Origin of the sequence: Staphylococcus pseudoxylosus (assembly GCF_044794325.1) — a bacterium.
Classification (GTDB): domain Bacteria; phylum Bacillota; class Bacilli; order Staphylococcales; family Staphylococcaceae; genus Staphylococcus; species Staphylococcus pseudoxylosus.
Map to the genome: position 1 here is coordinate 2,306,862 of NZ_CP085024.1, position 57,671 is coordinate 2,364,532.

At 32.1% G+C, this 57,671-nt stretch carries 57 protein-coding genes (2 of these 57 cut by a window edge); 14 read left to right on the top strand and 43 right to left on the bottom strand.

All coding sequences use genetic code 11. From position 1 onward, the window contains the following. The 4 genes in view from LG295_RS11085 to LG295_RS11100 are tightly spaced (at most 34 nt apart) and all read right to left on the bottom strand, a layout consistent with a single transcriptional unit that may run on beyond the window. Positions 1–422 carry the 5' portion of a DedA family protein gene (locus LG295_RS11085; RefSeq protein WP_107530482.1) on the bottom strand. It extends 190 nt beyond the left edge of the window, so the window shows 422 of its 612 coding nt (coding positions 1–422); its start codon is at positions 420–422; the stop codon falls past the left edge of the window. Positions 423–455: 33 nt separating this feature from the next. After that, positions 456–755 carry a hypothetical protein gene (locus tag LG295_RS11090; protein WP_107554499.1) on the bottom strand — a complete coding sequence of 100 codons (300 nt, stop codon included), beginning with the start codon at positions 753–755 and terminating at the stop codon, positions 456–458. A 25-nt stretch (positions 756–780) separates the two neighbouring features. Beyond that, positions 781–1,689, bottom strand: a complete 909-nt coding sequence (locus tag LG295_RS11095) for an aldo/keto reductase (RefSeq protein WP_318833086.1) — start codon at positions 1,687–1,689, stop codon at positions 781–783. A gap of 34 nt (positions 1,690–1,723) precedes the next feature. Continuing rightward, entirely contained in the window at positions 1,724–2,650 is a 927-nt protein-coding gene (locus LG295_RS11100; protein WP_318833087.1) for a GTP-binding protein, read from the bottom strand. Positions 2,651–2,877: 227 nt separating this feature from the next. On the opposite strand from LG295_RS11100, the gene LG295_RS11105 reads away from it, so the two are divergent. Further along, positions 2,878–3,321, top strand: a complete 444-nt coding sequence (locus LG295_RS11105; protein WP_017722569.1) for a MarR family winged helix-turn-helix transcriptional regulator — start codon at positions 2,878–2,880, stop codon at positions 3,319–3,321. A gap of 288 nt (positions 3,322–3,609) precedes the next feature. On the opposite strand, the gene cydC is transcribed toward LG295_RS11105, so the two are convergent. Then, positions 3,610–5,289 carry a thiol reductant ABC exporter subunit CydC gene (cydC, locus tag LG295_RS11110; RefSeq protein WP_107530486.1) on the bottom strand — a complete coding sequence of 560 codons (1,680 nt, stop codon included), beginning with the start codon at positions 5,287–5,289 and terminating at the stop codon, positions 3,610–3,612. After that, the gene (locus tag LG295_RS11115) at positions 5,273–6,916 is read right to left on the bottom strand and encodes an ABC transporter ATP-binding protein/permease (RefSeq protein WP_107558304.1); all 1,644 of its coding nucleotides are present in this window, start codon (positions 6,914–6,916) and stop codon (positions 5,273–5,275) included. The genes cydC and LG295_RS11115 overlap by 17 nt, the downstream gene beginning before the upstream one ends. A 295-nt stretch (positions 6,917–7,211) precedes the next feature. Here LG295_RS11115 and LG295_RS11120 point away from each other — a divergent pair, with 295 nt between their 5' ends. From LG295_RS11120 to LG295_RS11135, 4 genes are all read left to right on the top strand, one after another. Continuing rightward, positions 7,212–8,087 (top strand): undecaprenyl-diphosphate phosphatase, encoded by an 876-nt coding sequence (locus LG295_RS11120; protein ID WP_107530488.1) that lies wholly within the window; start codon positions 7,212–7,214, stop codon positions 8,085–8,087. Between the two features lie 202 nt (positions 8,088–8,289). After that, on the top strand, positions 8,290–8,991 hold the full coding sequence (locus tag LG295_RS11125; protein WP_107530489.1) for a hypothetical protein: 702 nt from the start codon (positions 8,290–8,292) through the stop codon (positions 8,989–8,991). A 5-nt stretch (positions 8,992–8,996) separates the two neighbouring features. Further along, entirely contained in the window at positions 8,997–9,461 is a 465-nt protein-coding gene (locus tag LG295_RS11130; RefSeq protein ID WP_107530490.1) for a YaiI/YqxD family protein, read from the top strand. Between the two features lie 2 nt (positions 9,462–9,463). Beyond that, on the top strand, positions 9,464–10,030 hold the full coding sequence (locus tag LG295_RS11135; RefSeq protein ID WP_107530491.1) for a TIGR00730 family Rossman fold protein: 567 nt from the start codon (positions 9,464–9,466) through the stop codon (positions 10,028–10,030). 59 nt (positions 10,031–10,089) lie between these two features. Here the strand turns inward: LG295_RS11135 and LG295_RS11140 are convergent, their stop codons facing one another. Continuing rightward, a complete protein-coding gene (locus LG295_RS11140) occupies positions 10,090–10,704 on the bottom strand; it encodes a LysE/ArgO family amino acid transporter (protein WP_107530492.1) in 615 nt (204 codons plus the stop codon). Between the two features lie 118 nt (positions 10,705–10,822). On the opposite strand from LG295_RS11140, the gene LG295_RS11145 reads away from it, so the two are divergent. Further along, on the top strand, positions 10,823–12,250 hold the full coding sequence (locus LG295_RS11145; protein ID WP_318833088.1) for a PLP-dependent aminotransferase family protein: 1,428 nt from the start codon (positions 10,823–10,825) through the stop codon (positions 12,248–12,250). 230 nt (positions 12,251–12,480) lie between these two features. On the opposite strand, the gene LG295_RS11150 is transcribed toward LG295_RS11145, so the two are convergent. The 4 genes from LG295_RS11150 to LG295_RS11165 form a co-directional block, all read right to left on the bottom strand. Next, positions 12,481–13,032 (bottom strand): GNAT family N-acetyltransferase, encoded by a 552-nt coding sequence (locus LG295_RS11150; RefSeq protein ID WP_107530494.1) that lies wholly within the window; start codon positions 13,030–13,032, stop codon positions 12,481–12,483. Positions 13,033–13,133: 101 nt separating this feature from the next. Beyond that, positions 13,134–13,430, bottom strand: coding sequence for a hypothetical protein (locus LG295_RS11155; protein WP_017722579.1), 297 nt, complete (start codon positions 13,428–13,430; stop codon positions 13,134–13,136). A 313-nt stretch (positions 13,431–13,743) separates the two neighbouring features. Next, positions 13,744–13,956: an SA0632 family lipoprotein gene (locus LG295_RS11160; protein WP_107531662.1), complete on the bottom strand. Its 213-nt coding sequence runs from the start codon at positions 13,954–13,956 to the stop codon at positions 13,744–13,746. A 40-nt stretch (positions 13,957–13,996) separates the two neighbouring features. Continuing rightward, on the bottom strand, positions 13,997–14,464 hold the full coding sequence (locus tag LG295_RS11165) for a GNAT family N-acetyltransferase (protein ID WP_326020359.1): 468 nt from the start codon (positions 14,462–14,464) through the stop codon (positions 13,997–13,999). 101 nt (positions 14,465–14,565) lie between these two features. Between LG295_RS11165 and LG295_RS11170 the strand changes: the two genes are divergently transcribed. Beyond that, positions 14,566–15,249, top strand: a complete 684-nt coding sequence (locus LG295_RS11170) for a DUF1129 family protein (RefSeq protein WP_326024669.1) — start codon at positions 14,566–14,568, stop codon at positions 15,247–15,249. Positions 15,250–15,472: 223 nt separating this feature from the next. Here LG295_RS11170 and LG295_RS11175 read toward each other — a convergent pair whose 3' ends face one another. The 5 genes from LG295_RS11175 to LG295_RS11195 all read right to left on the bottom strand — a co-directional run bounded on the left by LG295_RS11175 (position 15,473) and on the right by LG295_RS11195 (position 20,453). Further along, complete coding sequence (locus tag LG295_RS11175; RefSeq protein ID WP_107531665.1) at positions 15,473–16,633, bottom strand: MFS transporter; 1,161 nt, start codon at positions 16,631–16,633, stop codon at positions 15,473–15,475. Positions 16,634–16,892: 259 nt separating this feature from the next. Then, on the bottom strand, positions 16,893–17,381 hold the full coding sequence (locus LG295_RS11180; RefSeq protein ID WP_107531666.1) for a DUF456 domain-containing protein: 489 nt from the start codon (positions 17,379–17,381) through the stop codon (positions 16,893–16,895). A gap of 2 nt (positions 17,382–17,383) precedes the next feature. Next, the gene (locus LG295_RS11185) at positions 17,384–18,595 is read right to left on the bottom strand and encodes a sugar efflux transporter (RefSeq protein WP_325999514.1); all 1,212 of its coding nucleotides are present in this window, start codon (positions 18,593–18,595) and stop codon (positions 17,384–17,386) included. Positions 18,596–18,693: 98 nt separating this feature from the next. Next, positions 18,694–19,548, bottom strand: coding sequence for a LysR family transcriptional regulator (locus tag LG295_RS11190; protein WP_107558309.1), 855 nt, complete (start codon positions 19,546–19,548; stop codon positions 18,694–18,696). 215 nt (positions 19,549–19,763) lie between these two features. Further along, positions 19,764–20,453, bottom strand: a complete 690-nt coding sequence (locus tag LG295_RS11195; RefSeq protein ID WP_199186508.1) for a DUF402 domain-containing protein — start codon at positions 20,451–20,453, stop codon at positions 19,764–19,766. A gap of 210 nt (positions 20,454–20,663) precedes the next feature. On the opposite strand from LG295_RS11195, the gene LG295_RS11200 reads away from it, so the two are divergent. After that, positions 20,664–21,776 (top strand): 5-methyltetrahydropteroyltriglutamate--homocysteine S-methyltransferase, encoded by a 1,113-nt coding sequence (locus tag LG295_RS11200; protein WP_404475932.1) that lies wholly within the window; start codon positions 20,664–20,666, stop codon positions 21,774–21,776. Between the two features lie 84 nt (positions 21,777–21,860). Here LG295_RS11200 and LG295_RS11205 read toward each other — a convergent pair whose 3' ends face one another. The 5 genes from LG295_RS11205 to LG295_RS11225 form a co-directional block, all read right to left on the bottom strand. Continuing rightward, entirely contained in the window at positions 21,861–22,367 is a 507-nt protein-coding gene (locus tag LG295_RS11205) for a cupin domain-containing protein (protein ID WP_107531671.1), read from the bottom strand. Between the two features lies 1 nt (position 22,368). Next, positions 22,369–23,085, bottom strand: a complete 717-nt coding sequence (locus tag LG295_RS11210; RefSeq protein ID WP_325999517.1) for a YebC/PmpR family DNA-binding transcriptional regulator — start codon at positions 23,083–23,085, stop codon at positions 22,369–22,371. Between the two features lie 211 nt (positions 23,086–23,296). Continuing rightward, a complete protein-coding gene (locus LG295_RS11215; RefSeq protein WP_101103954.1) occupies positions 23,297–23,653 on the bottom strand; it encodes a transcriptional regulator, SarA/Rot family in 357 nt (118 codons plus the stop codon). Between the two features lie 163 nt (positions 23,654–23,816). Next, positions 23,817–25,967: an AraC family transcriptional regulator gene (locus tag LG295_RS11220; RefSeq protein ID WP_325999519.1), complete on the bottom strand. Its 2,151-nt coding sequence runs from the start codon at positions 25,965–25,967 to the stop codon at positions 23,817–23,819. A 320-nt stretch (positions 25,968–26,287) separates the two neighbouring features. Then, entirely contained in the window at positions 26,288–26,932 is a 645-nt protein-coding gene (locus tag LG295_RS11225; RefSeq protein WP_404476878.1) for a Bax inhibitor-1 family protein, read from the bottom strand. A gap of 483 nt (positions 26,933–27,415) precedes the next feature. Between LG295_RS11225 and LG295_RS11230 the strand changes: the two genes are divergently transcribed. After that, positions 27,416–28,222 carry a LysM peptidoglycan-binding domain-containing protein gene (locus tag LG295_RS11230; protein WP_107529853.1) on the top strand — a complete coding sequence of 269 codons (807 nt, stop codon included), beginning with the start codon at positions 27,416–27,418 and terminating at the stop codon, positions 28,220–28,222. A gap of 393 nt (positions 28,223–28,615) precedes the next feature. On the opposite strand, the gene LG295_RS11235 is transcribed toward LG295_RS11230, so the two are convergent. From LG295_RS11235 to LG295_RS11255, 5 genes are all read right to left on the bottom strand, one after another. Further along, on the bottom strand, positions 28,616–29,623 hold the full coding sequence (locus LG295_RS11235; protein ID WP_107529852.1) for an inorganic phosphate transporter: 1,008 nt from the start codon (positions 29,621–29,623) through the stop codon (positions 28,616–28,618). A 13-nt stretch (positions 29,624–29,636) separates the two neighbouring features. Continuing rightward, a complete protein-coding gene (locus LG295_RS11240) occupies positions 29,637–30,254 on the bottom strand; it encodes a DUF47 domain-containing protein (RefSeq protein WP_017722596.1) in 618 nt (205 codons plus the stop codon). 612 nt (positions 30,255–30,866) lie between these two features. Next, a complete protein-coding gene (locus LG295_RS11245; protein ID WP_336832322.1) occupies positions 30,867–31,895 on the bottom strand; it encodes a sensor histidine kinase in 1,029 nt (342 codons plus the stop codon). Further along, positions 31,888–32,562, bottom strand: coding sequence for a response regulator transcription factor (locus tag LG295_RS11250; protein WP_107529850.1), 675 nt, complete (start codon positions 32,560–32,562; stop codon positions 31,888–31,890). Before LG295_RS11250 ends, LG295_RS11245 begins: the two co-directional genes overlap by 8 nt. A 16-nt stretch (positions 32,563–32,578) precedes the next feature. After that, positions 32,579–33,496, bottom strand: a complete 918-nt coding sequence (locus tag LG295_RS11255; protein ID WP_404475939.1) for an NAD-dependent epimerase/dehydratase family protein — start codon at positions 33,494–33,496, stop codon at positions 32,579–32,581. 121 nt (positions 33,497–33,617) lie between these two features. On the opposite strand from LG295_RS11255, the gene LG295_RS11260 reads away from it, so the two are divergent. Next, the gene (locus LG295_RS11260) at positions 33,618–34,124 is read left to right on the top strand and encodes a GNAT family N-acetyltransferase (RefSeq protein WP_017722600.1); all 507 of its coding nucleotides are present in this window, start codon (positions 33,618–33,620) and stop codon (positions 34,122–34,124) included. Between the two features lie 379 nt (positions 34,125–34,503). Here the strand turns inward: LG295_RS11260 and LG295_RS11265 are convergent, their stop codons facing one another. The 12 genes from LG295_RS11265 to LG295_RS11320 form a co-directional block, all read right to left on the bottom strand. Continuing rightward, positions 34,504–35,535: an alpha/beta hydrolase gene (locus LG295_RS11265; protein ID WP_107529848.1), complete on the bottom strand. Its 1,032-nt coding sequence runs from the start codon at positions 35,533–35,535 to the stop codon at positions 34,504–34,506. A gap of 143 nt (positions 35,536–35,678) precedes the next feature. Then, complete coding sequence (locus tag LG295_RS11270) at positions 35,679–36,746, bottom strand: hypothetical protein (protein WP_404475943.1); 1,068 nt, start codon at positions 36,744–36,746, stop codon at positions 35,679–35,681. A 390-nt stretch (positions 36,747–37,136) separates the two neighbouring features. Next, positions 37,137–37,637, bottom strand: coding sequence for a hypothetical protein (locus tag LG295_RS11275; RefSeq protein WP_017722603.1), 501 nt, complete (start codon positions 37,635–37,637; stop codon positions 37,137–37,139). Positions 37,638–37,792: 155 nt separating this feature from the next. Then, positions 37,793–38,155, bottom strand: coding sequence for a dihydroxyacetone kinase phosphoryl donor subunit DhaM (gene dhaM, locus LG295_RS11280; RefSeq protein ID WP_107558123.1), 363 nt, complete (start codon positions 38,153–38,155; stop codon positions 37,793–37,795). Further along, entirely contained in the window at positions 38,155–38,733 is a 579-nt protein-coding gene (gene dhaL / locus LG295_RS11285) for a dihydroxyacetone kinase subunit DhaL (RefSeq protein WP_107529845.1), read from the bottom strand. The genes dhaM and dhaL overlap by 1 nt, the downstream gene beginning before the upstream one ends. A 34-nt stretch (positions 38,734–38,767) precedes the next feature. Then, positions 38,768–39,733: a dihydroxyacetone kinase subunit DhaK gene (gene dhaK, locus LG295_RS11290; protein ID WP_107529844.1), complete on the bottom strand. Its 966-nt coding sequence runs from the start codon at positions 39,731–39,733 to the stop codon at positions 38,768–38,770. Positions 39,734–40,019: 286 nt separating this feature from the next. Beyond that, a complete protein-coding gene (locus LG295_RS11295) occupies positions 40,020–41,036 on the bottom strand; it encodes an iron ABC transporter permease (RefSeq protein WP_318833094.1) in 1,017 nt (338 codons plus the stop codon). Continuing rightward, complete coding sequence (locus tag LG295_RS11300; RefSeq protein WP_107529842.1) at positions 41,033–42,034, bottom strand: iron ABC transporter permease; 1,002 nt, start codon at positions 42,032–42,034, stop codon at positions 41,033–41,035. The genes LG295_RS11295 and LG295_RS11300 overlap by 4 nt, the downstream gene beginning before the upstream one ends. Positions 42,035–42,043: 9 nt before the next feature. Next, on the bottom strand, positions 42,044–42,847 hold the full coding sequence (locus LG295_RS11305; protein WP_107529841.1) for an ABC transporter ATP-binding protein: 804 nt from the start codon (positions 42,845–42,847) through the stop codon (positions 42,044–42,046). A 338-nt stretch (positions 42,848–43,185) separates the two neighbouring features. Further along, the gene (locus LG295_RS11310; protein ID WP_107529840.1) at positions 43,186–44,022 is read right to left on the bottom strand and encodes a YitT family protein; all 837 of its coding nucleotides are present in this window, start codon (positions 44,020–44,022) and stop codon (positions 43,186–43,188) included. A 579-nt stretch (positions 44,023–44,601) separates the two neighbouring features. Continuing rightward, positions 44,602–45,831 carry a NupC/NupG family nucleoside CNT transporter gene (locus tag LG295_RS11315; RefSeq protein ID WP_404475949.1) on the bottom strand — a complete coding sequence of 410 codons (1,230 nt, stop codon included), beginning with the start codon at positions 45,829–45,831 and terminating at the stop codon, positions 44,602–44,604. Between the two features lie 389 nt (positions 45,832–46,220). Then, a complete protein-coding gene (locus tag LG295_RS11320; RefSeq protein ID WP_107529838.1) occupies positions 46,221–47,939 on the bottom strand; it encodes an ABC transporter ATP-binding protein in 1,719 nt (572 codons plus the stop codon). Positions 47,940–48,175: 236 nt separating this feature from the next. Between LG295_RS11320 and pbp4 the strand changes: the two genes are divergently transcribed. Further along, the gene (gene pbp4, locus LG295_RS11325) at positions 48,176–49,471 is read left to right on the top strand and encodes a penicillin-binding protein PBP4 (RefSeq protein ID WP_318833095.1); all 1,296 of its coding nucleotides are present in this window, start codon (positions 48,176–48,178) and stop codon (positions 49,469–49,471) included. 411 nt (positions 49,472–49,882) lie between these two features. Here the strand turns inward: pbp4 and tagD are convergent, their stop codons facing one another. The 4 genes from tagD to LG295_RS11345 all read right to left on the bottom strand — a co-directional run bounded on the left by tagD (position 49,883) and on the right by LG295_RS11345 (position 53,680). Then, positions 49,883–50,281, bottom strand: coding sequence for a glycerol-3-phosphate cytidylyltransferase (tagD, locus tag LG295_RS11330; RefSeq protein ID WP_017722614.1), 399 nt, complete (start codon positions 50,279–50,281; stop codon positions 49,883–49,885). Between the two features lie 92 nt (positions 50,282–50,373). Continuing rightward, entirely contained in the window at positions 50,374–51,432 is a 1,059-nt protein-coding gene (locus LG295_RS11335; RefSeq protein ID WP_107529835.1) for a glycosyltransferase family 2 protein, read from the bottom strand. Beyond that, positions 51,429–52,520, bottom strand: coding sequence for a teichoic acid glycerol-phosphate primase TarB (tarB, locus tag LG295_RS11340; RefSeq protein ID WP_107558118.1), 1,092 nt, complete (start codon positions 52,518–52,520; stop codon positions 51,429–51,431). Before tarB ends, LG295_RS11335 begins: the two co-directional genes overlap by 4 nt. Positions 52,521–52,879: 359 nt before the next feature. Continuing rightward, complete coding sequence (locus LG295_RS11345; RefSeq protein WP_107529833.1) at positions 52,880–53,680, bottom strand: ABC transporter permease; 801 nt, start codon at positions 53,678–53,680, stop codon at positions 52,880–52,882. A 394-nt stretch (positions 53,681–54,074) separates the two neighbouring features. On the opposite strand from LG295_RS11345, the gene tagH reads away from it, so the two are divergent. From tagH to LG295_RS11360, 3 genes are all read left to right on the top strand, one after another. Beyond that, the gene (gene tagH / locus LG295_RS11350) at positions 54,075–54,869 is read left to right on the top strand and encodes a teichoic acids export ABC transporter ATP-binding subunit TagH (protein ID WP_107558117.1); all 795 of its coding nucleotides are present in this window, start codon (positions 54,075–54,077) and stop codon (positions 54,867–54,869) included. A 170-nt stretch (positions 54,870–55,039) separates the two neighbouring features. Continuing rightward, positions 55,040–55,399: a DUF2294 domain-containing protein gene (locus LG295_RS11355; RefSeq protein ID WP_107529831.1), complete on the top strand. Its 360-nt coding sequence runs from the start codon at positions 55,040–55,042 to the stop codon at positions 55,397–55,399. Between the two features lie 296 nt (positions 55,400–55,695). Next, positions 55,696–56,730, top strand: a complete 1,035-nt coding sequence (locus tag LG295_RS11360; protein ID WP_107529830.1) for an NAD-dependent formate dehydrogenase — start codon at positions 55,696–55,698, stop codon at positions 56,728–56,730. 267 nt (positions 56,731–56,997) lie between these two features. Here LG295_RS11360 and tarA read toward each other — a convergent pair whose 3' ends face one another. Further along, on the bottom strand, positions 56,998–57,671 hold the 3' portion of the coding sequence (gene tarA, locus LG295_RS11365; RefSeq protein ID WP_107529829.1) for an N-acetylglucosaminyldiphosphoundecaprenol N-acetyl-beta-D-mannosaminyltransferase TarA. The gene runs 73 nt beyond the window's last position; 674 of the gene's 747 nt are visible here — the last part of the coding sequence; its start codon lies off the right edge, out of view — the gene reads right to left on this strand; its stop codon occupies positions 56,998–57,000.

Genomic DNA, 57,671 nt, shown 5'->3' on the forward strand with positions numbered 1-57,671 from the left:
ATAAACAAAGGTATATTCATTCGAGTTAAACCAGCTGGGATAGAAATTAAACTTCTTAACAGTGGCACAAAACGACAAAAGAAAATTGTCCAATATCCATACTTTTCAAACCAATTAATCGTTCTATCTATATCCTTGGTTTTCACACGTAAAAACTTACCGTAACGATTTACAAAGCGATATAAGTTTCGTTCACCAATCCAGGCGCCAATACCATAGAGAACAATAGCACCAATAACAGAACCAAGCGTTGAAGTGATTGTCACACCAATAAAGCCTAAATCAGACTTGGTTGTCATAAAACCACCAAACGTTAAAATAATTTCAGATGGTATTGGAGGAAATATATTTTCCAAAAAAATTAATAATCCTATACCTAAATAGCCATGTTGCTCCATAAAATGCGTTATCCACTGTTCCATTCATTTCCTCCTAAAGGTCGTTAAAACAAAGTATTAAAATAGATTATTTGTTAACGCATATAAATACATTGATAAGCCAAATAGAATCATACTTAAAATTGTTAGTATCAATGCTAAAACAATTGTACGTTTATAATGTTTAATAAATGCTATGAATAAAATAGCACCATTATAAAAGAAAAATAGTCCAAAAAGTGTCATCATTATATTAATATCAGGATACACAATATTTAATATTGCAATGACTAAGGCAAAACCTAAAAACGGAAAATTAATAAAATTACGTTGAAACTTATGTTGATTTAATTGATGCTGTTCGTTCTGTGTATTCATTATCTTTACTCCTTCAAACTTTAAACTACGGGATGTCATGACCTAAAGAAGCCGTATAAATATCAAACCATTCTTGATCTGTCAGTGACACCTTCAAGCCATTAACCGCTTCATCAATACGTTCAATTTTGTGTGTGCCTAACACAGGCATGAGTGATGCCGGGTGTTTATTTAACCATGCCATAATGATACCGTTCGAGGTTACATTATATTTTTGTGCTAAAGGGGAAACAACTGCCATGATTCTAGCAGATTTTTCGTCTGCTAAATCGAATAATTTACCACCTGCCATAGGGCTCCACGACATAATTTTAACATCATCTTTATACATATGATTAATGATACCATTTTCAATAGCATCTAAAGTATATGGCGACACTTCCAGTTGATTTAAAGTGATATGCAACTTATCACAAACTAGACATTTACTTAGTAAATCGTATTCAGATTTATTGAAGTTCGAAACACCAAATGACTTAACTTTCCCTTGTTTAACTAATGCTTTTATTGCTTCAGTCACTTCGTTAGGATCCATTAAAGGTGATGGTCTATGAATAAGCAGAGCATCTAGTTGTTCAACTTGTAAGTTTTGTAGTGAACGATCAACAGATTGAATAATATGCGCTTTACTATGATCATAGCGATGCCCACTTGTTTCATGAAGTGGACTTGATGGCAATACGATACCACATTTAGTTACAATCTCAATTTGATTGCGCAGTTGTGGTGATAGTTTTAGTGCTTCACCAAAGATACCTTCACAACTGTATGAGCCATAAATATCAGCATGGTCCATAGTTGTGATACCTCTTTCAACTAATTCATTCAAATATCTATTTAATTGTTGAGGTGTCCAGTTCCAGTCTTTCGCTCTCCAAAATCCTTGTATTACATTCGAAAAAGAAACGTATTGATTAATTTTCACTTTATTCATATATCTTCAACACCCTTTTTATTTTATTCAATAATCAAGTGAACTGTAGCATATCCAATTTATTGCGCAGTTGGTTTTCATCTATTTGTTCACCAATCAATACAATTGTTAACGGCATCGTTGTATCGATGACTTCATAATCTGGCAAACCAAATGCATATTGAAATTCATATATATCATTTGGTGCATCATGAAACTTGACGTATCCCTTTAATCTTAGAACATTATCAGGTAGTCGTAAAATAAACTGATAGAATAATTGACGATCAATTGGTCCAGTAAATTGATACTGCATGCTCTTAATACCATGATGATGCATTGATTGACCTAAAGGTGACATACTATCATCTGTAGTTAAAACTAAGTTATCCATATCTAAATCAGCAAATGATGTATAAAATTTTGGTGCTTGTGGATTAATTTTTTCAATTTCTTTTATCTTATCGCACTCAACACTTTCCAACAAATCCATTTTATTGACCACAATTGCATGACTTATTTGTAATTGTTCTTCCATCAATTGTATTGTACTATTAGTATATTGGGCTCTAGCCAAAAATCTCGGCGCATCTGCTAGGCCTATAACTACCGGTGTGGCAAGGTGTTCAACGATTTCAGGATCTTGGCAAGCCGCAATAATTTCAACTGGGTGTGCGATACCCGTCGCCTCAATTATAATATGGTGCATTGCACTTTTGTTAATAAAATGTTTTAATTGTTTTATTAAATCCCGTTGCAAGTCACAACATATGCAACCATTTAATATCGATGCAACCTCTATATCATGGCTTAATGCATTGCTATCTACATCTAAATTGCTGTATTCATTTACGATGATACTTGGGTTTTCATTTTTATTTAGTAAATATTTTACATAATTACTGAGAAAAGTTGTTTTCCCACTACCTAAAAAACCTGTTACTACGGTAATAGCTATTTTAGGCTGTTTAATATTTTTCAAAAATCTCACTCATTTCATAAATTTAAATGTTTGTGTAAAAGATAATTTTTTCGTATAATTAATCTTTCACTTGATAAAATATTAGATATCTTCTAAACTTTATACACGCTATATTTTAGCATGGCACAGTGCAAAAGTATGTTTGAGGAAGTGTCACACACAACGTTAGACGGATTCAGGTCCGATGCAAAGTAAAGAAAACGGATAGAATGTCTGGAGGAGAACTTATGTCTGAACCACTTAATTTAAAGGAACAACTTTGTTTCAGTTTGTATAACGCTCAAAGACAAGTAAATCGCTACTACTCAAATAATGTCTTTAAGAAATACAAACTAACATACCCACAATTTTTAGTACTTACTATTCTTTGGGGTGAATCACCTGTCAATGTCAAAAAAGTCGTTACAGAATTGGCGCTTGATACTGGTACTGTATCTCCATTACTTAAGAGAATGGAACAAGTTGATCTAATCAAACGTGAACGTTCTGAAGTTGATCAACGTGAAGTATTTATTCATTTGACTGATAAGAGCGAAGCAATTCGTCCAGAATTAGATACTGCATGTCAAGATGTTGCAGTTGCATCTTCTCTTGATGAAGATGAATCTAAAGAATTAAATAGATTACTTGCAAAAGTAATCGATGCCTTTACTGAAGAAAAAGCAAAATAAGCTTTTCTACCTACATTAAAGGTCAAAGATATATCAAAATGATTCCTTAAATATACTTGATTTAAAGAGAGAGCTCAAACACTTTGGTGTTTGAGCTCTTTTTTGACTATTATAAAACTTCATACTGTAAACTATAAATCTTAAACATCCTTGTTTGCAATACCACTGATTTTTCGACTTAGAAACCCTTAAATTCTTGCCCTCCGTAAAATTGAAAGTAAGGTCTATTTTGGTAATTTTAAGCCAAGTTAAAACCACAAAATTTAGAATTTATAATGATTCATAACATTATGAAGCATTAATCTTAAGCATTTGTTGTAGATAGCCATTTTCTTTGGTAGCTAAAGTTTCATAACTACCTTCTTCTAGAATAGCACCTTCTTGCATAACAATGATTTTATCAAAATTTGGTAACAACCTTAAATCATGCGTAGCTACAACTAAAGTTTCAGCTTGCTTATGGACTAAATCCATAACTACATTGGTATGATGAACATCTAAAGCAGTTGTTGGTTCATCAAGTATCCAAAGTGAAGCAGGTTTTAATAATAGTCTTGCTAAAGCCAACCTTTGTATTTCCCCTCCAGATAATGTCTGACCAGAAAGTGTAATCACTCTATCTAAATTAATGTGCGCTAATCCAATTCGGTCTAATACTTCTCTAAGGGCATCATCTTCTTGTTCTGAAAATAAATTCTCTCTTACAGTACCATCAAACAATTGTTGGGATTGTAAGAGTGCATTGATATAACTATATTTAGCTTCATTTACTATTTTAGAAATATGTTGTTGATGTAAAAGTATTTCCCCTTTATCGCTTTGATATAGACCTAGCATAAGTTGTAATAAAGAGCTTTTACCTGAACCAGACGGTCCTACTATCGCTACGTGTTCTCCTTGGTTTATGACTAAGCGAATCTGGGATAATACAGGTGTGGACTGGTTCCAATACTTGAAATCAACGTCTCGTAATTGCATTAAAGGCAATGCATCGGACGTTCCCATTTGCATAGATTCATCACCTTGTGTCGTTGGATGTGCAATCACCTCATTAATATCAGTTAATGCTTGGTCCGTATCAGCTTTATAATAAGCCACGTTACTCATTGGAATCGCTTGTTCAAATAATGTTAACATCATTAAAACAATACTCGTCAAATACACAACATCTAATTGTTGGTTTTGTACTTGAACAACACCTAAGTATAAAGTGAAAAATAATGCAATCATCGCTACAACATTCAAGCTATATTCATAAAGCGATAGAAAACGTTGTTCTTTAGCTTGTACGCTTTCATACGCATCTAATTGCTCTATAACTTGCTTTTTATAATATTCCGTTTGATTAAATCGTGTTAATTCATCGTACCCTTCTTTATAGTCATAAAATTGACTTAAAAATTCACTTTGGACTTCATTTACTTGTCTTTTTAATATACGTGCTCTTTTAGCACTTAGCCAAGGGATAACAATTAACGTAGCAATCATACTCAAACAAATAATCACTGCATGTATATAAGAAAAATAAAATATCGTAACCATTGTGACGATTGCTGTTAAACCGATGACTACAGGCGGATAGTAAACTCTTAAATATATGTTTTGCAAAGACTCTACTCTACCAATCATACGTGCAATCAGATCACTAGAATTGAATTTTCGGTAAACATCCGGCACAACTGGTAGTAACTTTTTGAAGAATTGAACTCTCACATCGCGTAACATTGTAAATGTCGTTCTATGAGAAAGTAGTCTCTCAATATATCTCGCTACGGCTCTAAGAAATCCAAACATTTTCACTGAAACAATCAATACCATCAGTGCGAACAGTGGCGCTCCTAAAGCACTTTGAGTAATCATATAACCACTTAAAAAGAACATACCTAATGCGACTAAACTACCGACTACACCAACTAAAATAGATAGTATTAAATCCTTATCTATACTAAATTTAATTCGTGGTTTCATGTTCATCACCGCCTTGTTGAGGGTCGTTTGATTTACGGATATCGCCTGACTTTAAAACGCCCTGTTCAATCAAAATACGTCTGTCTGCATTTTTAATTGTATGAGCTCTATGCGCAATAGTAATCATAGTAATATTAGAAAACTGTTGTTCAATCACATTTTGTATTACATTTTCAGTTTTCACATCTAAGCCTGTTGCTGGCTCATCAAAGATTAATAGGTCTGGGTGCCCCAATAATATTCTTGATAGCTCTATACGTCTCATTTGTCCGCCTGAGAGCATCTCTCCACCTTCACCTATGCTTGTGTCTAAACCATGTTTTAGCGATAACACTTTTTCTTTTAATTCTACATCATCTAAAACTTGTAATATTTGTGCTTCCTCTACTTGATGAAACATCGTTATATTATCTCGTATAGATGCATTGAAAATATAAGGAGCCTGACTAAGAAACCCTATATTTAAATTTTTCTGTTTGTAAGTAATCGTGCCACCACTAGCTTCCAAATTTTGCGCAATCAGTTGCGCTAATGTTGATTTTCCTGCGCCACTTTTTCCAATTAATGCGATATGCTCCCCACTTCTTATACTTAAATTAATATCTTTTAATGCATACATAGAACTGTCTTTATATTTAAAATACACTTGGTCTAATCGAATCAAAGCACGCTGATTTAAGTTAATTTGAATTTGAGGTTTAGGATCTTTATTCTCCTTGTCCAACACTTCAAACAACACATCACTAGAACCTTCACTTTGTTTCCCAGTGTGGAAAGACTGACCAAGGTCTTTAATTGAATTGTAAAATTCTGGCGCCAATATAATCGCAATTGCCGCTGTCTTAAAGTCTAAATTATGAAATAAGATCAAACCTAAACCAGCCTCTAACGCAACTAAACCAATACCGAGCATACTAATAAATTCAAGCATTAAGCCAGATAAAAAGGCGCTTCTTAAAATACGCATCGTTAAATCTCTAAACGTAGTACTTTCTTCATAAAGTTCCTTTTCTGTATGTTCAGTTCTATTAAAAAGTTTTAACGTGATGAGACCTTTTATTTTATTTAAAAATTGTTGGCTAAACTGATTTAAATAAGTCATTTTATCTTTAGATTCATCACGGGTTTTCAAACCAAAAATGATATAAAAAAGTGGAATAAAAGGCGCTGTGACCATCATAATCAATGCCGTATTTAAATGAACAAAACACATAGCAATAATTATTAATAATGGTATCATCATTGATTTAAATACTTGTGGGAAATAACTATTAAAAAAAGGAACAATACCATCAACACTTTCGGTTAAAGTGTTCATTTGCACACCAATTGGATCTTTGGATTGCTTTATAATAAGTTGCTTTCTTAAATCACGCTTAACTTTCGCTGCCATTTGATTGCCTATCATTTGATTTATAGTATTAAATGTAGCACGTGCTATTAAAACTACTAATGTAAACATTAATATATTTAATAAATCATGATTAGTGCTTAATAACATTGCGTTTAATATTTCTGCAATAGAAATATTTTGTACTACAACTGTAATTGCTAAAAGTGTACTAACTATAAACATAAAGATAGGATATATTTTATATTGCATTGCCAAACTTGTTAATCTTTTCACAAATATCACCTACCTCACATTATAGACTGCGTGTATAAAAATTAAATTAATTCGCTCATTGTTTTATATATTTTTTCATGATGTTTTCATATTTTAGACATAATTAATTTTTATAATTTTAATTGAAATTTTACTGTAACTTTACACATGTCCTTTAAAATGACTATTATCTATTAATTATATACGTCTTTAGTCTAAAATCACATTTTTAAGTGGCATAATACTTTTTTATTGTGCTATCATTAAAAAATGAAAATACACAAAATTTTATAAGTACTATGAAAGTAGGTAAATTATGTTAATACTTGAATTGATTAAAGGTATCATTCTAGGTATCGTTGAGGGTTTAACAGAATTCGCGCCCGTTTCATCAACAGGTCATATGATACTCATAGATGATATGTGGTTGAAATCGAGTGAGTTTTTAGGATCTGAATCTGCATTTACATTTAAAATTGTCATCCAACTAGGTTCAGTATTCGCAGGCGCTTGGGTGTTTCGTGAGCGTTATTTCGAAATGTTACATATAGGTAAATACAGAGCAGAACCTATCGATGGTATTGGCCAAAAGCCAAAACGTCTAAACTTATTACATGTCATTGTAGGTATGATTCCTGCAGGTGTGTTAGGTTTGCTCTTTGATGATGTTATCGAAAAATATCTATTCAGTGTACCAACAGTAATGATTGGGTTGTTTATAGGTGCCATTTATATGATTATTGCTGACATCTACAGTAAAAGAGTTACAAATCCACAAACTGTAGACCAAATCAATTATTTCCAAGCTTTTGTTATTGGGCTATCTCAAGCCATAGCGATGTGGCCAGGTTTTAGTAGATCTGGTTCAACAATCTCTACTGGTGTATTAATGAAAATGAATCATAAGGCTGCCTCAGATTTTACGTTTATTATGGCAGTGCCTGTCATGCTTGCAGCAAGTGGTTTATCACTAGTAAAAAACTTGGAATATATTCAATTAAATCACATTGGCTTCTATATTCTTGGCTTTATCGCCGCGTTTATTGTTGGATTAATTGCAATCAAAACTTTCTTATACTTAATTAGTAAAATTAAATTAATACCATTTGCAATTTATAGAATTATATTGGTCATTATCATCGCCATTCTATACTTCGGCTTTGGTATTGGACAAGGTATCACAGGAGAATAATTTAAAGTCTAATTTAAACGCTTGAACATTAAAGCGGATAAACATCTCTCTATTTCTTAGATGTTTATCCGCTTTTTATTCTTTTCTTAAATATTAGTCTGTTTCTCCCTAATAAATCCTATACTCAGGCTATATTTACCGTTTATTTTCATGTATGATAGGGTAATATGAAGATAGTATAAATTAAATGGAGGCAACGCATATGGACAAAAAGCAATTAATTAAAACAATAATCACAGTGGCTCCTGTGTTTTTAGTACCATTAATCGTTGAACGTAAACGAATTAAAGATCACCCCGACGTTAAAAAAGCGAGCGATGCAACCGTAAACGCTTCTAAAACAGTTGCAGATAAATCTGTACAATTTAAAGATACTGTCGTAGAAAAATCATCTCATGCAAAAGAATATGTAGTAGATAAGAAACACGACATCGATCAAAAACGAGAACTTAAACGTATCGCTAAAGAACACGATCCAGCATATATTGAGAAAAAAGGCGAAAAATTAGAAAAGGAAAATCGCAAAGAAGCTCAAAAAATGGATAAGATTCTTCAAAAAAATATCGACAAACGTCATAAAGAAGAAGAAAAAGCACGTCAAGATAATGAAAAACAGCGTATTAAAGATATGAAAAAATCTAACAAACATATGGAGAAAGTTGGACTAACACCTGGCAAACTTGACGATGAAACTGAGAAAAAAGGCGAAAAATTAGAGAAAGAAAACCGTAAAGACATTCAAAAACTAGATAAAATCCTACAAAAAAACATCGACAAACGCCACAAAGAAGAAGATAAAGTACGAGCAAAAGATAAAAAAGCACGCTTATCTGAATTCAAAAAATATAAAGACTACGTTGCTAAAAGCGTTGTAAAACAAAACAACGAAAATAAAGGCGAATAACACTAATGACACAAGTCATTATAGATGGAGATGCTTGTCCTGTAATCAATTCAGTTATTGAATTGACTGAAGGGACAGGCATTTTTGTTACAATCGTTCGTAGTTTCAGTCATTTTTCTACTATAGAACAACCAGAACATGTAAAAACCATTTATGTCGATGATGGACCAGATGCTGTTGATTATAGGATTGTTAAACTAGCAGGAAATGATGATTTAGTAATTACGCAAGATTATGGCCTTGCAAGTTTATTACTTAATAAAACAAAGCTTGTCATGCATCATAAAGGCTTTGTATATAACCACCAAAATATTGACACTTTACTTGAGCAAAGGCATACGAGTGCACAATTTAGAAAAAGTGGCGGCCGTACAAAAGGCCCTTCTGCGTTTACAGAACAAGATTTGGTTAAATTTGAATCTGCATTTTCATCTATATTACAAGACCAATACTTGAACAAGGAGGATTAAACATGAAAAGAATTGCTGTTTACTGTGGCGCTAGTAAAGGAAATGACCCTTCGTATATGTCAGAAGCTTATCAGCTCGGTAAAACTATGGCCGAAAAAGGTTATGAATTAATCTTTGGAGCTGGTTCTGTAGGCATTATGGGGGCAATCCAAGATGGCGTACTAGATCATGGTGGTAGCGCTATTGGCGTTATGCCTAATATGTTAAATGAAAAAGAAATAACGAGTAAGAAATTAACGGAACTTATTTTAGTTGACTCTATGCATGAAAGAAAAAACAAAATGGCTGAATTAGCAGATGCATTTATCATGGCCCCTGGTGGCGCTGGTTCTTTAGAAGAATTCTTTGAAATGTATAGTTGGTCACAAATCGGTATTCATCAAAAACCGATTGCTGTATTTAATATCAACGGTTTCTTCGATCCATTACAATCCCTATTATCTCATATGATTGAAGAAGGCTTTATTGATGCTAAATACGATACTTTAGCACCCTTATGTGATACAACAGAATCACTATTTGAAACTATCAATCATTATAAACCATTAGGCGTTAGAACTTACGACTAACTAGCAAGGGCAAGGAAGTAAATTATTTTAAATTCGCTTCCTTGCCCTTTGTTTATAATTTAAATAATTGCTATTAACTGTTTTAGTATCATCAATACAACGATAATGATAATTATTGCTGAACATTTATTTAATACCACAATATATTTCCCTGTTTTATCTACATGTCCTATAATCTTCCCTACTATCGCTAACAAGAAAAACCAAATCCATGATACCAATACTGTGACAATGGCAAAGACTACCTTTTCCACGCCTTCATATATTGCAGCACTTGTACCTATTACACCTATCGTATCCATAATTGCATGTGGATTTAGTAATGACACTGATAATGCGAAACCTATTTGCTTTTTAGCAGTCATAGGTTGATATGTTTGAAGTTGATATTGATGTGATGTCCATAAAGACCATGCCATATAAACTAAAAAGACCATGCCTATGCAATATATACTTATCTGTAAAATAGGCAAAGACAATAAAATAAATGATACCCCTAAAATAGCTAATAATATTAATAATGTATCACATAAACCAGCGGTGATTATTACCGGTAGTGATTTGTAGATACTTTTATGATTAGCCCCTTGATTAAATACAAAAACATTTTGAGCTCCTAAAGGCAATATAAGTCCTAAAGCCAAAAGTAATCCATGAACTGCTGGTTGCAACATACAAAACTACGCTCCTTCAATTATTACATCTATACCGACTATGCTATACTATATGCACAGAAATTGGACCAACCAGATGCAAATTAAAATACCAACCAGATTATATAGGAGTTATTTTATGTTCAAACCAAAATACAAACATATTATTGATGATGTCATTTCACAAATTGATACCGGAGCATTAGAACCAGGCATGCAGTTACCTTCTCAAAGAGATATGGCCAGAAAATATCAAGTGAATCGTTCTACCGTTATACAAGCAATCGATATCCTTAAAAGTCAGGGGATAATAAAAGGTAAAGAGAAACAACGCTTATATGTATCTGGAAACACTTGGCATACTTATATTAGAAACAATATCAATTGGCAAAACTATATTAGCAATAGTACAACTAAGAATAATCAGTACTTTGTTCAACAAATAAACAAATTAGAATTCCACGCCAACATGATACGTTTAGGTACTGGTGAACTTGCTCCCAATCTTATACCTAATGAACAGTTCAAAGAAATTTTGAGTAAGTGTAATACTAATGTGTTAAACACTAATTACGAACCACCTCAAGGCAACCTCAAGCTTAGAGAAGCAGTTGTACAATATATGGAGAAATTAGGCATCACATGTACCGTTGACCACATTTGTATTACCTCTGGTGCATTACAAGGTTTAAAACTAATTGCAGATGGTTTACTTATCCCACAATCCAAAATAATTGTTGAATCTCCTTCATATATAAATTCAATACGTACTTGGCATAATATTAGAGCTGATATACAGAAAATAAGCATTTCTGATATTAAAAGTAATATTAACAATATATTTAAAGCACGAGCACAATACGCAAACAGCATTTTCTATTGTATACCGACATTACACAACCCAACACAACATTGTTATTCAATAGAAGAAAAACAAAAAATTATCATGCAATGCGAACAACTCGATATGCCTATCGTAGAAGATGATATTTATGGCGACTTATATTTTAAGCATGAACGTCCCAAACCCTTAAAGTCATTTGATACAAATAACAATATTTTATACCTGAACAGCTTATCTAAAACTGTAAGTCCTGGTTTGCGTGTCGGTTGGATCGTTGCCAAACCTTCAGTTGCGGCACATTTAGCTGATTTAAAAATGCAAAATGACTATGGCGCAAGTTCTATATCACAATATATCGCAACAGAATGGTTAACACAGCCACAATATCACGACCAACACCTCAAAAGACTAAAAGATAAACTTTTAATTAAAAGAAATTTATTTTTAGAAGCTCTGAACAAATATTTTAGTAATTTAGGTTCGTGGTCCACCCCAGAAGGGTCATTTTATATTTGGTTCCAATTTAAGTTCTCCATCGATATGAAAAAACTTTTCGATGCAGCTATTACAGAAAATATACTAATTAATCCTGGTGAAGTCTATGATAAACATGCGCGTCATTGTATCCGTTTCTCGTATGCTTATATCGATACTGATGACATCGATGTCGCTTTAAAACAATTAAGCGAAATAATCCGAACACGTTTTATCCCATCGTCATAAATAGAGCGCGAGACAGAAATCTAACTTATTTAAAAAGATGTCGTCTTCTCATTTAAGCAAAGATGGCTAGGGTTGATAAGGATACAAAGTTTACCTGAGCGAAACTCATCTAGACATATCACTAACTCAATAAGATGATAAAGGCTGAGACAATTAAATTTGCCTCAGCCTTTATCTTACTTGCTATGCATTTGTAGGAATGAGCGTGTATACTATCAAAACAACGCTGCTCAGACGTTTTTTGATAAATCTTTATGATATCTAACATGTCTTTTAAGTGGATGATATTTGCTAAGATTAGGATACTCAAAATAATCGTATAATTTCATGCCAATTTTTTCCATTACTTTTCTAGAAGCTGCGTTATTTTCTGAAGTAAAGGCATAGACATCTTCTAAACCTTGAGATTTAGCATATGCCAATACAGCTTCCGCACCTTCTGTAGCAAAACCATTCCCCCATACTTCAGGGATTAAGCGCCACCCTATTTCATAAAACGGCAACTCTTCAAATGTATATTTACTTTCTTTAGGTACATAATTCAATCCAATAAAACCTAACCAACCATTCGTTTCTTTCAATTCAACAGCGAATAGGCCAATATTATATTTTGATATAACTTCATCCATTTTATTCATATCGTGTTCTGAACGTCGATAACTTAATAAACTAGGGAAATATCTACGAACTTGTTGATTTGCGTTCATTTGTTGAAATGGCAGCAAGTCTTCCTCTCGCCAGTCACGTAACCTTAAACGTTCAGTTTCAATATAAACTGTCATATGTTACACCTCTATACTGGAAAATAAATTTCTATATAAAAGTAACGCGTTATGAAACAATTCATATCGCGCTACCTACATATTCTATCAATAATCAACATTTAAGCTCTTGAAATATAACTAATCAATTCTACGTTTACTGCAACTTCTTTCAAACGGCCGCGTTCACTTTTTGGTGCAGTGAATGTTGCATCAATAAAATCATTTTTATGATTTAATCTGTAAGTAGCTACAAAAGTATCTGTATCAGATTCAAAGTTTGGTAAGTGTGCGATCACACGTTTAATTTCACCTGTAGAGTCTTTTATTTCTCTACCTGTAATATTTTCTATTTCTCTACCTAATTCTGGTAAAGTGATAGTTCTGCCTTCTAATAAATTGAAATCTTGTTCGTGCATATTCATTACCTCTTTTCTATGTAAGGAAATTATCAAAATTTAACTTACTCCAAACTAGTCGTTAACTCAAGCCTGACTGATTGATTAATAACTCCCTTATATTTCAACTTCTTTGCATTTTTATACGTATTTACTAATCCACATTATGTTTAATGATACCCATTATAACAATTAGTAAAACTATATTACAATGATTTCCTAGGAAATATTACAACGTATTTTTAAAATATAATTAAATCTAATTTCTATATATTATACAGATATATTTTTTCATTCTCCTTATTTCATTCGACTATCCAACAATCTATGCGTTTTAAGTCTCTGAATTTATATCTTTTTCTAAGCTTTCAGATTTATCCTTCAGCTTATCATGTTCTTTTTCTAATTTATCTTTTTGCTTTTTCAAATCTTTTTGTTGTTTTTCTAATTTATCAACATCTTTTTCCAATGATGCTTTTTCATCATCTTTACCACAAGCTGTTAATGTAACTGTCGCTGCTAATATGAGTGCCAAACACCTTTTCATGTAAGAACTCCTTTTTCATTATAATATATTAATTTTATCATTAATTATTATTATCTTCATTAATTACTGATAGTTTTTTGGACATAATTACTTTCTCTACCTGATAATCCATATTTAAATTCATTTCAATCATTTTTTTGTTGCTATATGCAACGGTACTTTCTATTTTTTGAACACCATGACTAATCCCCCACGCTTCAATGGAAGATTTCAATTTGCCACCTATACCCTGGTGTCTATATTCAGGATGGACATAGAGCATTTCAATCACAACTTTACACCCATCTGCCTCAATCCTACCCCATATAAATCCTAATAAAACGCCATCCACTGTTTCAATTAAAATGCGACCCGCTTCTAATTTCAAGCTCCGCTCAATCATTTCTATACGCAAAGCGACTGACAAATTAGTTTTTTTGTAATCATGATACTGTTGTTCAAGTTGTTGCTCATGTATGTTGGCAATTTCTTCTATAAATTGATTTTGCGATAGTGAAAGTTGTTTCATAATTCCTCCTTTAAAAAAGTTAAGTTGATTTATATTGTGATATTCGTCATAATAAGCCATATCTTATTCTTACATTCTATAAAAAAGGTAGCGGAATTCAAATGAAATCTACTGAAAGATTAATGCGTGAAAATAATGTAAAATCACTACGATTAAACAATACTGATAGAGAAACATTCGAAAACTATATGACATATGTACGCGCGGATCTAAGTGTGAATCCCCATGATTCCGAAAAGATGTTGAATCGTATATTAACTCAATTATTACAAGCCGAAAAAGAAGGCACGCTCGCTATGGATTTCTTTAATCATGATCCTAAATCACACGCAAAACAAGAAATTAAAAAATTGCCGAACGAGACACTCATCAACATATTCAAATATATTTTCCAACACATTTTACTTTTCTTTGGTATTTTTTGTTTCCTAAAAGGATTTATTGGCTTTTTTATCGGTGCTAAACGACTATATATATACACATTTCCGATAATGTTACTCGTGGGTATTAGCATTATTTTCATTTTTATATGGATGATTTTTAAAACTGTACAAATGCAATGCTTTACTAAATCACATTGGACTTGGGTTATGACATACATCAGTATTATACTGTTGTTATGTGCGATATTTTATGTATTTTTTGTACCTCAAGCAGCGCTCGCTGTAGGTCCTTACATTTTCATAAGTAATTGGACATTTATTATTATTTCTTTCATAATTATTCCAATTTCATTGTATATCGATCATCACTATATTAATAAAGATGCAAATACTTCGTTATGATTTAGTGAGAGCATGATTTTAATATTAAAAAAAGCAAGAGCCTGAGACATAACTCGATATGTCTCAGGCTCTTATTTTATCTAACTTATTATCTAGCTAAATTAAAATATTTCTACTTATGATTTCTAAAGTCTATTACCATTTCTGAACAAGTATAGTACAAGTGTATATAGCAAGTTACATCTCTATTTATTCCACTTTTATTAACCATGATCGCATTAATTTAAGTTGTCATGCCCTCTTTTTTCTCAACTGCAACACTGATAAATAAGAATATTAAACCTATCGCTGTTAAAATAGGTGCGATAAGACTTAGGGACGCTACTGGTAAATGTGTAACAACTAGACCACCTATAAAGGCACCTAAGGCATTACCTAGATTAAATGCTGATTGATTCAATGTACTAGCAAGCGTTGGCGCATCCTTTGAAATTAAAGTACTTTTGAACTGTAGTGATGGACTCATACTAAATCCTATTAGACCAAAGAAGAATATACCTGCGACCATTAAGAACCCGTTCATTTGGATAAAGTATAACAGTACGAAATATAAAATAAATACTGTAAATATCATCTGTAATGCTTTATTTAAATTCCAATCTGCAAGTTTACCACCTACGACATTACCTAATGTAACACCTACACCAAATATAATTAGTAGGTATGAAATAAGATGTTCTTGAACATTAGATACATCAGTCAATACTGTAGAAATATATGTGAAATAAGCAAATACACTACTAAAACCGAATAATGTTACTGCTAATGTTAGCCATAAACGCTTCTCTTTTAAAATTTTCAATTCATTTAATACTGAAGATTTAATTGTTTCACGTTGCATTGGCACAAAAATAATGATGCCTACTAAAGCAATCGCTCCAATAATAGAAATAACAATAAATGTCATTGGCCAACCGAAATTCTGACCAACCAATGTACCGAATGGCACACCTAAGATGTTACTTAAACTTAGTCCCATAAACATTAAGGCCATGGCACTTGCTCTTTTCTCTGGTCTAACCATATTTGCGGCTAGTATAGAGCCTATACCAAAGAATGAACCATGTGCTAATGATGTAATAATACGGCTTGTCATCATAAATCCATAACTCGGACTAAATGAAGCAGCAAAATTACCTAAAATAAAGATGCCCATTAATACTAATAAGAGATACTTTCTATTCCATTTTATCGTTAACATAACTATGATTGGACCACCAATGGCAACACCTAATGCATAACCAGTAATTAACTGTCCTGCTTGACTCACAGTTACATCAAAGTCCCTTGCAATATTTGGTAAAAGTCCCATAATTACAAATTCTGTCATACCGATTGCAAACGCACCGATAGCAAGCATCCATATAGCTATTGGATATTTCATTTTGACTCCCCTCCTATTCCTTTTTTTAAACATGTTTGTGATTATACTAAAATAAAGTTAGTGAAAACAAGGCAATTGCTTAATTTTTTATTAATTTATTATATTAATGCGCTTTCATTAAAATTATATGTGTATTTAATCGTTCTAATTTAATTTTTGAGTGATAATTTTTCACAAAAAAAGAGCTAACAGTACTCTTAGAATTAAATGAATTGCTCACTTTATTCTCAAGATGAAACTATTAGCTCAAAATATGATTTTAATTAATTAGTAATGCATCTACAAAAAACCATACTACCATAATAATCATGATCATCGCTTGTGCAATAGTACTTGCTAAGAATGCTACAACTGAACCAAAACTTGCTTTTAAAGCTTTTGAAAAATTTGGTTCTTGAATCATTTCTACAATTAATACCGCAGCAAATGGAACAATAATAATGCCGATAGGTGGAAATACAAAGCATCCTACAATAACACCAACAAGGGCTGCGTACTCACTTTTTTTTGAACCGCCAAATTTATTAACAAAGTATTGATTCATTATAAAATCTGCAACGATTATAAAGAGTGTAAGCAAAATCATAGATACATAGAATACCCATGATAAGTTACCATTGTGGAAACCGAATTGATAAATTAGAAAACCGACCCATAAGACAAGCACAGATGGAATAACCGGCTTAATTAAACCGATAAACGCTAAGACAAATGCCGCTATAATACATAACCATAAAATAATTGTCATTATTAACTACTCATACTTTCTTCTGTAAATTTTTGATCCTTAGTAAAGAAAATGAGAATCATGCCTATAAATATAGATCCTGCAGAAACATAGAAAACATTTCCTAAACCAACCCATTGACTCATTATACCGCCTAACAAGTTACCACATAATTGTCCAATAACCATCGCATTAGCAAATAATGTTGAGGCATAACCCGGAAAGTCTGGCAATATATCCTGAAAGTAACTGATTCCTAAACCAAGTAGTATCGCTAAAAATATCGCTAAAAATACTTGGCCTACAAACATCATGGCTAAACTTTCGAACACACCGATACTAAAATAAAATAACCCTCCGAAGAGACCACCTAACATGAGTAAGGTGCGTGTTGTCAGTTTTGCTGACAATATGCCTAAAATAACCATAAAAGGCACTTCCAATCCAGCACACAAACTTGCTAATCCACCAACAAAACCTTCTGGTTCATTAAGGTATTTCGTCACAAATAGCGGCATATTCAATGTATACATCCATTGCCCTATATGTAGTAAAATAAACGCTAAAAACGGAACAAATAGTGACTTATCATTTAACATATTGGGAGCTGTAGTCTCAACATGGTTTACATCAGAAACTGTGTGTTCTGTCTTTATATCCCTAAAGAAAAACACTTGCAATAATAAGGTGAAGATAATGATTGTAATCGTACCACCAAACAAGCCGGAATATCCATTAGCACTTAGTAGTAAGGCACCGATTAAAGGACCAAATAAAAAGCCGAATGAAAACATAGACCGCAAAACTGCATTGGCAAATTTAGCTTTATTCCTTGATGCAGAAGCATTAATTGATTCACGTGCTGATGCATACATTTGAGGCATCGCTGGCGCAAAACACCCTTGGAAAATAGCGTACATTGCTATAAAAATCCATATTTCATGTATATAGAAATAAATTGAAAAACTAACTGCCCCCATAAATAAGGCTGCAATTATTATTAATTTTCTATTAATATTATGCGTATCAGAAAAACGCGCAACTACCGTATTCATTATAAATTGACTAATTGCAGCTAAGGCTAACAATAATCCATATTGCGTGGAAGTCATACCTAAATCATTTGTGGCAAACAATACTAAATATGGTACTGTAATTGCTATCCCCATACCTAACAGCATCATATTCACTACAAATAATTTGTAGTTTTTAATATGTAATAAGGCACTAAACATGCAGACAACCTCTATTCTCTTAATAATATATTTCTTCATCAGTGCAATAATTTCAATATTATAAAATAAAAACTTAAATCAAACCTATATCTATTTTATTACTCAACATATTCCATCATTAGATTTATAAATGACTCTACTTGGGGCAACTGTGTCATACTTGAATCGTAGCTTAAAAACGTAGAACGTATGAGTGGTTTACTATCAATATCCACACGTTTAAATTCGAACAATTCGCGATCTAGATGTTTCATCATAATTTCTGGCAATATTGTTACGCCAACACCATTTAGTAACATTTCTTTACAGGTTGCCACTTGATCTACTGTAATCATTGCGTGGTAATCTTGCCCAATTTGATTTCCATACCATTCTTTTATTTGATTAATATAAATTGGGTCTGCTTGGAATTCGATAAATGGCATTGTTTCTAGTTCATCATTCCTATTTTTAGGATAGATGAAGTAATGCTCGTCATTAAAAAGGTGTGTATTACTTAAATTCATAATCTTATTACCACGAATAATCATGACATGATAATCTCTGTGGTTTGCTTTAATTTGTTCGCTTGAACCAACTTGAACTTGAATTTCTACATTAGGAAATTGTCTCGTATACAAATTCAACACTTCAGGTAACAAGGTTTGGCCAATTAAAGACGAACAACCGATTGATATTGTTCCATTAATTTCACCAATATGCGCTTGCATTTTATCTAGAAACAAACGCTCTCTATTCAGCATTTCTCTAGCGTGTTCAATTATCATTGTACCTTCAGTCGTCGTAATCAATTGTTTCTTAGTTCGGATAAAAACATTGACGCCAAAAGCATTTTCAATCGCTTTAAGTCTTTGCGTAACTGCAGGTTGTGAAATATAGAGAATTTCAGCTGCTTTCCTCAATGTTTTTGTTTCATCCAAAGTAGTTAACAAGCGATAATCGTCAATCTTCATAATTATCCCCCTATTTTTATAAGCCCCTGTTAATTATCGTGTAATATATCTGATTTTTATTTGTGTTGATTACATGCATTTCTAAGTTTTCCATTATACATGCAATATTCACTATAACACGTTTATTTATATACTTATATGCCTTTTCAATACATGAGTTTTTGTAGTTCGCATCGTTTGCAATTCGTATTAACTACACTTTAATTACATTACATTTATTTGCTCTTTTCATGATGTGAAGACTTTTGTTGTCCTTGTTTATGCGTTGATGTATGTTTATGTTGTTTATGTTTATCATGTGCATGTTGTTTGGGTTTATGCGTATTATGTTTGTTTATTTTCGGCTTATGTTTACTATGTTTCTGTCCTTTTGTTTTCTGTTTGATTTTATGATAGCAATACATAATTTTGTCTTGCATAGTTGGAAAATCGGCATCAATTTTTATCATAAGCTGATGCGCGATTACATATGCTTCATGATATTGTTTCTTAGTAATTTGTCCTGTATCCAATGCACGTTGTAAATCATCTTCATCAACAAGTTCATAAGATCCATTTGGCAATACAAGCACATCTAAACATAAATCAATCGTACGTGCATTTCCTTTCTGTGTAACATTCTTTAAATTGATATCAAAATAATATTCTAATGGGTTGCCCTTGTCATCTAACATCACTGTAATACTATAACGTTTTTTCTCAGGTAAGATTTGTAACCACTGATAGTTGTCATCAGCAACAATAATGTTTTGTCCAACAACTGATACCTCTAATGGCTCTCGAACTTTTTTCATAGTGACTAAACCAATAATACCTTTAAACTTATTATTGTTCACTTTGACCTCTGTGTATTCTCGATCAATGATGCGACGCCAGTGACGCTTATCAATATATTTTACTTTCACTGTCACCAACTCCTTGTCATTATTATATAAAACTGTTTCTCACATGTCATCTCATGAATTATATTGATGTCTTTTATTTTTAACTTTAAAATTTGATTAGTATTATTGTACTATATTTCATAGTGTAAAAGCGAAATTGACAATTCCCAAGAAGTCTGTTAAATTTTATCTATATTTTTCAGAAAATTCCATAAATAAAGGAGCCTAACCATGACAGTTATCCATAGACCATTTAGAGCAGATCATGTTGGTAGTTTATTACGACCAGATCGCTTAAAAAAAGCACGACAAGACTACAAAAATAATGTAATCAACGCACAAGCACTGAAAGCTATTGAAGATGAAGAGATTGAACATATCATCGAAAAGCAATTAGAAGTAGGATTACATAGTATTACAGATGGAGAATTTCGTAGAAGTTGGTGGCATTTCGACTTCTTAGAGAACTTAGAAGGTGTTCAAGGCTATACATCCGAACACGGTTTAGAATTCGAAGGTGTTGAAACTAGAAATCATAATGTGAAGATTGTAGACAAGGTTGCATTTAACCCAAATCACCCCCATTTTGAACATTTCCAATTCTTACATGAAAAAGTAAACGGCCGCGGGATATCAAAAGTCTCTATTCCAAGCCCTAACCAACTTTTCCATCCAAACATTTTAAATGAAACAATATATCCAGATATTGAAGCGTATTCACATGATGTTGCCAAAGCATATCATGATAGCCTATTAAAATTTTATGAACTGGGTGCGCGTTATATTCAATTAGATGACGTTTATTGGGCAAACCTAACATCAGGAACTCAAAAAACACGTGGTCGTGATCGCACTGAAGACGAAAAAGAAGCTGCACGTCAACTTGCATTCCGTGTCGTCAATGAAGCAGTACAAGGATTACCAGAAGATTTACTCATTACAACACACGTTTGTCGAGGGAACTACCAGTCTACTTGGGCAATTTCAGGTGGTTACGAACCAGTAGCGCCTTATTTATTCCAGGAAAATTTAGGTGGATTTTTCTTAGAATATGACGATGATCGCTCTGGAGACTTTGAAACTTTACGCTATTTCCCAAATGATAAATCAGCAGCAGTACTAGGTTTATTCACTTCAAAAACTGGTGAACTTGAGGATAAAAATACTATACTTAAGCGTATCGAAGAAGCTCAGCAATATGTGAAATTAGATCAAATTTGTTTGAGCCCTCAATGTGGATTTGCATCTACCGAAGAAGGTAATAAACTTACGGAAGATGCACAATGGCAAAAACTTGCTTATGTAGTAGAAATTGCAAAAGAAGTATTTGGTACTGCAAAATAACATAAAAATGAAACAGTATTAACGATTTGAGAGCCCGAGACACAAAGTAATGTCTCGGGCTCTCAAATTTAATTTTTATAGAATTTAAAATTTGTTCTGTTTAATAGCTTCGGAAGATAATGCATAACGCATATTGATATCTTCTAAGTTAGGATATTGTTCGTTCAACCAACTTTGGCTCAATAATTCAAAATGTGCAAACTCAAATGCAGGTTGACACATGCAACCAACAAGTGCGTAGTCATTTTGCCCTTCAACTGATGATGCGAATATGGTCCCTTTTGGTACTACATACTGTAATACGTCACCGTTTTCTATATGCTTCCCTAAAGATACTTGTTCGTATCTACCATCAGGGTGAATCATATGAATCGTAAGTGAGTCACCATCATGATGATACCAAATTTCATCTGCATCTATACGATGGAAATGTGAAATATTGTCATGCGTTAATAAGAAATAAATACTAGAATATTGAGCTCTTTGATTTGCATCTTCTGTAGTACCTTTAATAACTTCTTTATAATATCCACCTTCTGGGTGCGGTTGCAATTGTAATTGTGAAATCCAAGTTTGTATGTGTTGATTCATGTTATTTCAAATCCACGTTATGAAATACGTTTTGCACATCATCTAGGTCTTCTAATACTTCAATAAGTGTTTCGAATTGTTCCTGATCTTCTTCTGATAATTCGATATCAGATTGGGGTAACATTTCAAATTCCGCAACTTTAAATGTTTCAATACCTATTGCTCTTAATGCATCTTGTACTTGTGCAAATTGGTCTGGTTCAGCGTATACAATAGTTAATCCATTTTCATCAATCACATCTCTGATATCCACATCTTTTTCCATTAATGCTTCTAATGTATCGTCTACTGATTTGCCTTCAAACCCAAATACAGCTGTATATTCAAACATATAAGCGACTGATCCTGATACGCCCATATTGCCTCCATTTTTACCGAAGGCTGCACGTACATCTGAAGCAGTTCTATTTACATTGTCTGTCAAAGCATCAACAATAATCATTGAGCCATTTGGACCAAAACCTTCATATCTTAATTCATCGTAATTTTCTTCACCAGAGCCCTTAGCTTTTTCAATCGCTTTCTCAATAATGTGGTTCGGAACTGAATAAGTTTTGGCACGCTCTAATGTTAAACGTAAAGCTTGGTTGGCATGCGGATCAGGTTCACCTGATTTAGCTGCTACATAAATCTCTTTACCAAACTTCGCATAAATTTTACTTGTATTTTTATCTTTTTGGGCCTTTTTTTCTTTAATATTATTCCACTTACGTCCCATGATTTCATCTCGCTTTCTCGATTACTACATCTATTAATATGATATATTATACAATATTTTTGCTTTAGAATATAGATTTACGCACATCAGTTGAACCCAAGTCTTTTTCAAACTATAAAAACTACAGATATTTACCATATAAAGTAAATGCCTGTAGTTTTTATTTTAATATGCTATTCAGACTATTGAAGTTATTAAATTACACTATCGTTTACTTAACATATCCTTCAATATCATCTAATAAAGTTTTATAGTTTTGTGCATTGTCATTATTCATAAATAAGTATACTTTACGCTCATCTTCAGTTGAACGTATTTTACTTACTCTATCTTGATCAATCAACCTACGAATCGATGCAAGTACCTTAGTCCTACTTAACTCAAGTTCAGTAGTTGCAATTTTTAGAAATGGTTGCATTAACATGTTATTTTCACTACAGTTTTGCTCTATCAATTCTAAAATTGCAACGTCATTCATAGTCAATTTGTAGTTTGATTCAATGTAGTGCATTAAACTTTTATATTTTTTATAAATATTTAAAAATTGCTCTTTTTTGTCCTTATTCACTGTTGTTACACCTCCAAATGCTAGTAAACAATACAATACAATTATCCATAAATTACAAGTCTATGTCCTTATTATTTATAATTATAGATTTGTCAAAATTACGAATAACAATAAATTGTATTTTGCTACGCATTTTTTTACAGAGGTAAAATATAATAATATTTTAATTTTTATAAATATCAATGATGTGAACGGTATTATAATTTAAATCAATGGTCAAATTCTCTTCTTCAAAATGATGTTGCATAACACTAAAATGCGGTTTATTATACTGATCGATTTTGCTAATTAATTCATCTGACCATGCATGTTTAATTCTTAAAGATGGCGCAATAATACCATTGATATTTCCAAATGTACTATTTATTTTTTCATAAAAAACAATGTAAGGACGTTTCAATGCTTTATCTTTAAAATTTAAATGTATTTGTATATTTTGCGGTTCATTCTCTGCAGTTTCACTTTCCCCTATGCGCCAATCATTTACAAAAACGGAAATTTTCTCTGGTTGATTCACTATCGTATAATATTCAAAATCTTTCACTTCATATCTCATTTTCTCCATTATTCTTTCATACATATTACCTAAAACGGAGCGGAAGCCTTTTTGATCATATAAATACAATGCATTTTTCTCACCTTGTTGCTGGAATAAATCTATCCCCACGCCTGTAAAATATTCACGCATCTGTTTAAACATCCCCATAAGTAACGGTGGACTTTCGATAATCTCCATATTGTCATCATTTAATAAGTAATTATTATGCACATTCAAAAGAAAATATGCTCTTTCTTCCAATTCCATATCATTCATAATCTTTTTAATATTACTAAACTTAAACACTTGTTTTGTGAGCAAGTCTTCATGATCTTCACTCAAATAAGGAGAAGTTAATTTATGATTATCTATAAAGAAATAATCAAATCCTATGCGTTTCATCTGCTTCTCCATTAATTTAAAACATTCAGGATGATTGAATAAATGCGTAATATCAATTCCGAATTTTACATGCTCTCTATACTGTTGAATTTTAATAATATTACGATAAATTTCTTTGATAGACATACGCTCAACATTAAAGATATAGCTCACTGAATGCATATGTTTTTCTGACAATTCTGGATGTGCTTGTAAATAAGCTTGATATTGACTATATATTTGATCGATATAGATATTAACATCGTCATTACTAGTAATTTGAAATGCAAGGTTCACATTTGCATGATAAACAAAATTAATAAAGCCATAAGATTGATCCATAAATGTTTCCTGTAACTTTCTCGGATCTATCATGCAATAAACAATCACTTTTTGTGTACCTTCAAATAGATAATTCATACTCTTATTTGCAAACAAATGATGAAACTCTGCTATACTATGAATTTGAATTACAATAGTATCGTTAGTAGATTCTTTAATATGCTGCAGATCAATACATATATAATTGTTCTGAACATTGAGTTTGTTAAGTCGTTCAGCTATTATATTCTGAATTTCAGCGATTGCTCTCGTACTATAATCCTCGGTCGTAAAAGGAAATGATTTATCCAATTTTGAAAGTAGACGATAGTCCTTGGGTGAATAACCAAAATAATGTTTAAATTTTTTACTATAGATCGCAGAACTGCTAAATCCATAATAATCGGATACCTCACTTATCGTAGATTTTCCTGTTAACAAGCTAGATATCGATGTTGAAAGTTTTAAAGTATCTATATACGTTTTAAAGCTCATTCCCAACGTATTATAAAATTGCGTCGATATATTTGATTGAGAAATAAAAAGTTTATTCGCAATTTCTTTTAACGTTAACTTTTTATCTAAATGGTTATTAACATAATCCAACATTTCGCCAGTAATACCATAAAATGAATAGTCTGTTTGTTGTTTCAAATATTTTATATCGACTTTTGCTTCAGAAGCAATAATATCGACAATGTTATTCATGTAGGACTCGAATAACGGTTCAGTTAACGTTTTATTTAATTGATGCTGCGTTAAACTAAGTATAGATTGGAATAACGCATTGGAGGATTGAATTAAGTTAGATGTATATTGATACGCAAAAAAATCATAGCCACGATCATAAAACCAATCACTCGCAATATACAGCTTAATCGCTTGTTCATTTCTTTTTATGGTAAAAATTTCAGAGTTATTGATTATAAATAAGTCATTTTCAACTTCAATATCTGTTATAAAATGTTGTATCTCTGTGATCCCTTTTAAAGGGAATATTAGTAATAAGCCGTCAGCTACACGTTTCGTAGGATAATTATCCTTAGAAATAATATTTAAGCACTGCGCTTTCATAATTTAACCTCTTTCAAATATTGTCATACGCCATGCATTAAAATGTCACTCTATCATAAAAGCTAAAGTTGGCACTTTATATCTTAATTATTTAAATAAGTATTTTTTGTCTTTAGATAATTTTGTATAAAACAAATAATTTTGTCAACTTTTTTCATTAATTAAACTCAATTTTAAAATTGTTGCATTGTATTTTTTTAAATTTAAAAATGTTGTTTTATCAAAGTATCTCATTCAGATAAAAAATCACCTTCAAAAAACCTCTTATTTCACAAGGTATTTTTGAAGGTGTCTTCATCAAATTGAATATTAAAATTTTATTATTTTCTAAATTTAGTTGCAAGTCTTAATACATACTTGATGATGTGTAACAGATTCACAAATAAATTAAAACCCATTTCTCTTGGAGAAAATTGTCCACGCTTCATACGATTGAAATCGTACAATGTATAGAGTAAGAATAATAATAAGCCTACTACAGTTATAATCGTATGGAAAATTGGATTTTGTATAAACATACCGATTAAACTTGCTATAATAAGCGCAACTAAAGTAACAAATAAATATTTCCCCATACTAGCCGCATTACCAATTAAGAAATAACCGATAATCCCAAAAACAATAAACGCTGAAATTGCTAAAATGATATTTTTGAAAAATACCTCTGGTCCTAAATTCTGTAAATATGCAGTGAAGGTTGCATAAGATAATAAACCTACAACAATCGCGTAAATATGGGAAATTACTATACCGTATTTACGTGCCCGATTAAAGATAACCGTAATTAGTACTAAGGCAAGAAGTACGAATGAAAGTGGTTTTCTCCATTCCATAGGTAAGAACTGCCCAAAATAGCAACCAATGCCAAAAATAATCCAGTAGTACATAAAGAATAGCCATACTTTACTATAAGCATGTGACTGTGATTTAGATTGTTTTTTAGATTGGTTTTGTTGCTTATTTATATGTTGTGTTGATTCAGCCAATTTACTCACTCCTTCTCATTATAGAACTATTTATAAAAATAATATGCGTTTAATCATAACATTTATAGGATATATGTATAGCATGTAAATTTTCACAATGTCCTACGATTGCAATTATTAATACTTTAATGTTCACTGTTTCATTGATTAGCAAACATGATGAATGTATTTTCTAACAATTTTAATATTAAAATCACTATTTTTGTTAATAGTTAATGTTACATTTCAAATAAAGTTAATTACAAGTGAAATGTAACACATGCTTATAAACGCCTATACGAAGGCATTTATAGAATAATTCTCAGTGAAACACTAAATATTAATAATATTACAACTTTATAACAACGTACACAAAGCAAATGATTTTTGTTAGTATGAAACGTGAATTGAGATTAAAAAACTAACGACATGTATTTATTTCAATAATCACTGTTAGACATAGGCATTGAAGGAGGAGTTTTTTTGAAAAAGTTAGCATTTGCAGTAACAGCTGCTTCAGGTGCAGCAGCATTCATAGCAAATCATGAAGCTGATGCATCAACACAGCATACAGTAAAATCTGGTGAGTCACTATGGTCAATTTCTCAGCAATACGGTGTTTCAATTGATGAAATTAAACAAAATAATAACATTAACAATAACATTGTATTCCCAGGACAAGTTATCGAAATTGGCGGAAGTGGTTCTCAGGGACAAGAATCATCTTCAAACGCTACTTCAGGTGGATCAAGTCACACTGTACAATCTGGTGAGTCTTTAAATACCATTGCAAATAAATATGGTGTTTCAGTTGAAGAAATTGTTTCAGCCAACAATTTAAATGGTTATATCATCTACCCTAATCAAACATTAACAATCCCTGGTGCAACAGGAACTGGTGGTGCGGGCGGAAGCTCAACAGAAACACCAAACACGAATACGGGTGGATCATCAGCAAGTGATGCTAACCTATACGATTGGGGACAATGTACTTGGCACGTGTTTAATCGTAGAGCAGAAACTGGTCAACCAATTAGTACTTATTGGTGGAACGCAGATCACTGGGCAAACAATGCCGCTGCAGACGGTTATACAGTAAATAATTCACCAAGTGCTGGTTCAATCATGCAAAATTATGAAGGACCTATTGGACACGTTGCTTACGTAGAACAAGTCAATCCAGATGGTAGTATTCTAATTTCAGAAATGAATTATAATACGCCTCCAGGTACTGTTGATTATCGTACTATTCCTGCATCACAAGCTTCAAGTTATAATTACATTCATTAATTATAAACTTATTATGCAAATGAAATGATAAATGATGACAGTAGTAAAATAATCAAATAATAGCCTGAGACATTTATGTCTCAGGCTATTATTTTGTGGTCATGAACTCTAATCATTTATCATTCTAGCACCTTATATTTGGCTCAAAAAGTGTGAGACTAAAAAATGTTAGGTAAGGTTAAGTTCCATTAACTGAATGTACTTATAACGATCATTGTAGCTCTTAAATAAGTAATACTAATTTTTATAAGTGTAACACCTGAGTATAGGCTCAAATGCAATAACCACTAACTCCATAAATTAAGTAGTGTGCCTTTACAACGATTGTTATAAAATAATTACGGCTGAGACAATTAATTTGTCTCAGCCGCTTTTGAATCACTTTATCTTAAATTATAAGAAAAAATTAATAATGTAATAAATCAATGCTGCAACTATTGCAGAAATTGGTAATGTAATCACCCACGTAACAATCATACGTTGCGCTGTATTCCACTTAACACCTTTAATACGATTAGAAGATCCCACACCTAAGATAGATGAAGAAACTACGTGTGTTGTAGATAGTGGGAAATGTAGTGATGATGCTACAAATATAGTTAACGCAGATGATAAATCTGCTGCAGCACCATTAGCTGGTCGTATTTTCATAATATTACCACCAACTGTTTTAATTATTTTCCAACCACCAACAGCGGTACCTAATCCCATCGCAGTAGCACAGGAAATTTTAACCCATAGTTGTGGCTCTACGCTAGAACCCGTTTGAATACCTGCAACAATTAAAGCTAAGGTAATAATCCCCATTGATTTTTGCGCGTCATTCGTACCATGTGAGAACGACTGTAAAGACGCTGTGAAAATTTGAAAGAATCTAAAATTACGATTAGTTTTTGTAAGGTTCGCATTTTTAAATACTACTTTTACAATCGAATACATTATAAACCCTACACAGAATGCAATGACTGGTGATAAAAGTAATACGATTATGATTTTTGTAAAACCTTGATAATGTAATACGGCAAATGAACCTTGTGAAGCAATTGCCGCACCAGCGATAGAACCTATCAATGCATGTGAAGATGAACTTGGTATACCATAATACCAAGTTAATAAATTCCAGAAAATTGCAGCGATAATAGCTGCTAATACTACAACTAGACCATTTTCTAATTTAAATGGGTCTACGATATCTTTAGTTATTGTTCCTGCAACCCCTGTGAACGTTAAAGCACCGATAAAATTCATGACAGATGCCAAAAGTATAGCCGTTCTAGGAGTTAAGGCACGCGTTGAAACAGCAGTAGCAACAGCATTGGCTGTATCATGGAAACCATTGATAAAGTCAAATATAAGTGAAAAAATAACAATAGCTACTGTGACGATCAAAATATATTCCATAAGTTAGGACTCCTTAGCTATTTTTCATTATTATAGTTTCAAAGTTATTTGCTACGGCTTGGCATTTATCTGCAATTTCTTCTAAACTTTCATATATTTCTTTTATTTTAATTAATGTGATTGGGTCTGTTTCACTATTAAAGATATGCTTAATTGATTGACGTAAAATACCGTCACAGTTTGTTTCAAATTCTTTAATATTAATAGAATGAATACGCATGTGTGATAATTTTTTATCTACTAATAATCCAACAGCTAATTTCATTTCTGCTATAGCTTTTTGAATATTATCTACAAATTCAGCCATATATTCATCCGTATATTCAATAGAATACATTTCAAACATACCTGATGTTTCTTCAATTGCGTCTAATACGTCATCAATTGCATTACATAAAGAGAGGATATCCTCACGTTCGATTGGTGTAATAAAAGTTTGGTTTAAGTCTGAGATCACTTGATGCATTAATTCATCGCCGTGTGACTCATATGTTTTAATATTATCTGAGTATGCTTTCAAATCTAAGTGTGTATTAAAATCCATTTTCCCAAATTCAATTGCTGCTCTATCTAAATTGAACACCATTTCTTCTAGCTTCACCATGAACTTATCTTTTTTCTTGTTAAACATCCAAAAAATCCTCCATTTACAGCGATTGTCCCCAATCACCTTCAATAAATTTAAAAAATTTAAATACCTATATCTAAGATAAATTAAGATTCACAAGATTTACAATTCACTCATTATTTTGGATCATTTTACTATTGTTAAAATTGTGTAAATGAGTATTTGCTTCTATTGGTTAAAAAATCTCATAAATGTTGATTTATCCTTATTTGAAAATAGCACAAAATTTACAATCCTACAATTGCATTTACAAATTCTTAACATTACATTTTCGTAAAATTAACAAAATTTTACTACTTTTATTAGTATAAATCATAGTTGTCTATTTAGGAATTGTAACCTATCAGATTGAATTAATTTTAATAACTATTTCACATTAAACTCACCTTAAATATGATTGCATATTTATTATTTGTATTCAACAACTTTTTTCACTAATTTGCAAATGTTTTTATAAATAATTTTCAATACATATCTATCCATCATATAATGTTAAGCACAAAAAGAACCCAAGAAAGAAACAAACAATCTTCTCAGGTTCTAAATACGTATTGGCTAACATCATTCATTTTGCCTATACATTTATTATTAAATTTTTGCAGTCACACATTAATTTTATATATTTTCAGATAATCTTGATATCAATTCATTTTGCTCAGGAAAAATAAATTTCATAGTTGTCCCTACCTTCGGTTCCGAAGAAACTAATATTTGGACACCTAACTTTTCTTTTACATGATTGACAAGGTACAAACCAAGTCCAGAAGCTGACGTTTCATTACGATCGGTAGTGGAAGTAAAACCTTTTTCAAAAATACGTGGTAAATCTTTAGCACTTATCCCTTTACCTTCATCTGTAATTTTAAGAACTGTATGACCTTGATCTACATATGCATAAACATAAATTGTACTTTCTTCGCTATATTTAACTGCATTTGATAAAATTTGTCTAATCATCATTCGACACCATTTGGCGTCTGTATATACTTTATAGTCATCTTCAAAATTCAAATCATAATCAATACCTTTAGACTGGCTAATATATCGAGTGATTTGTATTTCTTCAATTACAAGCCGTTTCAGCGCCACATGCTCAAAATACATATCTTTATTTTGTGACTCTAAGCGCGTTAAAAATAACTGTCTATCTAGCATATCGTTTATGCGTGTCCACTCATATAAAAGCGCGTTTTTTCTAGAAGTGTCTGGTTCTTTTTCTATTAATAGTTTCATTGCTGTTACAGGTGTTTTAATATCATGTACAAAATCTGTTAATGATGCTTCAGTAGATTGAATTTTCTTTTGCTGACATGTAACTAATGATTTTTGATCTGTAATTTGACCGTATAAATAATTAACCATTTCTTGCTGTAAAGGCGTGTCCGCCAATGATTTATGCTTTAATGCTTCAGGTTCTATATTGTCATCTAAATGCTTAAAAAACTTAATTTCCTTTAAAAATGTGAACGACAAGAACAATATTGAAATACCTAGATTTAAAATAATTATATAATATGTACTCCCCACGCTAATATCATAATCTAAATAAGCGATAAGCAGCGTGATAAAGTTTAACAAGATAAACCATAATATCCAATATATTCGTGATCTTAAAAAGATATAAACCCATTTTAAGTTATCCATGTGCCATATACCCTTTGCCTATTTTCGTTTCAATCGCGTCACTCATATCAATATCGGCTAATTTCTTCCTTAAACGGTTCACATTAACCGTTAATGTATTGTCACTAACGAATGCTTCATCATCCCACAACGCAGTAATCAATGTATCCCTCGTAACAATTTGGTCTTGCTTCTTAACTAGCATTTCTAAAATAATCATTTCAGTTTTGGATAAGTAAATCTGTGCTTCGTTTTTACTAATACTATCTTTAGACAAATCTAAAGTTGCATCTTGCCAAGCAAGCACTCGCTTTTCTTCCAAACTAAATTGATATACTCTTCTATAAATTGCTTGTAGTTTAGCAATTAATATACTCGTATTGAATGGCTTTTGAACATAATCATCTGCACCCAATTCCATACTCATCACATGATCCATTGGATTATCTCTCGACGACAAAAACAATATTGGCGTATTAGATGTTTCTCTTATCTTTCTAGTCCAGTAAAAACCGTCATATTTAGGTAGTTTCACATCCATAATAACGATAGCAGGGCTGACCGCTTCAAATTGAGTTATTACATCACTAAAGTCGTCAATACCATAAATTTTAAAATCCCATTGTTCTAATTCTTCACTTAATTCTTTAAACAATGTCATATCATCTTCTACTAATAAAATATCCACGTCATCACCACTTTATCTATTTAGTATATTTTATATCTTCCCCAGACTGAATTCTCCCGTTAAAGTGCTTAATTCTACAATCTATTTCAAAACCTCTCATCATCAAACCTTGGAATGGTGACTGAATTAAATAATACACCGGCCAAACAAGTTTAGGTATATAATCATATAAATGGACTACTACAGTTTGCGTATTTTTGAGCCTACGAAATTCTAACTTACCTTGTTTCAATAAATTAGGTTTAACTAATGTACCACCCACTAAATGTAATGAAATGATATCTTCCTCTATTTGTATCTTATGAAAAACAAGAATAGGCTTAGCCTTGTCTTTAAGGTATATTACATAATTCTCATCTTCTTTGTATGTGTGCAGTAATGTGCCTTTAGTTTCATTCAACCATTTAAAATAATATTCTACCATTTGTTCTAGCGTCCAATTCATAGGAAGCTGCATGCTTAAGGCACTACGAACATCATCGTATTTGGAAGATTGAAGTTCAACCGACACATGTGGACGCGATACAGTTGTTTCAGTTTTTTCTACAAAAACACCATATGACGACAAGCGTTGGGTGGTTTCATAGTCGAATCTACTTCCGCTAATATAAATCATTTTACTAATACCATTTTTAGCAGCTGCCCGACCAAAGTTATCTGCAGCGATTAAATTCAAATCCCTTGCTGTGGCTTGTGTTAATTTCGCAGAGTGTTTAGTTGGATCCAAATAATAAATAGCTATATCCATACCTTCCATCGCTGATAACACATCCATATAATTATAAATATCTTTCTTTAACCAAGTCACTTCTTTAAAATCTTCTTCTTTAGGATATTTTGATAATGTATATAAATTAGCTTCATTTTTTATATGTTGGATTAAATTTTTACCTATATATCCTGTGACACCAGCCAATAAAATGTTAGGTTTCATAATCATACTTCCTTTATTTTAGTTTAGCGCAACATAAATATGTCCTAGTAATATCACGCTAATGATGTTAAGTTATACTATAACTAAACATTAGCAAAATAGAAATAAGGAGTGGACACACATGGTTCATCAAATACGTGAAATCGGTATCAATGATGTAGATCCATTTGTTAAATTATTAACGACAATTTATGATGAATCTGATTATTTAATATACAATCCAGGGGAATACGCACCTTCTAATAACGATGCGCTTTCAAACCTAGAGCACTATATTACATCGCCTTCCAATGCCATTTATATCGCTGAAAATAACGGCGAACTCGTCGGCTTTGCAATCGTCACGACAGAAAATTTTGAACGCACACGTCATGAAGCTCATTTTTCAATGGGCGTCATTAGACACTACAGAGAAAAAGGCCTCGGCCAATCTTTAATTAATTCTGTAGATGCATGGTGCTTAAATCATAACATTCGTCGTATAGAAGCAACAGTAGTACCTGAAAATACTACAGCTGTTGAATTATTTAAAACTGCGGGTTATCAAATAGAAGGTGAACTTCGTGATAAATTATACATTGACGGTAGATATTACAACAAGTATGTCATGGCTAAGTTATTATTTTAATCTACCTCTAAGCATAATATTTAAACATGTCACACTTATAGTTTAATTGTAAATTAACAAAGACCCAAATAACAATATTGTCATATAATCATTTAGTTATTGAAATTTAAAATATAAATGCCGTTTTATAGTCATTAATAGTTGACCTCTTTCAACTTCTTACTGCAATTTAAAAAAGAGTGAGACAATGAAATCATTATTGAAAATATGATTTCTGTCTCACTCCTTTTCTTTATAACTGGAATGTACTCAATTTTTAAAATTAAATTAATACTTATACTATGTGCGTTTAACTCACTCTCATATTAAAGCTATCGTAATTTAAAATGACTAACACTACACCATAAGATATACATAGCCCTTCATAAATTCTTATTATTTAATAAGGGTTTAATTCTACTCCATTAGGATTCGTCGTTTCTTCACTAACATTTGTTTCAACGCCCGATGAACTTGTATTTCTGCTTAAAAATCTTAGAACGTCTTTCATGTTTTGTTGTGATTCTGGTAAATCCATATGGAATTGGTATTGGTGTCTCAAATTATGGGAGCCATCATAAAATAATTTATCCACCGGAATATCCATTGATTTCAGCTTTTTATAAAATGATACATTTTGACTATAAAATGGATCAGCGTCACCTACAGATAAAAACGTTGGCGGGTAATCTTTGGTAACCTGATTTATCGTAGACATTTCACTAATATATTTAAATTGCTGTTCCCAATCTCGTTTTCCAGTATAACTTTCCATAAAAAGTTGTATCCTTGGAAACTCAGTAGCTTTTACTGTTTTCATATCATAAAAGCCGCCGAAAAATATAGCTGCCTTCAATTGATCTGACTCAAATTGTTGTTCAAATGACATATCTTCTCTTAAAGATTTATTTGTTTGAATTGCCGTGTATTGGCTAGATAATTGTGCACCAGCAGAGTCACCACCAAAAATAACCTGATCAAAATCCATTGGTAATTCATGCTTATTACGCTTTATAAATTTTACGGCTTGGTCAATTTGATGTAGCTGCGTCGGATATTTATTATCTGGTGCAAGTGCATAATTAATATTTACAACAATATAGCCTTGCTCAGCAATTTTGGATAATAGTGGATTCTTATATTGTTTATCTCCCGCTATAAAGCCACCACCATGCATCCAAAAAATTACAGGTAATTTATTATCCGAATCTAATTCAGTAGGTGTTAATATGTCTAGCTTACTATTAGGCATACCGGTACCATAAGTTATATTTGTAAATGCATTTACATTTTTATTGTTAATCTGTACTTTTTCTTTAATTTCTTGTGAATGTTGACGGTCATACTGTTGTTTTAATAACAGCGCAGTCAAGATTGCTACTACAATAACAATACTTAAAGTAATTATCGTCCATTTGTGTTTTTTCTTCATGCATTACCTTCCCTTTCGAAATGCATTGTACCATAATTAATTATTGCACAGTAGTATTTATAAATTATTGGAATTATTAAAAACTCAGCTTGCACAAATGTACAAGCTGAGAATTTATTTCTTATTTTAATATCATGAATCATTTATGCTATGAACTTTTTGTTTTGACGTTTTCTGCTATAATATTTAATCAGCACGCCGATTACAACAACAAGCCCAACAATCCCCATTATTGGGTATAAGAAGTTAATCAAGCCTGCGAAACCTACGAAACTTAAACCGTAAGCTACAACCATTATAACTACGATAAATATATGATATTTTTTACTATATGGTTCTGTAAATCTCGCAGCAAATGAATACATTAAACCAAGAATTGTATTATACATCACAGCTAACATAATAACTGATAGTACAAGTGCAATCCAAGGGCTTATTTCATTTGCTAATGTCAGCATAGGAATATCAGCATTCTCAATTTTTGGGAACTCAGATTGCAACGCAAAGTTAATCAACGCTAATAATATTGTATAAACAATACCTCCAAATAATGCCCCAGCTCCGGACACTCTACGTCTAGAAGCATCACCGCCAATAGCTACAATCGTACTAAAACCTACAGCAAACGCAAGTCCACCATAATTAATTCCTTTCAATATACCTAACCATAAGCTAGCTTCTGGTACAGTTTCATTTACTTTATCTATTGAAATACTACCATTAAAAAGATAATACGCAGCAATGATTACAACCAAAATAATTAAGAAAGGTGTAACAATGCCTAATGCTCTAACAATTTTATTAAAATCCATCAATAATGTAATATAAATTGCAATAACCATAATCAATGCGCCTAACCATGTTGGCACATTAAAGCTTTCTTGGAATGTTGATCCTGCTCCAGCAATCATTGTGACTGAGATGCCAAATAAGAAAAAGATAAGCAAATAGTCTACAAATTTACTGAACTTATCACCAAACAAATAGTCTAAAGTTGACTCATGGTTTTGCGCATCAAACGCAGTACCAATCTTTGCAACTTGTCGACCTATAAAGCCTAATATTAAACCAGAAAGTATAACCCCAATATATGACCATAGGCCATATGGTGAGAAAAATTGCATAACTTCCTGTCCTGTTGAAAAGCCAGCACCTACAACGATACCGACATAAGCGAAACCAATTTTTATAGCTTCTTTATTCAACCCCATGTTATTTTAACCTCCTCATAGTTAACACATTGCATTATTATAACTTACTGATTATTTTTTGCAACTGCACAATATAAAATTTTACACTTCTAATTGCTCTCAATAATGATTAATAAGTTGAACATCGCTTTTAATCATTCATTATATTATTTAAATATAACAAATCTTAATACAACTATTTCATATTTATAGTTATCTTAAATTTATTTTTGCAATTTTATACATTACTAAAGACATGCTTTAATAGTGTGTAATATTCCAAAAAATAAAATAAAAAAATCGAAATATACACCTTTTAACATGCATATTTCGATTCTTTAATAATTCAATTTAATGTGTTATTTTGTCAAGTTCTAATAATATGATTACTCAACTATGATAATTTTGTTATTAGTGTGCGTTTTTAAAACGATTAAGTTCATTAAAGTCAACAACTACGTTATCCATACGTTTGGCTGTTTCTTTCAGTACATTACGCGCAACACTGTTAGTTGGGTCCAATTTAAGTATTTGGCGAGAAATTTCAAATGCCTTTTTATCAGAAATGACTGGTTCAGGAACTGCATGTAATAATAACATTTGTAACAAACTTTTTACTTCTTTGCCCTCAGTAAGTTTTATGGATGACTCCGCATGATAATACGCAGAATCTAAAGCACCCTGAAGTTCACTTAATGGATAGACTAATAGTAGAAAAGCTAAGTCATGCATTTCTGCAGTTTCTTCTACTTTCATCATATCTAAAATACATGTATAAAACATAATGTTTTCAGCTTCATGTGCGCTTGAAATGTATACTTCTTCAAATTCCATAAAATCTGTTTGGGACATTAAACGTTTGACTGACTCAAATTCGCCGTTTAAGACATGCTTTAATATTAAATCTTTCATGGCAATGTCCTCCTAGATATCCAGATTTCTATTACAATTAATTTTCATTTTACCACAATTCAATTAAATATTCCTATAAAAAAGAAGTTTTTTGTTATATTAGTTGAGAACTTCATTTTAATTTATATTTAACATAGTAAAACAAATAACATTATTTAGCCAAACGTTTTATTTAATTCTCCCAAAACTTCTTCTATGGAACTACCAACTGATAATTGCACAGCTGCAGTAAAACTGCCTTCAACAATTGGTGCTTCTACTTTTTCAATACGCTGGTCACCTTCATACATTTCAATCGCTAAATCTAAGTTCATTTCAGCAGAACCTATATCATAAAAACATAATGCATCATCTGTTAATTCGTTTATTAATGCTTGAATATGATCATACGATGTACCAATTTTACCATCAACGCCACCTTGTACAATGACGTTAACATCGCCAGCCATTTGATTTAATAGTGCTTTTGTGCCTTCTGCAATTTCTTTACTATGACTAATTATTACTATATTTGTCATTACGAGTCATCTCCAATCAACGCGTTCAATATATAAACGCTACTTTGAGCTCCAGGATCAACATGTCCTAAGGAATCTTTTTTGAAATATGCCGCCCTACCTTTAGTTGCTTCGATATCTTTTGTTAAATCTGCGTAGGATTGTAATACATCACTTGTTAATATTTCATCATTTTGTGAAGCTTGGTTTGCACGCTCAATTACATCATACATAGTTTTTTCATTCAACGTCACTTTACCTCTTTGAGCAATTGCCTCTGAAAAAGTTTTTAAGAGTACTTTTAAATTTGAACGATCTAGTTCATCTGATACTACTTGTGACATTTTTACAAAACTAAAGCCGTATAACGGACCAGAAGCACCACCAATATTAGACATAAGTGTCATACCAGTAGATTTCAATAAACTTTGCATAGAGCTATCATCAATATTATCTGGTAACGCTTTGAAACCTCTAACCATGTTCACTCCATGGTCGCCATCACCGATTGCTCTATCTAATTCTGTTAATAACGCTTCCTTTTCTTCAAACACATCTACTAATTTTAATAATCTTTCTTTTAGTTCAACAACATTCATCTATCTTTCGCCCCTTTCAATCATCACTTTATAATTAATGGAAATATGAACTTTCTGTTATATCTGTTAACGCTACTAACAATGCTTCTGAAGATGGTACCAATGTTAATGATAAACCTTGCATATCTAACGCAGTCATGTAATCTCCAACTAGCCAATGAGTAATCGATTTGCCCTTTTGTTCTAAGTTTTCACCGACATACTTTGCAGCGATATTAAGTTCTGACAAAGGGGTTGCTCCCATGCCATTGACCATTACAATGAGTTCATCTGATTCAACTTCTTTAAGTAAAACTTGAATTAATCGCTCTACAATTTGATCTACAGGTTCAACCTTTTCTCTAGATAATCCTTTTTCACCATGAATACCCACACCAATTTCCATTTCATCTTCTTTAATATCAAATCCATATTGTCCAGTAGTGGGAACCATAGGTGCTGTTAAAGCCATACCTATACTTTTTATTTGAGGTAATAAACCTTCTACTTTTTCTTTTATTTCTGCCAATGACAACCCTTTTTCTGCCAAATGTCCTGCATACTTATGAACAATCACTGTACCTGCTACACCTCGACGTTGCGCCTCATCTTCCACTGCAACATCATCTTTTACAACGACAGTTGCTACTTGAATGTCTTCCATTTCTGCCATCTCTTGAGCCATCTCAAAGTTCATAACATCACCGGCATAGTTTTTTACTATAAGCAATACACCATCGCCATTATCAACAGCTTTTATGGCACTAAGAATCTTATCTGGTGTCGGTGAAGTAAATACTTCTCCACAAACTGCAGCGTCTAACATACCGTTGGCAACATAACCCGCATGAGCTGGTTCGTGACCACTTCCACCACCAGAAACTAAAGAAACGCCTTGTTCTTTTCTATCTTTTCTAACTACGACTGTGTCTGAAATAATTTCTATTTGATTATTTGTTTTTGAAAGCCCGTCCAACATATCATTCAAGAAATTCGTTTTTTGTTTAATTAATTTTTTCATAATAAAGACCTCCTATTTAAACTATTCAGTTATAGTATACCCTACACACAAATGCAAACGCTAACATATGAGTGCGAATTACATTTGCACGTGAGAAATTGAAGCACTACGCATATTTTCTAAAATCCGTTTATAGTATCAATGCACTGTTAGCAAAGATGACTAATCGCAAAAAAGCATGAGATATAATTATATCTCATGCTTTTTATTCTTGGCTTTTTCTATTTTATAAACACTACATAAAGTAGAAATTCTATAATTTACATACTTTTCACACTAAAACAAATTATACTGATTTCGTTTTATACATTAAGTATAAGAAATAAGGAGCCCCTATAATAGCAACTACAATACCTGCTGGAACACCTGATGGTTGTAGTATAACTTGTCCAATCGTATCAGCTAGTACAAGTAAAAAAGCACCTATTAGTATTGAAATCGGTAAAAATAATTGATGTCTCGGACCAACAATCGACTTAGCAATATGTGGTCCCAACAAACCAATAAATCCAATCGCACCCGCTACAGAAACAGCTGCTGATGATAACACAACTGCCACTAATAATAAGACAATGCGTTCGCGCCCTATCTTCACACCGACACCTTGAGCTATATACTGATGTGTGTTCAATAAATTTAGGACATTCGCTTTAAATAATAAGAATGGTATTAATATGATAACCCATGGTAAAAAGGCTATAACAAACGACCATTCGTCACCCCAAATATTACCAGCAAGCCAAGAAGCTATAAACTCTGATTGGTCTTCATCAAATGTAGACATTAGTGTTAATGAACCACCACTAAGTGCAGTAGACATCCCCACACCTACAAGTACCATACTCGCTGGAGTAATACCTTCTCCTTTATTATAACTAAACGAAAAAATAATAAGCGCTGTTAAAACACCACCTATCATACTAATAAATGGTAAAACATACACAAAATTATTCGCGTCTACCTGTCCTACCACTATAAACAAAGCAATTACAAATCCGCTTCCGGCATTAATACCTAATATACCAGGCTCTGCCAGTGGGTTTTTCGTTACACTTTGTATGACTGCACCACTCATGGCTAAAGCAGCGCCAGCCAATATTGTAATAATCATACGTGGCAATCTAAATTCCATCAATATCAATGTATCTGTATATTCACCCTGGCCAATCAACGTTTTGAAAAATGCCTCGACAGACATTTTATATTCTCCAGAAGTAATACTCCATGCGCACGCTAACAAGACTAGAATCGAGAGTATAATCATCGTAAGCCACTGTTTATATCTTAACTTTGGATCTATCATGAGAAGCGACCTCCTCTTTTAACTAAATACAAGAAGTAAGGTACACCAATAAAGGAAATAATAGCTCCAACTGGGGCTTCTCCTAACATACGTGCAATCGTATCTGCTACTAGTAATAGCAAACCACCGACTACAGCAGTTAAAGGTATCACTCTAGCATAGTCCGTACCCACTAAGTATCTCACTATATGTGGTACCATCAGGCCTACAAAGGCAATTTGACCAACCATTGCAACTGCAATACCAGCTAAAACCATGGATAATATCAGTGAAATAGCTCGTGTAAAAGCAACGTTTTGCCCTAGACCTTTGGCTAAAGTTTCACCTAAATTTAAAATTGTTAATTGCTTACTCATTGAAATGATAATAACAAGCGCAATGATGATAAACGGTGCCGCCCAAACTAACTGGTTCCAAGTTGTACCAGATACACCACCAGCACTCCAAAACGTTAAACTTTGATTTAGCCTAAATAATAAAGCAACACCTTGGCTTAATGCAGTTAACAACGCACTAACAGCAGCACCCGCCAAAATAATTCTCATAGGATTGAACCCGTCACTTCTTGACCTTCCAATCATTAAAACGATAAAGCCACCCATTAACGCCCCTATAAAACCAGCAAACATCATCACAAGGAATGGCGCAGTAGGATAAAATGCAAACGTGAGCGCTAGCATAAATGATGCACCAGAGTTTAATCCTATAAGACTTGGATCAGCTAAACCATTTTTAGTCACGCCTTGAATAACAGCGCCGGAAGTGCCTAACGCAACGCCTACTAATATCGCCCCAATATCTCTTGGAATACGAATCTCACTGATAATATTATGTTGTTGATTTTTAGAATCGTAATTAAACACCGCTTCAAAAATAGTGCTTAAGTGAATTTTGGCATCCCCAAACAATATCGAAATGATGAGTGCGCCAATTAATAATAATACAGCTATTATAAAAGTTGCTGTAAAACTTAACTTCCCTTTTCTCTTAGTAGTCATAATTTACCCCTAAACCTCTGAATAGCTTTTTCTGCACAAGTCATACGTTACTAACATTGGTTTGCCCGTTCTTGGGTCTGTACTAATTTCAACATCAATGTTGAATACCTTTTCTAATATTTCTTTCGTTAATACTTCCTCAGTATCACCATTGGCGATGATATCACCATTCTTCATAGTGATTAAATGATCAGAAAAACGAACGGCTTGGTTAATGTCATGTAATACCATAATAATAGTACAGCCTTGTTCTTTATTGAGCTGCGTAATTAATTCTAATATCTCTAACTGATGCGAAATATCTAAATATGTTGTTGGCTCATCTAAGAATATAATATCTGTACGTTGGGCTAACGCCATTGCAATCCATACACGTTGTCGTTGCCCTCCACTCAAATCATTTATCGGGCGTAATCTAAAATCGTAAGTACCTGTAACACGCATTGCCCAGTCGATTTCTTTTTTATCTTCGGCAGATAGGCGTCCAAATCCTTTTTGATGTGGAAAACGACCATATGATACTAATTCACCAACTGTAAGGCCATCTGCAACTTCTGGAGATTGAGGTAAAATTGCAATTTTTTTAGCAATCTCTTTCGTAGATTGTGAGTGTATGTTTTCGTTATCTAATTTGATTTCTCCACCTTTAATTGGCAGTAGTCGTGATAACGCTTTAAGTAATGTCGACTTACCACAACCGTTTGGCCCTATAATTGAGGTAATCTTGCCATCAGGAATGTGAACATCTAAATTATCCACAATGACATTTTCTCCATAACCTATAGTGACCTGTTCTCCTTTTAAGCGATTCATAATTCCCCTTCTTCCTATATTAATAAGCATAACATCGTATATTTTCCCAATTAATTTATATTAAGTCATGTTAAATTTTCCAATTATCTCAAGTAAATGATAATCATTATCACAGATGATATTATATCATTTTTCACACCAATTGACTATTAATTATTTTTAACAGTCCCTTATATTTCGTTAGCTTTATAGGTTTTCTGTTCACAAAATGACACGCTTAAATCTTAATTCACTATATGATTTATTGAAATTCTTTTTATAATAAAAAGCCTAATTTATGATGGAAATATTCCAAATAAATTAGGCAACTTTATTATTCAACTTTAAATTGTTTTATCTTAATGTTCATCGATTAAGAAACCATTTCCGTATACATCACGTACATCATGAATAACTAGAAATGCGTTATCATCGATTTTTTTTATTAAACGCTTTGCTTTCGTTACTTGTGTTTTTGTGATAACAACATACAAAACATCTTTATCTTCTTTTGAGAAGTAGCCACGCCCATTTAAAATGGTAAGTCCACGTCCTACTTGTTCATCAATTACTTTAGCAATTTCATCAGGCTTGCTTGAAATAATTGTCATTGCTTTCTTCGTATTTAAACCTTCAATGACATAATCCATTACTTTTGTACCGATATACAATGAAATCACAGTAACCAATGCACTAGAAATTGGAATAACAGTCAGTGATATAGCTACAACAATTAAATCGAAGAATAGTAATGCATACGGTGTACTAACGTCTAAGTATTTATTAGCGATTCGAGCTAAAATTGTAGTCCCTGCTGTAGTACCACCTGCAAGCACAATCACACCTATACCAAGACCTACACAAAGACCACCAAATACTGCATTAACCAATATGTTACCTGTTTCAATTTCCCAACTTACAGTTAATTCTAAAAAGATAGAAATTAAAATCGTTGCAACAATAGTTAAATACATACTCCGTTTACTTAAAAATTTATAGCCTATCCCAATTAAAATGGCATTAAATACAAAGTTTGTAATACCTGGAGAAATGTGAAAAGCATAGTAAAGTACGATTGCTATACCAGTCACGCCTCCCTCACCTAAATCAGCAGATATAATAAACGTATTCACACCAGCTGAAAAAATGAACGACCCAAAAATAACTAATATTAAATCACGTACTGTTTTATTCACCCACACTACCCCCTTGAATTTGCACTAATCAATTGAATGTTAGCAAATTATCAGAAATACTACAACACGAATATAAGGAAAACTCTTTATATAATAAATTAATTTTGTATTGTGATTCCTTTATATTTAATTAAAATTCGTTAATTTTCAAAAATTCTGAAATTTCTGTTTACTTATTAATTTCTCTTTGATATAATAAAATTTATCTTCTTATTGGTAGCCAATAAGAAGCCATCTCCTTTGTGTTGTTTATAGTAACAAACAAAACAATTTTTGCTCGAGTATATACTTAGTACCTAGTCCTTACTATTTATATACAGTTAATTCATTTCCCGTAAAAGCCAAGTAATGATGAATGTGTCTCCTCACTTCAATTACTTGGCTTAATTTTTTTGTCTTTTATTTTATAATCATAGTGTTTGATGGACACAACCATTATTTATAGCAAACTATCATATTACATCTAATAAAAAACAAAAAACTAGACATTCAAAAGTGTATACAAACACTTTTAAACATCTAGTCATTAATATGTTTCAATCAAAAATAAGTATATAACTTAACTTTAATATTTAAAGTTTACCAAGCAAATAATCCAACAAATCCTGCAGTCATCAACGATACTAAAATACCTGCAAGTAATAACATTGGTACATATTGGGATACGAAATCAGATGTTTTCTTATCTACAATTCCTTTTAAAGTACCTACAATCATACCGATTGTCGAGAAGTTCGCGAATGAAATTAAGAATGTCGTAATGACTGCACGTCTATGTGGCGAATAGGATTCAACAACATCTTTAATCTGTCCCATAACAACAAATTCATTAGTGACAATTTTTTTGGCCATCTGCTGTGCAACAATCCAAGCTTCATCCCATGGTAAACCAAGCAATAACGCAAATGGATACATAAACGCACCAAGTATTTGATCTAAACCAAAACTACCTTTAATACCTGCCCAACCGCCAATGACGCCTGTAAGTAAATTAATCAATCGATCAATTAAATCTGATAGTGCAACGAAACTAATAACAAACGCTACAATAATTAAGATTAATTTACCTGCGTTTAATACTGAATCACCTAAGAACGAGAAGAACGGTTGACGTTCTAATTCATTACTTTGAATAGTGTAAATAATATCTTCTTTTCCTTCTACCGTAACTGGATTTAATATAGATGAAATAATAATCGCATTGATTATATTTAATGGAATAGCTGTCAATACTAAATCACCAGGAACCATAGAGACATATGCTCCTACAATAGCCCCAGATACAGAACTCATAGACATCATCGCCACCGTTAACACACGAGTTTCTTTCATACGTTTTAATTGTTCATTCGAAACTGCTAATGCTTCTGTATTACCTAAAAACATCATTTCAATACCAAAGAATGATTCAAACTTTGGTTGACGCGTGATTTTTGCTAAAACCCAACCAATACCACCAATTACTTTAGGTAAAATATTGAAATACATTAAAATATCAAATAACGGAACAACTAATAATATTGGGAATAATGCACTTACTGCCATGTCCATTGCGCCTGGTTTTACCCAGCTAGAAAAAGCAAATCCTGTACCTGCATGTGCGGAATCAATCACCCAAGAAATACCATTAGCTAATGTTTGTACTGCAGTTTTTCCCCACGGGAAGTACATGAAGAACCAAGCTAAAAATAAATTTAATACAACTAATATTGCAATTGATTTCCATTGAATATTTTTTTTACTTCGAGAGAATAATACTGCAATCCCTAAAAACACAAACAATCCAATTATGTTAATCACTAAAAACATAATACACCCACCATTTCTTATTAAAATCATTGATAACAATGAATTTTTGAAAGTAATTTATGTAGCTATGTATTCAGAAGAACAAAGGTAAATGCATTTGACTGACATAAACAATCATTCGTTCATAGACAGCATTAAACCATGCATTTACCTTAATTATTCCTAATCCCTAGTTTTGTTAATTCATTTTTGTAATTAATTTATACTTTCTCAAAACACTGTTTATTAATAATTCACAATAATTATAGCATGCATGTACTTTATATAAAATAACAATTTTATAGTTCGATAAACATCACTTTTTTTACACAATCTAAGCTTAAACATTCGCCTTTCACTATGAAAACGTCTACACAACTATCGTTGTAATTTACTTTTTACTCTTTTTCTTATTTCGTCAAATTCTGTGTGTTAACAAATTGTTGGTATTTCTCATGTTTCATAATCAATTCTTGATGTGTACCTTTACCAGTTACTTTACCAGAATCTACGAAAATAATTTGCTCTGCTTTTTTAATAGTAGACAATCTATGTGCGATAACTACAGTTGTACGGTTTTCCATTAATTCTTCTAGTGCATCTTGAATCTTTCTTTCACTTTCACTATCCAAGTTAGCTGTAGCTTCGTCTAATAATAAAATATCTGGATTTTTGACAAAACTACGAGCTATATCAATGCGTTGACGTTGGCCACCAGATAATTTCAATCCTCGTTCACCAACCATTGTATCGTAGCCATCTTCAAATTGTTCTATGAACTCATGACAGTTCGCTAATTTCGCAAAATGGATAAGTTCTTCGTCACTGACTTCACGGTTTATTCCATACAATATGTTATCTCTAATCGTACCATTCATCATTGAGTTTGATTGCATTACGTAACCTATTTTGTCACGCCATTCACCTAACCCAATGTCATAAATGGACTTATCACCATATTTAATATCACCTTGATCAATATCATACATCCGCTCAATAATATTAAAAATGGTACTCTTTCCTGACCCTGAAGGACCTACAAATGCAGTGACTTTACTCTGAGGTATTTCAAAACTAACATCACTCAGAATTGGCTTAACTCCATATTTAAAGTCAACATGTTCAAATACCAAACTACCATCAGTAATCTTATCTTCTTGTTCTATATGGAATGCTTCCGTAGGTTCTTCCATAATTTCATAAATACGACCACTTGCACCTACAGCTTTTTTATAATCTGTAACAAGCGTTGAAAGATTAATCAGTGGTGTTGATAATTGTATAACATAAAAAATCATAGCAATCAGTGTGCCTGCTGTGATGGCACCAGTTGAAATTCTAATCGCACCAAACCCTAATATAATCGCGATTGTAAGTAACATAATCACGCCTGAAATAGGCTGAATTACTGCAGTGATTTTAGCTTGTTTTAATCCTAAAAAGTAAATCTCTTTTAAGTTTTTATGTGCATTATTTAGTTCTAAGTCTTCTGTATGTGACACTTTCACTAAACGCATTTCTGTCAAGACACGACCTAACAAACCACTAAAATTAGCAATTTCTGCTTGTGTTTTTTTAGAAATCTTTTCCATAATTTTACCTAATGGAAACATGATTAACACAAAAATTGGAATAGTGATGAATGTAACTAATGTCATCTTCCAATCCATAATGAATAACATAACCAACGAACCTAAAATTGTTAATACGGAGGGTAATAAATTAGGAAGTTTTTGAGAAATAAATTCATTAATCACTTTCGTATCATCCGTTAGTCGGCTCATCAATTGGCCACTTTCATTTTGGTCAAAAAATGGCATTTTTAAATGGATAATATGATGCCATAATACCGATCTAATCGCGTATATAACCTTTTCCCCAATTTTACTTAACAGATATAAACCCACACCACTAAGTAGTGCATTAACAATAAATATTGAAATAAAGCCTCCAACAAACATCCAATTCATATTATCAAAGGAAAATTTATCTACCAATTTCCCAGTAAATAATGGGACTAGAAGTCCAGTAATACTACCTAATGAAGAAATAAATACAGCAATAATGATAAGGCCAACAGGCCATGACAGTTTTTTAAATAAATAGAATAATGGATTTTCTTGCTTCATATTTTTACCTCTTCTATTTTTATATTTTTAAAATAATGCTAAAAATGAATCTGAGCAGAATAACATTATAATAGTTAATGCGTTAAATTCCAAACAAACACAACTTTATTTTTCGCAACCATTTTTGATAATGCAATAATTACAATACTTTCATGAATGTATTTTATTTAAACTTTACAATATGCTAAAATACTTCTATTGCAATAAAACTCAAAATATTAAGAGGGAATGTAATTATGAGAAAGTTAATTTTGACATTTATAACTGTACTCTTCGCTGGTACAATTATAACACCCTTTGCTGAAGCTGAAACTGTCACACCTACACAAGCAGCAAATCAATATGGTTATAATGTATCTGAATCTTATCAACCTGAGGGTGCAGTAAATGTTGCACAAACAGGTCAGCTACTTTATCAATACAATATGAATAAAAAGTGGTACCCCGCTTCAATGACCAAGCTTATGACCATGTATCTTACGCTTGATGCGGTCAATAAAGGCGAGTTATCTTTAAACGATAAAGTAAAAATTACGGATACACACTACCGTATGTCTACCTTACCAGAATTAAGCAATACCAAGTTATACCCTGGCGAAACGTATACTATTAAAGAATTACTTCAAATCACGGTATCAAACTCAAGTAATGCAGCTGCACTCATTTTAGGAAAAGAAGTCTCAGGCAATTTTTCTGACTTCACCGATAAAATGAATAAAAAAGCAAAAGCATTAGGAATGAAAAATACGCATTTTGTAAATCCAACAGGTGCAGAAAATCACCAACTTCGTGACTTTGTTCCTAAAAAGTATAAAAATGAGAATGATAATATATCTACTGCCAAAGACTTCGGTATACTTTCGCAACGTGCCGTTCAAGACACCCCGAAAATATTAGATTTCACTAAGCAACTAGCACCTACACAACACGGTGTTACATATTATACTTTTAACCATTCGCTTGAAGGTGCAGATATGAGTTTGGAAGGAACTGACGGCTTAAAAACAGGCTCAAGCGATGTTGCTGACTATAACCATACAATAACAACGAAACGTAATGGTTTTAGAATTAACCAAGCTATTATGGGTGCAGGTAATTACGATAAACTTGGTGGAGAAAAGCAACGTAATATGATTGGTAATGCTTTAATGAACATGTCTTTCGATCAGTATAAATATGAAAAAGTATTGTCAAAAGGCGAACAAAAAATTAATGGGAAAACATATTTTGTAGAAAAAGATCTCTACGACGTATTACCAAAAGATTTTGATAAAAAAGACTATAAAGTGGTAATTGAAGATGACAAAGCACACATTGAATATGACCGTGAGTTTATTAGTAGTAAATATGGTCCACCTTCAGTTGACGTCAACAAGCCACTCGTGCATCAAGCAACAACAGTTGTAAAATCATCTTGGGATGAGCATCCTATATTAACTTTATTAGGTACAATACTCATTATTGCAGCAATCGCAATCATTATTTATCTAATCATTGATTTAATCCGAAAAAAATCAAATAAAAAGAAATAACAATCATTCAAGTGATGGTTACATTGTTAAGCACTGCTCCTTTTCAATTAAAATTATACTAACGCAAAACGAACTTAATATAACTACTACCCTTAACTAGGTAGTAACTGCTCAAACATATTGAGGATGTGAAGATGAAATCGAATTTTGATTTTATTTTCACATCCTCTTTTCTTAATAACAAAACTAAATGAATCAATAAGAAAAATAAATTACCATTAAATATCCGCTTGTTTCCTAACCGCTTCTAAATAAAACCTTTAAACAGTTCATACTAAATACATGTCTTAATCGTAAATGAACAAACAATAACAAAAAGAAGCTAGATTACATCAATGGGTATCGATCCCAAATTCCTGTAACCTAACTTCTCAAAACACTTCACAATAAATAATTTATAAAACAGCAAAGCTATTTCTCATTATCACCATAAAGTTCTTTTTTAATTTTAGTCGTAGAGATACCTTCAGTACGATTTAGATAAATGACTTCACATTTATCCTTTAAGAAGTCGAATTCGCCTTCCCAATCGTGACCCATAACAAATGTATCTATCTCATATCGATCAACATCAATTTCTTTTTGTCCCCAACCACTTTCAGGGATAACAAGATCGACATATCTAATTGATTCTAACATCATTTTTCTCTGTTCATAGTTATAATAAGATTTTTTATTTTTAACACGATTAAATTCATCTGTTGAGAGTGCAACGACTAAATAATCGCCCATTTCTCTCGCTCTTCTTAATAATTCAATATGGCCATAATGCAATAAATCATATGTTCCATAAGTAATAACTCGTTTCATTAGCATATGCTCCTTAACAAAATATTAATTTAATATTTACATTTTTAAAAATTATAGCATATTAAATCTTAGTTTACGAATTCTGATAATTTTCATCTTTTCAAAATTTGTTTTAATTTCATTTTACTTCTAAATTTTGCGCGTCTCGGTAGCACTTCCACTTTAAAACGATAATAATTAGGTCTCCCAATACCAACGCTTAACAATGCATCTCTCCACTGATAATATAAAGTTTTATTCCATTTTACACTACCTTGTTCAATCACTTTAATTATTCTAAATAATGCTTCACCAGCATAATCTGTTTTTTGCATTTCTTTAATATATGAGATAACAAGATCTAACATTTGTTGTGTAACGGTTTTATGCTGTCCGACATATGCTTGGATCAGATAACTTACAATCAATTCATCCATACGGTAACTATAATAGACTCTTGCTTCTCTTAGCAATAATGTATCCATTACACGTGCTCTAACTTTTTCTGCATCACGCATATAAGATACAAATTGATTCGCAAGTTGATCAGTTATTGAACCAGCCTGCTCATTGTAGCCATAAACGATATCTGGCAATAATTGAATATCACGCGCTTTTTTGTATGCTTGGATAATAAAAGTATGTTCTTCACAAAAAACAACATCTTCATCGAATCTTAAATCAGCAAATTTTGCGCTAAACATTTTTGCTCCGGGACCAATTGATTGCATCACTTCAGGACATTGAGCAATATTTACAGTATCTAATTTCTTGATTACTTCGTGAGAATAAATGGTTTGCCAGTCGCCATTGTGTTCTCTTGCAATTTGTCCGATAACAATATCTACATTTTCATCTCGTTGATAATAATCAGCCATAAAATCTATTCTACTAGGTAAGAATTCATCGTCAGCATCTAAAAACATAAAAACGTCGCCTGACATATTAGCAATACCAACATTTCTGCTAGCTGCCGCACCTTGGTTTTCTTGGTTGATAATCGTTATATTTTTATATTCTTTTTGCAATTGTTCTAATACAAACTTACTACCATCTTCCGAACCATCATTGATGCATATAATTTCATAATTTTGCTTTGTATCAATCGATGCAATTGCTCTACGAATTGTTTTTTCTGCATTATATACAGGAATAATTATTGAAATTTTCATTTTTTCACCATCTTTTCAATTTCATTAATGATACGCGTCAAACTATCTTTCGTATTATATTCATGCCAATCTTCAAACAATAGCGCTGGCGCATAACTTTTTTCATGTAACTTATGCATTAATTCATCCTCACTATATGCCTTATATGCCTCCGGTATTTTTTCATAAAATACATTCAATCCACGGGTACGATTATAATCTGCTTCATCATAAACATAAAAAAGTGTGGGTTTCTGTAAGATGCTCGCTTCAATTGCTAGTGAACTGTAATCACTTATAATCACGTCTGCTAATATCATTAACGATTGCAAGTTAATTGTTGTCTGTTGCTCTGTAGCAATGGAAGGATGTAATTTGCTCAATAATGTATACTCAGGTAACTTTGCTTCGAATTTCTGTTTATCTATCACACGGTTAGCCTGCTTGTGTTCTCGATAGGTAGGGACATAAGCAGCTACTTTGCCATTTATCGCATATTGTTGTTTCAATTCATGTTGTCTTTGTTCAACATCCAACCTCGCGTATGGTACCAACCTCGGCAATCCGGTTCTTAAAAATTGTTCTTCATTTGCTCCAAATGATTCTTTAAAGCAGTCCGCCATTGGTTCACCACCAATAATATACTTATCTGTTGCGTCATAAACTTTTTTATATTGTTGAACTATTTTGCTATTTGATAAGTCAACTTGTCTATCTGTAAATCCGAAATTTTTCAATGCACCTGCTGCGTGCCATGTTTGTACGACCGTTTGCTGTTTTTTCTTCTTAAATCCACCCATTATCAGATAATAAGTATCTATCACAATCACCTTTGCGCTACTCAACGCTTTGATATGCTTAAATACTTGTTTATTTCCTGCAGGTAAAAACACTGTATTCTCTATATGTTGGATATATTTACGATTTTTTTCTGTACCAATAACTGTCAGCTTATATCCTTTACGGTGTAACGCTTCAATAATAGGTAACACATCTTCAGCAAAAGTCATCATCACCACAATTTGGTCACTATGCACTTTTTTCTTTCGATATATCATATTCAAAAAGCTAATAATAATGATATAAAGCTTTTTTATAATTTGTCTCAATACATTTCACCGCCGTTAATTATTAACTACCTTAGCTTTTATTATATATATCCTACATAAAAAATTATAGAAAAACCTTTTTTTGATATAACATCAACGCATCTTAACAACATATTTTAATGCATCTATAAACGCACATAATTTTAAAATTTATGTTTACCAGCTAAAGTTTTATGTTATTTAAGTATCGTACCAGTTCTGTAACAAAACGTTAACTATAAGCACCACCCTATTTAACAACTTTTAATTTAGAAGAAAATAAAAAAACGGGAGTAGATGTAGAAATCATTTTCAAAAAATTGATTTCTGCCCTACTCCCACTACAACATTATTCAAACATATTCATTCCAATATTCTCATTACATAAAGTCTGCAAAATGATCTCTATAGCGCATATGCATAATTGAACCTACTATAAATAAGAACAGAATGATTAATAGATTATACAAAGTCAATTCCCAATGCGTTATAAAATACCACTCTTTATGTAACACAGCAGAACGATAGGCTTCAGCTAGATAATATATTGGATTCAATTTCATTACTTCTTTTACAATGCCTTCTGGAGGCACAATTAAAATAGATGATGCAAAGAATACCATTCTCATGAGCGCTTGAATTGCCTGTTGCGTATCCTTTACAAGCACTCCTAACGTTGATGTAAACAACGCTATTGCAGTTGTTAATATTAATGCAAATGGTACATATAAGAAAAGTTGCAACGTGTATATCGTTGGATAGTAACCTGCCAACATACACAATAAAATGACTACAATAAGTAGTGCAAGGTGACCGTAAAACCTACTCATTACTATGTAAGAAGGTATGATTGACAACGGAAAATTCATCTTCGCTACTTGGTTATACTTCGTTGCTATTGATTTAGTACCTTCCAAAATTCCTTGGTTAACAAAGAACCACATACTGATACCTACGAGTAACCAGTAAATAAATGGTACACCATCTATAGGATCGTTACTTCTAATACCAAGACCAAATACAAACCAATAAACCATGATTTGCATAGCTGGATTAATTAACTCCCAAGCCATACCGAGATAGTTATTTGTATTAGAAATCTTCACTTGGAACTGTGCTAGTCTTTGTATTAGATAGAAATTTTTAAAATGCTCTCTAAATACTACCCATACTGCATTCATTTAAATAAACCACACTTTCAATCGATTTGCTTATCACAATTTACTTATGACACTATTATATTCAATTTCAATATACGCTTTATTAACTATCATAACAACTTTCAGTAACTTTCGGAAATAGTTATTTAAAAAAGTGTTAAAAAGTTGAATCTTTTGTATACTAAATAATGAAATAATTGTTGATATAAGTCTAAATAATAGCTATCGCACTTTATATATTTTTAATTTTGTCGTTATAGTTGATTTTATAATTTTTATTCAGTAAAATTTAACAACTGTATAAGCATTAATTCCGTTAAATTATACTCACTTACTTTACAATAGGTTTATAAATTTAACAACTAATATAATGTATAATATAATAGTACTATCTGTAAACAAGGAAGGTAAAATTATGAATGTATCCGTTAACATTGAAAATGTAACTAAAGAGTATCGAATTTATCGTAATAACAAAGAACGTTTAAAGGATGTATTACTCCCTTTTCATAAAAACAAAACATTTTACGCCTTAGATAACTTGTCTTTAAAAGCGTATGAAGGCGATGTGATTGGATTAGTTGGTATCAACGGTTCAGGAAAATCTACCTTAAGTAATATGATTGGTGGATCTCTATCTCCTACTGATGGTGGTATTAAGCGTGATGGCGATGTAAGTGTGATTGCGATTAACGCAGGACTAAATGGACAACTAACAGGCATTGAAAATATCGAGTTCAAAATGTTATGCATGGGATTCACTAGAAAACAAATCAAAGAATTAACACCTAAAGTTATTGAATTCAGTGAATTAGGAGAATTCATATACCAACCTGTTAAAAAATATTCTAGTGGTATGCGCGCTAAATTAGGCTTCTCAATTAACATTACAACCAATCCAGATATCCTTGTTATTGACGAAGCTTTATCCGTTGGTGACCAAACTTTCGCTCAAAAATGTTTAGATAAAATTTTTGAATACAAAGAACAAGGTAAAACCATATTCTTTGTGAGTCATAATATGAAACAAGTACGAGAATTCTGCACTAAGATTGCTTGGATAGAAGCTGGCAAACTGAAACAATTTGGTGAATTAGATGAAGTCTTACCTGAATATGAAAAATTCTTAAACGACTTTAAAAAACGTTCTAAAACAGAACAAAAGAAATTCAGAAGTGATTTAGACAATTCTAGATTTGTCGTAAAATAATACACAACGTGATAAATACCCTAGCATTGATTTTATATTCAGTGCTAGGTCTTTTTATATTTTTAAACTTTTGAGTTAATGAATTACAAACAAAGCACTTTTCAAAGTAAAGTAAAAGCGTTATCATATATTTATGTGTCTATAATAATAAATATTATTTAGCAAATGGGGTGAATATCATAGAAAAAAATAATAAAACCCAGGCATTCGCTAATTTAGTTCGTGCTTATAGAAAAACTTATATCGGCAAGGGGCCAGAGACTGTTAAAGTTTTCTTTAAAGACAATTGGGCCGTAGTTCACATGACCGGTAGTTTAAGCAAAGTTGAAAATCTTTATTTGCGTAATAAGGATTTAGAGAGTATGCTTAAATATGGAAGGACTGAAGAAGTAAAAACATTATATAAACAAAGTCCACCAACTGAAATGGAAGAACTAGTCGGAGCAAAATTCGTTAAACTATTTACCGACCTCTCTTTAGAAGACGACGAAGTTGTTTCTATATTTGTTTTCGATCAAAATATTGAATAGATTTTAAAAACTAACTATATCATTATCATTTATAATTTTACTTCAACTTTTTATAAGTTACTAATGCATACAATGTATTGTGTAAATAATAAAAAGTTATATATTAAAGGGATTGTCAAAAAGTACTTGGTGCTGTATTTGTTACTCCCCTCACTGAACGTATTAACATTCAAGGAGGTGGTTTATACAAATCCATCAAGTATTTTTTTTGATTCAATTTAAAAATGAATCACTAATGTAATAAGTGCTTTTCATCATAGAAATAACTCAATAAAAAAATATTAGGAGTGTATATTATGAAAATTGTAGCATTATTCCCAGAATATATAGAAGGACAAGAAAACCAATTATTAAACACTGAGAAAGCAATCGGTTTAATTCCCTTTTTAGAAGAAAAAGGACACGAACTTGTTATATTAACAGATAATAACGCAGACTTAGACAAGCATTTATCAGATATGGACGTTGTAATTAGCGCGCCCTTCTATCCAGCATATATGACAAAAGAACGTATAGAAAAATCACCAAACTTAAAATTAGCGATTACTGCTGGTGTAGGTTCTGATCACGTAGATTTACAAGCTGCCAGTGAAAACAATATCGGCGTAGTTGAAGTAACTGGTAGTAATACCGTTAGTGTAGCTGAACATGCAGTTATGGACCTTCTCATTTTGTTACGTAACTACGAAGAAGGACATCGCCAGTCTGTTAACGGTGAGTGGAACTTATCTAAAGTTGGGAACCACGCACACGAATTACAAAATAAAACAATAGGTATTTTCGGTTTTGGTAGAATTGGTCAACTTGTCGCTGAAAGACTTGCACCATTTAACGTCAAAATTCAACATTATGATCCTATCAACCAAAAAGACAACAAAGATTCTAAATTTGTTAATTTTGATGAACTTGTTTCTACTAGCGATGCAATTACAATACATGCACCTCTAACACCAGATACAGATAATTTATTTGATTATCATGTATTAAGCCGTATGAAAGTTGGTAGTTATCTAGTAAATACTGCACGCGGTAAGATTGTTAATACAAATGATTTAGTAGAACTTTTAACTGCAAAACACATTCAAGGATATGCTGGAGATGTATGGTATCCACAGCCAGCACCATCTGATCATTCATGGAGAACTATGCCTAGAAATGCAATGACAGTGCATTATTCTGGTATGACTTTAGAAGCACAAGAACGTATTGAAGAAGGCGTTAAAGATATTTTAAATCGCTTCTTTAACAATGAACCGTTCCAAGATAAAGATGTAATTGTTTCTGGCGGTCAAATTTCAAGTGCTAGTTACAAGAGTAATAAAGGTAAGTAATGACTAATTAATACCAGATATATCAGAAATTCTACTTCATAGAAATGTATTATCTTAGATTAAATTAATATCCACACGTAACCCCACACTTTAAAGATAATGTAAAATGTTAATAACAACTAAATAAATCATATGTAATGTTTTAACTGAGCATATGACAGAAAAGGCTGAGACAATTAAACTTTGTCTCAGCCTTAATCATTTTATGGGAAAAGATGAGAAAATATTTTTAAAATAAATTATATCTCTGTTCTAATCCTTTTTTCCCTATTTTTTAAATTTAACTTTAGCTACTTTAAATAAAAATTTAGGTATTGATTTCATTCTCCCTATACGCTTCCAATCAATTAACAAGCGATAAATCCACTCAATATTTAACTTCCTAAATACCATAGGCGCTCGTTTTTTTGCGCCACTGAATACTTCGATTGAGCCACCTACCCCCATTAACAGCGCTTGATTAAATTGATCTGAGTGACGTTCTATCCATTGTTCTTGTCTTGGATAGCCCATACCAACAAACACATAATCCGGATCAAAAGAAGTAACTTGTTTTAATACCATCTCATCTGCTAAATCAAAGAACCCATGGTGGTAATCAAAAATAATATTAGGGTATTTTTCAGCTAGTTTATGTTGCGCTGTTTTAACAACGTCATTTTCAGCACCTAGTAGAAATACTTTTTGCTGATTTACATTGGCAATTTTTAAACATGCTTCCATCAATTCAATACCTGGAACTCTGGCTTTTAAAGGCGTATTAAGGATTCTCGCGGCTTTAACGACGCCGGTCCCATCCGGCACTACATAATCTGCACGGTTTATTAAATTTCTATAGTTCTCATTCTCCGTAGCATAATCTACAATTTCAGGATTTGCAGTTACAATAAATAAATTTCTAGAACTTGATGTTAAGAAAAATTGTTTAATATTGTCTTGCA

What these genes read in the sequence shown, in the direction of transcription:
- LG295_RS11090 (WP_107554499.1), bottom strand. Translation starts at nt 755, where the DNA reads ATGAATACACAGAACGAACAGCATCAATTAAATCAACATAAGTTTCAA.
- LG295_RS11095 (WP_318833086.1), bottom strand. Translation starts at nt 1,689, where the DNA reads ATGAATAAAGTGAAAATTAATCAATACGTTTCTTTTTCGAATGTAATA.
- LG295_RS11105 (WP_017722569.1), top strand. Translation starts at nt 2,878, where the DNA reads ATGTCTGAACCACTTAATTTAAAGGAACAACTTTGTTTCAGTTTGTAT.
- cydC (WP_107530486.1), bottom strand. Translation starts at nt 5,289, where the DNA reads ATGAAACCACGAATTAAATTTAGTATAGATAAGGATTTAATACTATCT.
- LG295_RS11120 (WP_107530488.1), top strand. Translation starts at nt 7,212, where the DNA reads ATGTTAATACTTGAATTGATTAAAGGTATCATTCTAGGTATCGTTGAG.
- LG295_RS11125 (WP_107530489.1), top strand. Translation starts at nt 8,290, where the DNA reads ATGGACAAAAAGCAATTAATTAAAACAATAATCACAGTGGCTCCTGTG.
- LG295_RS11130 (WP_107530490.1), top strand. Translation starts at nt 8,997, where the DNA reads ATGACACAAGTCATTATAGATGGAGATGCTTGTCCTGTAATCAATTCA.
- LG295_RS11135 (WP_107530491.1), top strand. Translation starts at nt 9,464, where the DNA reads ATGAAAAGAATTGCTGTTTACTGTGGCGCTAGTAAAGGAAATGACCCT.
- LG295_RS11140 (WP_107530492.1), bottom strand. Translation starts at nt 10,704, where the DNA reads ATGTTGCAACCAGCAGTTCATGGATTACTTTTGGCTTTAGGACTTATA.
- LG295_RS11145 (WP_318833088.1), top strand. Translation starts at nt 10,823, where the DNA reads ATGTTCAAACCAAAATACAAACATATTATTGATGATGTCATTTCACAA.
- LG295_RS11150 (WP_107530494.1), bottom strand. Translation starts at nt 13,032, where the DNA reads ATGACAGTTTATATTGAAACTGAACGTTTAAGGTTACGTGACTGGCGA.
- LG295_RS11155 (WP_017722579.1), bottom strand. Translation starts at nt 13,430, where the DNA reads ATGCACGAACAAGATTTCAATTTATTAGAAGGCAGAACTATCACTTTA.
- LG295_RS11160 (WP_107531662.1), bottom strand. Translation starts at nt 13,956, where the DNA reads ATGAAAAGGTGTTTGGCACTCATATTAGCAGCGACAGTTACATTAACA.
- LG295_RS11165 (WP_326020359.1), bottom strand. Translation starts at nt 14,464, where the DNA reads ATGAAACAACTTTCACTATCGCAAAATCAATTTATAGAAGAAATTGCC.
- LG295_RS11170 (WP_326024669.1), top strand. Translation starts at nt 14,566, where the DNA reads ATGAAATCTACTGAAAGATTAATGCGTGAAAATAATGTAAAATCACTA.
- LG295_RS11175 (WP_107531665.1), bottom strand. Translation starts at nt 16,633, where the DNA reads ATGAAATATCCAATAGCTATATGGATGCTTGCTATCGGTGCGTTTGCA.
- LG295_RS11180 (WP_107531666.1), bottom strand. Translation starts at nt 17,381, where the DNA reads ATGACAATTATTTTATGGTTATGTATTATAGCGGCATTTGTCTTAGCG.
- LG295_RS11185 (WP_325999514.1), bottom strand. Translation starts at nt 18,595, where the DNA reads ATGTTTAGTGCCTTATTACATATTAAAAACTACAAATTATTTGTAGTG.
- LG295_RS11190 (WP_107558309.1), bottom strand. Translation starts at nt 19,548, where the DNA reads ATGAAGATTGACGATTATCGCTTGTTAACTACTTTGGATGAAACAAAA.
- LG295_RS11200 (WP_404475932.1), top strand. Translation starts at nt 20,664, where the DNA reads ATGACAGTTATCCATAGACCATTTAGAGCAGATCATGTTGGTAGTTTA.
- LG295_RS11205 (WP_107531671.1), bottom strand. Translation starts at nt 22,367, where the DNA reads ATGAATCAACACATACAAACTTGGATTTCACAATTACAATTGCAACCG.
- LG295_RS11210 (WP_325999517.1), bottom strand. Translation starts at nt 23,085, where the DNA reads ATGGGACGTAAGTGGAATAATATTAAAGAAAAAAAGGCCCAAAAAGAT.
- LG295_RS11220 (WP_325999519.1), bottom strand. Translation starts at nt 25,967, where the DNA reads ATGAAAGCGCAGTGCTTAAATATTATTTCTAAGGATAATTATCCTACG.
- LG295_RS11235 (WP_107529852.1), bottom strand. Translation starts at nt 29,623, where the DNA reads ATGGAATATATTTTGATCGTCACAGTAGCTATTGTTATTTTTTCACTT.
- LG295_RS11240 (WP_017722596.1), bottom strand. Translation starts at nt 30,254, where the DNA reads ATGTTTAACAAGAAAAAAGATAAGTTCATGGTGAAGCTAGAAGAAATG.
- LG295_RS11245 (WP_336832322.1), bottom strand. Translation starts at nt 31,895, where the DNA reads ATGGATAACTTAAAATGGGTTTATATCTTTTTAAGATCACGAATATAT.
- LG295_RS11255 (WP_404475939.1), bottom strand. Translation starts at nt 33,496, where the DNA reads ATGAAACCTAACATTTTATTGGCTGGTGTCACAGGATATATAGGTAAA.
- LG295_RS11260 (WP_017722600.1), top strand. Translation starts at nt 33,618, where the DNA reads ATGGTTCATCAAATACGTGAAATCGGTATCAATGATGTAGATCCATTT.
- LG295_RS11265 (WP_107529848.1), bottom strand. Translation starts at nt 35,535, where the DNA reads ATGAAGAAAAAACACAAATGGACGATAATTACTTTAAGTATTGTTATT.
- LG295_RS11270 (WP_404475943.1), bottom strand. Translation starts at nt 36,746, where the DNA reads ATGGGGTTGAATAAAGAAGCTATAAAAATTGGTTTCGCTTATGTCGGT.
- LG295_RS11275 (WP_017722603.1), bottom strand. Translation starts at nt 37,637, where the DNA reads ATGAAAGATTTAATATTAAAGCATGTCTTAAACGGCGAATTTGAGTCA.
- dhaM (WP_107558123.1), bottom strand. Translation starts at nt 38,155, where the DNA reads ATGACAAATATAGTAATAATTAGTCATAGTAAAGAAATTGCAGAAGGC.
- dhaL (WP_107529845.1), bottom strand. Translation starts at nt 38,733, where the DNA reads ATGAATGTTGTTGAACTAAAAGAAAGATTATTAAAATTAGTAGATGTG.
- dhaK (WP_107529844.1), bottom strand. Translation starts at nt 39,733, where the DNA reads ATGAAAAAATTAATTAAACAAAAAACGAATTTCTTGAATGATATGTTG.
- LG295_RS11295 (WP_318833094.1), bottom strand. Translation starts at nt 41,036, where the DNA reads ATGATAGATCCAAAGTTAAGATATAAACAGTGGCTTACGATGATTATA.
- LG295_RS11300 (WP_107529842.1), bottom strand. Translation starts at nt 42,034, where the DNA reads ATGACTACTAAGAGAAAAGGGAAGTTAAGTTTTACAGCAACTTTTATA.
- LG295_RS11305 (WP_107529841.1), bottom strand. Translation starts at nt 42,847, where the DNA reads ATGAATCGCTTAAAAGGAGAACAGGTCACTATAGGTTATGGAGAAAAT.
- LG295_RS11315 (WP_404475949.1), bottom strand. Translation starts at nt 45,831, where the DNA reads ATGTTTTTAGTGATTAACATAATTGGATTGTTTGTGTTTTTAGGGATT.
- LG295_RS11320 (WP_107529838.1), bottom strand. Translation starts at nt 47,939, where the DNA reads ATGAAGCAAGAAAATCCATTATTCTATTTATTTAAAAAACTGTCATGG.
- pbp4 (WP_318833095.1), top strand. Translation starts at nt 48,176, where the DNA reads ATGAGAAAGTTAATTTTGACATTTATAACTGTACTCTTCGCTGGTACA.
- tagD (WP_017722614.1), bottom strand. Translation starts at nt 50,281, where the DNA reads ATGAAACGAGTTATTACTTATGGAACATATGATTTATTGCATTATGGC.
- LG295_RS11335 (WP_107529835.1), bottom strand. Translation starts at nt 51,432, where the DNA reads ATGAAAATTTCAATAATTATTCCTGTATATAATGCAGAAAAAACAATT.
- LG295_RS11345 (WP_107529833.1), bottom strand. Translation starts at nt 53,680, where the DNA reads ATGAATGCAGTATGGGTAGTATTTAGAGAGCATTTTAAAAATTTCTAT.
- tagH (WP_107558117.1), top strand. Translation starts at nt 54,075, where the DNA reads ATGAATGTATCCGTTAACATTGAAAATGTAACTAAAGAGTATCGAATT.
- LG295_RS11360 (WP_107529830.1), top strand. Translation starts at nt 55,696, where the DNA reads ATGAAAATTGTAGCATTATTCCCAGAATATATAGAAGGACAAGAAAAC.